This window comes from Bradyrhizobium genosp. L, assembly GCF_015624485.1.
Lineage (GTDB): Bacteria > Pseudomonadota > Alphaproteobacteria > Rhizobiales > Xanthobacteraceae > Bradyrhizobium.
In genome coordinates, this window is the sequence record NZ_CP061378.1 from 3,569,135 (window position 1) to 3,626,805 (window position 57,671).

Below are 57,671 nucleotides of genomic sequence, written 5' to 3' on the forward strand. Positions count from 1 at the left end.
AGGCGTCTGAATTCGGAAAGTTCGAGGTGGTTTCGCGCCAACTCGCGTGTTCGTTCCGCCCAGTCTGGTGCGTTAGTTTTTCTCAGGAATTCGGCCAGACCCATATCGGCATGGACGGAACCCTTGAGATCAGTCGGGATCAAGGTCTCCGGATCGCCTTGCCAACCCGATCGCGCTGCGGCCTGGAGCAGGAAGGAGACGGCTTGATCCGATCTCGGCGTCGCGTTCAGTGCGACCTTGGCGAGCTCGATGCCTTCTTGATATTTTTCTTGGATCGTTCGCGCCAGCGCAAGGTTGGCGATGGCGTTGCAATCGGTCGGGCGGATCGCATAGGCTCGCTCGAAGTGCGCGGCGGCTTCCTCATGCTGGCCAAGATTGATGGCGACCGATCCAAGGTTGGTCTCGATGCGAAAGCTTGCCCAAGGTTTGGCCGACAGGTCTTCCTTAGATTGAAGTTCGAGCAAACCCTCTTTCGCGTGCAGAAACCCGTTTTTGTCACGGAACAGGTCGCGCCAGAGATCGATCTTGGCATGCAGGGCAGGGTCTTCGTTGCTATCGGAAGGCGCTGCCACATCCGTCGGCGTGCTTGCCTGAGCGGATGGTAGAATGCGCGCGACAGCCTCGGCTACTGCTGCCGTGAGGGCCGTCGCATCGATCCGTACGTTCTGCTGTGCCGTCGACGCGACAGCAGCCGGGAAGAAGAACGCGAGCGCAGGCGGGTGCTGGCAGATTTTCAGTTCCAGATCTGACCACGAATACAGCGCGACCGTTAGATCGTGGCCCTCCGATCTTAAGACTCTCTCGACCTCGAGCACCGCGTCCGTTGCCTTCGTATCGCTGGGTGCGGTGGTAGCGAAAATGATCTCCTTGAGACCTGCCTTAATCTGCAGGGCTTCCCGGCAATCCTTCAGCATGTCGGCGTATTTTAGCGGCTCGACATACCGCCGGCACTGAACGCCGACGAGGCGCGTCGGATCACCGTTGCGGCGGCCCAAGACATCGATGCCTCGCTGCTTTTGACCATGACGTCCATATTCCTGGGCGTGAGGGTCCTTCAATTCCGCTTGAAATAGGACCACACAGCCTCGCTGGAAGTCCTGCCAGTTTTTCGGCTTCGGGATTTCCTGCGCCGCCATCATGCTGAACATCGGGCTGGGATGCCCCGCTGCCGGCACCTCGTCGTCCGATTGGTCTTGGCGCTTCGACATACGCTACCCGTTCACGCCTCTCGCCGAACCGGCTCGTTCAGAACTGCATTTCTGTTGGAGGATTTCTGATTCATGATCCGTTCGGACCGCGGTTTCGCGGCGAACCGAAGCGCGCCGCGAACTTTAGTTAGTGTTCACAACATCCGCCGTGGCGAGTGTTGCCCCTACGAGAATGATCGCGTTTTACGGTGGTCCCCGCAGTCGTTCGATCAGTGTCCGTTTCCAGGAGCTTCTTGCGTCGGCATAACCCAGTTGGGAGGTCATGGATGGGCTATCTGCCCTCGCAGGGCGCAATTTGCATGATTACGAACATCCCGTCGTGCTCCCGCACGTATCGCACTTCATGCATGTCCCATTCCGCACCAGCGTGAAGTTGCCGCACTCCGAGCACATCTCGCCTTCGTAGCCCTTGGCTTTCGCCTCGGCGCGACGTTCGGCCTTGCTCGGGGCCGCGGCTGCCGCTGCGCCCGCCTTGCTCCACTGCAACGCCTCGAGCTTTTCCGTCGGCGAGAGGTCGTGGCTGACCTCCTGCTTCAGGGCGACCGCGCCTTCGATGGTGTCGGAGGCGCCGCGGGCGTGCGAGGCCAGCGACGTCACGCGGTTGCCGCCGGCCGGCGCGGCATCCGAGTTCGCGCTCACCGCGGCCGAGCCGCCGCGCATGATGACGAGGTTGTCGGTGCGCGAGCGGGTCAGGCCCTTCGACAGGTATTTTGTCGCCTGCTGGGTCGGGGTCTCATCCGGCTCCTTGCCTTCCTCGACGCCCTTGCCGAGCGCGTCGAAACCCGACTCGTTCGGATCGACATGGGCGAGGTCGAAGCGGCTCATGTAGCTCACCGCGAGTTCGCGGAAGACGTAGTCGAGGATCGAGGTCGCGTACTTGATCGAGTCGTTGCCCTGCACGGGACCCGCGGGCTCGAAGCGGGTGAAGGTGAAGGCGTCGACATATTCTTCCAGCGGCACGCCGTATTGCAGGCCGAGCGAGACCGCGATCGCGAAGTTGTTGATGAAGGAGCGCAGTGCCGCGCCTTCCTTGTGCATGTCGATGAAGATCTCGCCGAGCCGGCCGTCGTCATATTCGCCGGTGCGCAGATAGACCTTGTGGCCGCCGACCACCGCCTTCTGGGTGTAACCCTTGCGGCGGTCGGGCATCTTCTCGCGCTCGCGCATCACGACGATGCGCTCGACCAGCTTCTCGACGATCTTCTCCGAAACCTGGGCGGCGCGCGCCGCCATCGGCTTCTCGTAGAGCGCCTCGCCCGCATCGTCCTCGTCCTCATCGTCGCTGATGAGCTGCGAGTTCAGCGGCTGCGACAGCTTCGAGCCGTCGCGGTACAGCGCGTTGGCCTTCAGCGCGAGCTTCCACGACAGCAGGTAGGCGGACTTGCAGTCCTCCACCGTGGCGTCGTTCGGCATGTTGATGGTCTTGGAGATCGCGCCCGAGATGAACGGCTGCGAGGCCGCCATCATCCGGATGTGGCTCTCGACCGAGAGGTAGCGCTTGCCGATCTTGCCGCAGGGGTTGGCGCAGTCGAACACCGCATAATCTGACGGCTTGAGGTGCGGCGCACCTTCCACCGTCATCGCGCCGCAGATGTGCACGTTGGCGGCCTCGATCTCGCGCTTGCTGAAGCCGACCGCGGAGAGCAGGTCGAAGCCGGGGGCTGCGATCGCCTCCGCGCCGATGCCGAGCTGGTCGCGGATGAAGTCCTCGCCGAAGGTCCACTTGTTGAAGGCGAACTTGATGTCGAAGGCGGTCGGCAGTGCCTTCTCGACCTTGGCGATGGCTTCGTCGGTAAAACCCTTGGTCTTCAGGGTCGAGGCGTTGATGCCGGGTGCATTGGACAGCGAGCCGTGGCCGACGGCATAGGCTTCGATCTCGGCGATCTCGCTTTCGCGATAGCCGAGCGCGCGCAGCGCCGCGGGCACCGCCTGGTTGATGATCTTGAAGTAGCCGCCGCCGGCGAGCTTCTTGAACTTGACCAGCGCGAAATCGGGCTCGATGCCGGTGGTGTCGCAATCCATCACGAGGCCGATGGTGCCGGTCGGCGCCACGACGGTGGTCTGGGCGTTGCGATAGCCGTTCTGCTCGCCGAGCGCGAGCGCGTCGTCCCAGGCGTGGATCGCATGGGTGACGATATCGGCTTGCGGGCAGGAAGCGTGATCGAGCGGCACCGGGTTGACCGAGAGCGCCTCGTAACCGCCAGCATTGCCATGGGCGGCGCGGCGGTGGTTGCGGATCACGCGCAGCATGTGGGCTGCGTTCTTCTTGTAGCCGGGGAAGGTGCCGAGCTCGGCCGCCATCTCCGCCGAGGTCTTGTAGGCGATGCCGGTCATGACAGCGGTCAGCGCGCCGCACAGCGAGCGGCCTTCCTTGGAGTCATAGGGCAGGCCCATGGTCATCAGGAGGCCGCCGATATTGGCGAAGCCGAGGCCGAGGGTGCGGAATTCGTAGGAGAGTTCAGCAATGGCCTTCGACGGGAACTGGGCCATCATGACGGAGATTTCCAGCACGATGGTCCAGAGCCGGCAGAGGTGCTCGTAGGACTCGATATCAAACCGCTTGGTCGTCGAGCTGTAGAACGTCAGCAGGTTGGCCGAGGCGAGGTTGCACGCCGTGTCGTCCAGGAACATGTATTCCGAGCACGGATTGGAGGCGCGGATGTCGCCCGAGGACTTGCAGGTGTGCCAGTCGTTCATCGTGGTGTTGAAGTGCAGGCCGGGATCGGCGCTCGCCCAGGCGGCGTAGCCGATCTTCTCCCAGAGATCGCGCGCCTTCAGCGTCTTCGTCACCTTCTTGGTGGTGCGGCCGACGAGATTCCAGTCGCCGTCGGTCTCGACCGCGCGCAGGAAGTCGTCCTTCAGCGACACCGAGTTGTTGGAGTTCTGGCCGGAGACGGTCAGGTACGCCTCGGAATCCCAGTCGGTGTCGTAGATGTCGAAATTGATGTCCTTGTAGCCCTGCCTGGCGAACTGGATCACCCGCTTGATGTAGTTGTCGGGCACCAGCGAGCGGCGCGCGAGCTTGATCTCGCGGCGCAGCGCCGGGTTCTTCTCGGGATCGAAGCAGTCGTCGCCACTGCCTTCGCAGTTGACGCAGGCCTTCATCACGGCCTTGAGGTGCTTCTGGTTGATCTTGGAGCCGGTGACGAGAGCCGCGACCTTCTGCTCCTCCTTCACCTTCCAGTCGATATAGGTCTCGATATCAGGATGGTCGGCATCGACCACCACCATCTTGGCCGCGCGCCGCGTGGTGCCGCCCGATTTGATCGCGCCCGCGGCGCGGTCGCCGATCTTGAGGAAGCTCATCAGGCCGGACGAGCGGCCGCCGCCGGACAGCCGTTCGCCTTCGCCGCGCAGGCTTGAGAAGTTGGAGCCGGTGCCGGAGCCATACTTGAACAGGCGCGCCTCGCGCACCCAGAGGTCCATGATGCCGCCCTCGTTGACGAGGTCGTCGCCGACGCCCTGGATGAAGCAGGCATGCGGCTGCGGATGCTCATAGGCCGACTTGGACTTGGTCAGCTTGCCGGTCTTCCAGTCGACGTAATAGTGGCCCTGGCCGGGACCATCGACGCCGTAGGCCCAGTGCAGGCCGGTGTTGAACCACTGCGGCGAGTTCGGCGCCACCATCTGCTTGGCGAGCTGGAAGCGGATCTCGTCGAAGAAGGCCAGCGCATCTTCTTCCGAGGAGAAGTAGCTGCCCTTCCAGCCCCAATAGGTCCAGCAGCCGGCGAGGCGATCGAACACCTGCTTGGCGCTGGTCTCGCCGACGATGCGCTCGTTCTCGGGCAGCGTGCTAAGCGCCTCGGTGTCGGGCACCGAGCGCCACAGCCAGGACGGCACGGTCTCTTCCTCGACCTTCTTCAGGCGCGCGGCGACGCCGGCCTTGCGGAAATACTTCTGCGCCAGCACGTCGGAGGCGACCTGCGACCAGAATTCGGGAACTTCGACATTCTCGGCCCGGAACACGACCGAGCCGTCGGGATTGCGGATCTCCGATGTCGTCAGCCTGAAATTGATCCCGGCGTAGGGAGATTGTCCGCTGGTGGTGTTGCGTCGTTCGATTCGCATGGTCGAGCCCCGTCTCTATCTTCCTGACCGGCCCACATGTTTGCGGTGCCGGAATGTTATCCCATCGCGAAATCGGGGAACACGCACGCGGCACGCCTCCCGTCATTCGCAGCTCAGCCGGTGGATCCGGCCTGTTTGTCTCTCGGCGCAGGCGGCCCGGCCTTTCGGCCGGCGCTGCGGCGGCATGCCCCTCCCGGCAAGCCGGGTCCGCCAGGGTCATGCACTCAACGCCCCAAAACGCTTCACGCGACACGTCACGCGCACGCTTCTCGTCGGGCCGGTTCCGGCCTCTGTTCCGGGCCTTTTGCAGGCCCGTTTGGGCGCTCCGGACGTGGTCCAAAATCAGGGCAGCAAAGCCCTGCACCCGCGGCCCGAAGGCCTGGCGGAGTGGTCATTTTGGAACCCTTGTGGGAGCGACCGGCGGGACCCAAACACACTCGCGCCGAACAGGTTGGAAGCTAGGCCATGTCCGTTACGCCCGTCAAGGACTAGTACGAGTTCCTGAATCAAATACTAAATATGGTGGATGGTGGGGGATAACAGGGGGCGGTGCCGCGCCTGTGATCGAGCCAACTATCGGTGAGTCCTCAGGGATTCCCAAGCCAAAAAAATTCGTAAGGCCTGTGGATCGGCGCTTCGCCCCGCTGTTCACAGGCCAACTATTTATTGGCGGTGGCGGATTGAATTTTCGGGACTCACGTAAGGCTACGGGGAAGTTACGGAGCAGGCATGTCAGGGCCGTGATGGCGGGGCGACAAAATCGCGGGCAAGGTGGCCGCTGATTCACGTCCCCGCCGGGTCCCATGACAGATTTGAAGCCGTCCACGCGGCCGCGCCTCGCGCCCGCCGGCCTGATGTTCCTCGCCATCACCTCGGTCGGCTGGGGGTTCAACTGGCCGGCGACCAAATTCCTGCTCGGCGAGCTGCCGCCGCTGACCTTGCGCGGTTCGACCGGGGTGATCGGCGCCGCGCTGCTGGCGGTGCTGGCGCTGATCCGCGCCCAGAGCCTGCATGTCGAGGCCCGGCTGTGGCCGCGGCTCGTGCTCTATGCGTTGCTCAATGTCACCGGCTGGATGGTGCTGATGGGGCTGGCGCTGCTGTGGCTGCCGGCGAGCGAGGCGGCGCTGATCGCCTACACCATGCCGGTCTGGGCTTCGCTGCTGGCCTGGCCGATTCTCGGCGAGCGGCCGACGCTATTGCGCACCATCGCGCTGGTGATGGCATTCGCGGGGCTCGCCGCGATCATGGGCGGCAATGGGATCTCCGCCAGCGAGGCGAAGCTGCCCGGCATCATCATGGCGCTGTGCGGCGCGTTCGGCTTCGCGCTCGGCACGGTGCTGGCAAAGAAATATCCGGTGGTGCTGCCGCCGATCCCGGCGGCGGCCTGGCAGATCGGCATCGGCTGCCTGCCGATCACGATCGTCGGCCTCGTGGTCGAGACCTCGCATTGGGAGCGGGTGACCACGGTCGGCTGGTGGCTGCTGGTCTATTCGACCGTGGTCCAGTTCTGCATCGCCTATGTCAGCTGGTTCGCCGCGCTGGCCCGGCTGCCGGCTTCGGTCGCCGCGATCGGCACCATGGCCGTGCCCGTGATCGGCGTGGTGGCCTCCGCGATCGCGCTGCACGAGCCGCTCGGCCCGCTCCAGATCGCAGCATTGATCTTCACACTCGCAGCCGTCGCGCTGGCGACAAGGTGAATTCTCCCTCGCTCCGTTCTGATGCTAGGGCATGCACATGTCTCACTCAGCCGATCTTGCTTAAGGCCGCACGGGAGGGGGGAGGGAACCCATCCGCTGGTGCCCTGACAATTAAGGTATCTAATTACCTTATGCGCTGATTCCGACTCCTTTGCATGGGGTTGTTTTCGCTGTTTTGGCAGCGAGCGGTCGAGCCGACGCACATCACTCGTGGCCGAGCGCCTTCTGCAACATCCCGGCGAGCTGCGCCTTGCGGTAGGGCTTTGCCAGCAGCAGCACGCCCTCGTCGAGGCGGCCGTGATGCACGATCGCGTTCTCGGTATAGCCCGAGGTGTAGAGCACCTTCATGCCCGGCCGCCGCTTCTTGACCTCGTCAGCGAGCTGCCGGCCGTTCATGCCGCCGGGCATGATGACGTCGGTGAACAGAAGGTCGAACGGCTCGCCCTTGTCGACCACGGCGAGCGCGGCGCGGCTGTCGGCGACCGCGATCGCCTTGTAGCCGAGGCCCGCAAGCTGCGCGGTGACGTAGTTGCGCACCAAGGGATCGTCCTCGACCACCAGGATGGTCTCGCTGCCGCGCGGCGCCGGCGGCGGGACGGGGGCCTCGACCTCGACCTGGCCGCGCGCCGGCGGCAAATAGAGCTTGATCGTGGAGCCGTGGCCTTCCTCGCTGTAGATCTTGATGTGGCCGCCGGACTGCTTGACGAAGCCGTAGACCATGCTCATGCCGAGGCCCGAGCCCTTGCCGATCTCCTTGGTGGTGAAGAACGGCTCGAACACCTTGTCCTGTACCATCTGCGACATGCCGGTGCCGCTGTCGCTGACCGCGATCAGCACATAGCGGCCGGGCGTGATGTCGGGATTGGCTTGCGCATAGGCGTCGTCGAGCACGATGTTGGAGGTTTCGAACAGCAGCTTGCCGCCGTCCGGCATCGCATCGCGGGCGTTGATCGCCATGTTGAGCAGCGAGTTCGACAGCTGCGACGGATCGATGTGGACGCTGGCGACGTCGGGCGCGAGCACCGAATTGATCTCGATCTGCTCGCCGAGCGTCGGGCGCAGCAGTTTCGCGATGTCGACCACGGTGGCGTTGATGTCGACGATGCGCGGCTCCAGCGGCTGGCGGCGGGCGAAGGCGAGCAGGTGCTGGATCAATTCGCGGCAGCGCTCGGCGGCGCGGTCGATCAGCTCGGCGGTGATGCCGAGCGGCTGGCCGCGCAGGCTGTCGACCAGCGTCTCGGTGGTGCCGGTGATGATCGTCAGCATGTTGTTGAAGTCGTGCGCGACGCCGCCGGTCAGCTTGCCGATCGCGTCGAGCTTCTGCGCCTGCTGCAGTTTGTGCTCGGTCTCGCGCGAGGCGGTGATGTCGTGATAGATCAGTGCGGCGCCCGTGATCATGCCGTCGGCGTCGCGCAGCGGGCGGCCCGACACCACGAGGTGGATCTGGGATGTGCCGCGGACCGGCCGGGCGATGAACTCCAGCCCGTCGAATTCTTCGCCGCGCAGCGTCCGGGCCGAAGGCATGTCGGTCGCCGCCATCGGCGTGACGCCGTCGGCCTCGAACACGTTGCTCTGCGCCCGCAACACCTGGACCGTCATGCCCGTCTTGTAGCGCAGCGTCTTCTCGGCGGCCGGGTTCGCGAGCATCACGGCGCCGGTGGTGTCGATCACCAGCACCGCCTCCGCCATGCTGCGGAAGGTGGTTTCCATGACGGCGGTGGAGCGGCGCAGCTCTTCGAGCGCGGCGCCGAGATCCTTGGTGCGTTCGGCGACCTTGGCTTCGAGCGACAGATTGGTCGCCTGCGTCGCGCTCAGCGAGTCCTGCAAGGCCCGCCGCGACCGTCGCGTTGCCAGCGTCAGCACGGTCGCCAGCACCAGGATCAGCGCGACGCCGGCGAGATCGATCGCCAGCAGCAGCCGCCCATAGGTCTTCGACTGTTCGGTGCGCGCCGCGAGCAGCCGACGCTCCTCGGTGACGAATCGCTCGAGCGCGCCGCCGACCTTGTCCATCAGCGCGCGGCTCTCGCCCGCCGACATCAGCGCCGCGGCACCCGCCGTGTCGCCGGCCTTACGCAGCCTGATCAGTTCCTCGCCGAGCGCGATGCCGCGGTCGACCTCCGCCCGGGCCTCCTTGAGCAACTGCGATTCCTCAGGCGCCGCCTCCTGCAGGCCGTCGAACGCGGCGGTGAGGGCGGCGCTTTGCTCGTGATATTCGTCGGCGAAGGAGGCGTCCCCGGTCAGCGCGAAGGCGCGCGCCGCGCTCTCGACGCCACGCGGCAGCGGCCGCGTGTCCGAAATCCGCTTCAGGATGCTGAGGGTGCGGTCAGCCGATTCGATCTCGCCGCGCGACTTGACGTCGAGGCCGATCGACGCTGCGCTGATGGCGAGAAGGATCGCCAGGCCACTGCCGAGGATGAGACGCTGGGAAGCCATTGACGCTTGGCACGAACTTTCATTTCGAAATGCGCGCAGAGGGGGCAGACTTCGCAATACATTCGTTGACGGCCGCAATCAACGCCTGTGGCGTGAATGGTTTGCGCAGGCAGGCCGAGGCCCCGAGCTCCAGCGTCATCCGCAGGAAGTCCGGTCCGCGGTCGGCATTGGCGAAAGCATAGCCGGACATCGCGATGACGGGAATATCGGGGGCGCGCTCGTGGAAGACGCGGATCGCCTCGAAACCGCGCATATGGGGCATGAAGACGTCGACCAGCATCACGTCGAAAATGGCCGCTTCCAGCGCGCGCATGCCGGCTTCACCGCCATCGGCGACGGTGACGTCAAAGCCCTGGCGCTGCAGGCAGACCTCGATGGCAACACAGACCATCGGGTCGTCGTCGACCACGAGAACGCGCGGCACGGTGAGCCCTCTTCACATGGCCTCGCGTGCCCACGACTCGCTTGGCCCGTCGGCAATTAAGGCGGAACGGAGATGGAAAGTCTGTATCATAGAATGCATATGCAGTTTGCTGACAAGCGGATTTCGGGCTGCGCGTGTCACATCACCGGCATGTGGTTCCACGCGCGCTGCGACAAGTCCGGGCATGGAAAAGGCGGCGCATGCGCCGCCTTTTGACAATCAGGATGCCGCGCTGCGATTACGGGCAGGGATGCCGCATGCCGTCATAGCCGAGATAGGTGCCCGATGCCGGATCGTAGGACCGGTAGCGCTGGGCGCAGGACGCAGCGTCGTCGCCACCTGGCACGGCTTCCACCGCGACCGGAGCGCTGTCGTCCGAATAGTAGCCGTAGCTGTCGTCGTAATAGCCCGGGCCGTAGTCATAGCCCGCGCCATACGCACCGGCCGCGACCGCGCCGCCGACCACTGCGCCCGCGACTGCACCCGGCCAGAACCCACCGCCACGGTGGTAGCCGCCGCCATGGTTCCAGTGGCCACCGCCACCGCCGTTCCAGCCGACGCGCGGACCGCCGCCGCCGCCCATGCCGACCCGCGGGCCGCCACCCATGCCGGGGCGGACAAAGGCGCCAGCGCCCGCACCGCCGCCCGGCCGAGCCATTGCACCACCGTGGCCGCCGCCGCCACCTCCACCACCACGCTGGAAGGCGCCCGCACCCTGGGCGAAGCTTGCACTCGGCAGCACCACCGGCAGCGCAAGCGCCAAGGCCGCGGCAGTGCTCAAAACCTTCAGATTGATCATCGTCGACTCCATCAAAAACGGATGATGTCTAACTTTTTCCAAGGTCGGACGTTCCGTGTCCGCACATTGATTGTGCGTCATCTTTGTTTGTGCCTTGGCGCCTGTACGCCGCCTGAACGGGCCAGCAATCGGCCGCGGCATTTCGCCGCCAGGCCAGCCGCTTATCGCCGGCCTGGCCGGGCGATCTGGGCCGTCCGGCAGGCGGCTGGACATTTCGGCATTGCGGTGGCATCAGAGCCCGACTGCCTCGAACCTGTGGCCGGCCGCGCAAATGAAACAGTTCCTGCTGAAATTCTTCACCTGGTGGAACAGCCAGACCTTTGGCACGCAATTGTGGACCTCGCGTTACGGCGAACTGGTCGGCGAGGACGAGCAGGGCAACCGTTACTACCGTACCAAGGGCGGCGAGATCGACCCGACGCTGCATTTCGAGCGGCGCTGGGTGGTCTATAACGGCTATGCCGAAGCGTCGCGGATTCCGCCCGGCTGGCATGGTTGGATCCACCACACCACCGATGTGCCGCCGACCGAGCAAAAGTACACGCCGCAGGAATGGCAGAAGCCGCATGTGCCGAACATGACCGGCACGCCGAACGCCTATCGCCCGTCGGGCTCGACGATGGCGAGCGGCCGCCGGCCCAAGGCAACCGGCGACTACCAGGCCTGGACGCCCGGCCACTGAATTCACCCGGCATCAAGAAGGGACGCGTCGCGCGTGCAGCGCACGCATGCCTGTGGACAACGGTAACAGGGGGGACAGGGCGGCGAGCGCGAGCGGTGCGCGCTTGCGCCATGCGCGAGATCGCGGCTCAATAAGGACATCTTACGGAGATGGGAGACCATCGCGTCGGATCGGGCTCCAGATCGCGACTGTCCCGATGAGCAGCGGCTTCCGAGTAGGATGCGGCCGGGAGATAGGCCCCCGGTGCAGACGTCCTGAAATCGCCCGCTAATGTGAGGCCACCGTGAGACAGGAAAGGCCGCCGGGGAAACCAGGCGGCCTTTTTCTGTTATGGGGAGGATGCCGTGCACGGCATCCTGACGATCGATCTTTCTCTCGCTGCGGGACAAACCATGAAGCGCACATGGACGATCATCGGCGTCGCCGACGTGCCGCGCAGCTTTCGCTGGTACCAGTCGCTGCTCGGCCTGCCCGAAGGGGTTCCGGCCCATGATTATTTCGGGCAGATCGTCGACACCGACGGAACGGTGCTGCTTTGCCTTCACGCATGGGGCGCCCATGAGCATCCCTCGCTCACCAGCCCAGACGGTGCTGTGCCCGGCAACGGCTTGCTGCTGTTTTTCCGGGTCGACAATTACGACGTGGCCCTGTCGCGCGCACGCACGCTTCCGAGCCAGTTTGCGGAACAGCCGCACGTCAATCCCAACACCGGCACGCGCGAATTCTCGCTGCGCGATCCCGACGGCTACTACGTCACGATCAGCGCGCTCGCCCCTGCCTGATCCCTCGGACTGTCAGGACGCGCCCTCGGCAAGTCGCTTCGCGGCGCGCTGCATCATCTCGCCGCGGCGTGTCGACGACGCAATCCGCTCTTTCATGAAGGCGACGAGTTCGGCCGGCGCGCTGTCGGGCGAGCCTGCGTTGAAGGGCGGCGCCGGATTGTATTCGAGCCGAAGCTGGATCGCCTCCGCGGTCTTGCGGTCGACCAGTTCGGACACCAGCGTTAGCGCGAAGTCGATGCCCGCAGTGACGCCGCCACCGGTGAAACGGTTGCGGTCGACGCAGACCCGCGTCCTGGTCGGGATCGCGCCAAAGCCTTCGAGGAAATCGATCGCGCTCCAATGCGTGGTGGCGTGATAGCCCTTGAGCAGGCCGGCTGCGCCCAGCACCAGCGATCCCGTGCAGACCGATGTTACGTATCTTGCACCGGCGGCTTGCCTGCGCAGGAAGGCGAGCATCTCCTCGTCGCCGACCATGTCGTCGGTGCCGGCACCGCCGGGCACGCAGATCACGTCGAGCTGAGGACAGTCGGCAAACGTCGTGGTCGGCGTCAGCACCATCACGGAATCGCTCGGCACCGGCTCGATGCGCTTCCAGATCAGATGGATCGTTGCGCCGGGAACCGACGAAAACACCTGCAGCGGGCCGGTGAGGTCGAGCTGGGTCACTTTCGGAAACACGAGCAGTCCAATCTGCAACGGTTCGGTCATCGGTCGTCTCCAGATTTCGCTTGACGACGCCACGATGCCATGATGGCCTTTCGTCCAAAATGGCGTAATTCCCTCATTTTAGGACACAGCGCCATGAACGAGGATTTGCGATGATCGGCGTCCTGATCTTTCCCGACTTCCAATTGCTCGATGCCGCGGGGCCGATTGCGGCGTTCGAGATCGCCGCGCGCTTCGCCGACACCGTGCCAGCGATCAGGACGCTCGCGGTGAAGGCCGGACCGGTGCGCTCGTCGTCCGGCGTCGAGATGCTGGCGCGCGGGCTAAAACCATCGGCAGCGATCACGACGCTGATCATCGCCGGCGGCAACGGCGTGAAGGCGCCGGCGACCTGTCCGTCCACGCTCGCCTTCGTGCAGCGCCTGGCGGGTCGCGGGGTCCGCGTCGCCAGCGTCTGCTCCGGCGCCTATGTGCTGGCGGAAGCCGGCCTGCTCGACGGCCGCCGCGCCACCACGCATTGGCAGCGCACCCCGCATTTCGTGAAGACCTATCCGAAGGTCAAGCTCGAGCCCGACCAGATCTTCGTCCGCGATGGCGATATCTGGAGCTCGGCGGGCATCACCGCCGGCATCGATCTGGCGCTGGCGATGATCACGGAAGACTATGGCGAGGAGATCGCGCAGAAGACCGCGCGCCAGCTCGTGCTGTATCATCGCCGCAGCGGCGGGCAGTCGCAATTCTCCTCGCTTCTGGAATTGAAGGCGCCGAACGGTCGGTTCGGGACGCTGCTGGCCTGGGCGCGCGAAAACCTCAACGCGCCGCTGACGGTCGAGGATCTCGCCGACAAGGCCGGCATGAGCTCGCGCCACTTCACCCGCGCCTTCATCGCCGAGACCGGCACCACGCCGTCGAAGGCGGTGGAACGGCTGCGCATCGAGGTGGCGCGGCAGCGCGTGCAATCGTCGGGCGAAGCCATCGAGCGCGTCGCCGAGATCACCGGCTTTCGCGATCCCGAGCGGATGCGCCGCGCCTTCATCCGTGCCTTCGGCCAGCCGCCGCAATCGATGCGTCGGGCGGCGCGGGCGGTGTAGGCACCAGAGGCTACTCGCAATCGGCGCAGCGATCCGCCCGGTTGGCTTCTCGGATGCCGGATCCAGCGCGATCGATATCGGCTGATGTCCCGGGCTTTGCAGTGGCCTTGGCGCCGATTTCAATGCGGCGGATCGGGATGCCAGCCGAGCACGGCGAGCATCACGAAGAAGCCGACGACATAGGCCACGATGATCGGCCAGCCCTGGGTGATCCATCTCGTGACCGATTTGGCTTCCGGATACAGGTTGGACACGGCAACCCCTGCGGACGAACCGAACCAGACCATCGATCCGCCGAATCCGACTGCGTAGGCGAGAATGCCCCAATCGTAGCCGCCTTGCTTCAACGCCAACGCGGTCAGCGGAATGTTGTCGAACACGGCTGAGACGAAGCCGAGCCCGAGCGCGGTCTGCCACGATGCGGCCGGCAGCTTTTCCACGGGCATCATCGAGGCCGCCGTCACCAGCGCGAGCAGGAACAGGGTGCCCTTGAACGTCTCAGGGATCACCGACCAGTCCGGCCGCCGCAGCAGAGCGGTGAGCAGGATGGCGGCCCAGACTGCGGCGCCGAGCACCGGGAAGGTGTCGAGCAGGGCCGGGGCTTTCAGATTGGCGGTGACGTTGGCGATCATTGCAGCGAGCAGGATGATCGCCACGATGGCGAGCCGTGTCCAATCGATCCGCAGGCCGGATGGCGCCTTCTTGACGATCGGCGAGTAGCGCTGTTGCTGCAATGAGGCTGGCACGGCAAGCACAAGCAACGCGACGACCGCGGCGACGTAGGCGTCCAGCACGGTGAGCGGGCTGATCCCGTCGATCCACATCATGGTTGTCGTGGTGTCACCGACCACGCTGCCGGCGCCGCCGGCATTGGCTGACGCGACGATTGCGGCGAGATAGCCGATGTGGACGCGGCCGCGAAAGACATGACGAGCGACGGTGCCGCCGATCAGGGCCGCTGCGATATTGTCGAGGAATGCCGACAGCACGAAGGTCAGCGCCAACAGCAGCACGCCGCCCTTCCAGTCGTCGGGCAGCAGCGCCGGCATTTCATCGGGAATGCGGCTGTCCTCGAAATGGCGGGACAACAGCGCAAACCCCATCAGCAGCAGGAACAGGTTCGCCAGCGTGACCCACTCGTGCTCCATGTGATGCGCGAGGCCAGGGAAGCCCACGCCGAACGTCGCAAAGCCGGTGAACAGCAGTTTGTAGACAACGATCGCCGCGAGACCCGTCAACGCCACCGCGAGCGTGTGATGGTGGAAGACGGCGACGCCGAGCAGCGTCAGTCCGAACAGGATGAAGTCGAGCGGGATGCCTGAGATGAGGATTGGCGTGAGCACGTCGGTCTCGAAAGCTGGAGTGTTCCGGCCGCACTATCGTGGGGCGGCCGGAACCGCAAGGCGCGCTATCGCCGCATCCGTCAGCCCAGCGTCTTCAGCCAGGCGCTGATCTCGCTGACCGCGACATTGGCCTGGTTGAGCAGCTTGCCCATGGTGAAGAAGCCGTGGAACTGGCCGGGGAAATGCCGGTAGGTGACGGGCACGCCGGCGTCCTTGAGCAGCGTCGCGTATTCGTCGCCTTCGTCGCGCAGCGGATCGGCGCCGGCCGTCAGTACATAGGCCGGCGGCAGGCCGGCAAAACTCCTGGCGCGCGCGGGCGAGGCCCGCCAGTCGTCGGGGTCGGCGACATAGTGCGCGTAGAACCAGGGGATCACCGTGTGCGTCAGCAGGATGCTGGTCTCGGGCTCGCGATGCGAGGGATGTTTCCGCGCGAATTCGGTGGCGGGATAGACCAGCATCTGGCCGGCGAGTTTTGGTCCGCCGTCGCGCGCGGCCAACGCCACGACCGCCGCGAGGTTGCCGCCGGCGCTGTCGCCGCCGACGATCAGTCGCGCGGCATCGATGCCGAGATCCTTCGCATGGGCCGCCACCCACCTGGTCGCGGTGACGGCGTCCTCGACGGCAGCCGGAAAGCGATGCTCCGGCGCCAGCCGATAGTCGACGGAGATCACGATCAACTCGCCCTCGTGCGCGAGCTTCTGGCAGACCACCTCGTGGGTATCGAGGTCGCCGATCACAAAGCCGCCGCCATGGAAGAACACCAGGCACGGGGCAAGGCCGTCGATCTTGCGCAATACCTTCGGCGTGTAGATGCGCGCGGGGATCGTGCCGTGCGGCGCCGATATCGCGAGCGGCTTGCTCGATTCCAGCGCCGGCGGCTCGGGATTGCTGACGACGCGCGCGGCCCGGTAATACTCGCGCGCTTGCTGGGCGGTCAGCGTTTCATAGGCGGGACGACCGGCTTCCTGGAAGGCCTTGTAGACGGCGGCGGCATCGGGATCGAGAACGACGGGCATGTTTGCTGGGACCTGTTGATGTTTTGTGGTGTCGTCATTCCGGGATGGTGCGCAAGCACCAGACCCGGAATCTCGAGATTCCGGGTTCGTCCTTCGAACGCCCCGGAATGACGGTTGTGTTAGGCCGCTGTCCTGCCGCCATCGACGGTGTACGCAGAGCCGGAGACATAGCTCGCTTCGTCGGAGGCGAGGAAGGCCACGATGGAAGCGACCTCGCTGGCGAGCCCGAGCCGGCGCGCGGGGATGCGGTCGACGATTTTTTCGGTCGGCGGCGGCGCGTTGCCGCCGGCGCGGCCCTGCAGGATGGTGCTCAGCATCCGGCTGTCGATCATGCCGGGGCAGACGCAATTGACGCGCACGCCGGTGCCGGTGCATTCCCAGGCCGCGCTCTTGGTCAGCCCGATCACCGCGTGCTTGCTCGCGCTGTAGACTGCGATCAGCGGCGATCCCATCAGGCCGGCGATCGAGGCGGTGTTGATGATGCTGCCCTTGTTCTGCTTCAGCATGACCGGCAGCACATGCTTCATGCCGAGGAAGACGCCGACCACATTGACGTCGAGCACCCGGCGGAAGCTCTCCAGTGAATATTCAGGGATCGGCTTGATGTCGCCCTCGATGCCGGCGTTGTTGTAGAACGCGTCGATGGTGCCGAACCGGTCGACGGCGGCGCGGACATACTCGCGGACGTCGTCCTCGCTGGTGACGTCGGCGGCGAGTGCAAGCGCTTCCGCCGAGGCCGGCAGGTCCGCGATCGCGGCCTTGAGGTCGGCTTCGCGGCGGTCGACCGCGACAATGCGCGCGCCGCGCTCCGCGAGCAGATGCAAGGTGGCGGTTCCGATGACACCGGCGGCCCCGGTGACGACGGCAATGCGGCCGTCGAGCCTGATACGATCGGGCATGTTGGCTGAGTTTCCTCTCGCTGGTCCGGTTGAAGCTCCGGATTCTCCGCAGTCTCGCGCGCGGCGGCGCAGGTTCAGGCGTGAACTATCCCACGTGTTCCCAAGTGTGACCAGAGCTGTGACCGGAGCTGCGACCAGTGGCTGCTCCGTGGCCGGGGAGGGCGGGCAAACGGCCCTTTCCCCGCCGTATTCGCCGTGTTAACCGATGGCCCTGCGAGCGGCCGATAAAGGTAGACTGTCGCAAGCCCCGATTCGCCTGTTAAAGCCGCGCGAGATGCTTAGAACCATTGCCCTCACTGGCTTGGCGACCGTGATCGCCGCCTTGGCCGCAGCGCTTGCCCCGCCTGCGCACGCGCAGATCGGGACGATTTTCTCCGATCCCGCGCCGCGTCCGCCCGGCAGTATTCCGCGCGGTGCGCAGCCGGCGCCGAGCGACGACGACGAAGAGGTGCCGGAATTGCCGCGCGGCCGCCTGCTGCCGCCGCCGACCCGGCCGCTGCCTCCGGCTCAGGCCGTGCCGCCGCCTGGCAACGTGCAGTCGCAGCCCCTAGCGCCGCCGCCGGGTTCGACCGCCGCTCCCCCTGGCACGCAGCCCGGGGTCGCGGGCAGGCCGCCGCAACCCGGCAACCCCGACGTCGCCAACGCGCCGGCAGGTCCGAACCCGCTGCCCGGCCTGCCGCCGGGCCAGCGCCAGCCGAGGGGCACGCCGCAGCCGCAACAGCAGCCAGGAACTCCGCCGGCGCCGGCCACGCTGCAGCCGGGCGACGAGGTGGTCCAGGAGCCGCCGTCGACCAAGATCACCAACAAGAAGGCGAGTTTCTCCGGCCTCGACAAGATCACCGGACGCATCATCAATTTCGACGAGGATATCGGCGAGACCGTGCAGTTCGGCGCGCTGCGCGTGAAGACCGATGCCTGCTACACACGGCCGTCGACGGAAGCCGCCAACACCGACGCCTTCGTCGAGGTCGACGAGATCACGCTGCAGGGCGAGGTGAAGCGGATCTTCTCCGGCTGGATGTACGCCGCAAGCCCCGGCCTGCATGGCGTCGAGCATCCGATCTATGACATCTGGCTGACCGACTGCAAAATGCCGGACCAGACCATCGTCACTGCGGCGCCCGATCCGGTCAAGCCGCCGGCGCCAGCAGTTGCAGCGCCGCCGCCGGCCCAGAAGCGTCCGGCGAGGCAGGCCGCGCCGCGTCCGGCACCGCCGCCGCAGCCGCAATTCCAGCAGCAACCGCCGCCGCCTCCACCGCAACAGCAGCGGCCGGGTGGGCTATTCGGCGGATTGTTCGGGAATTGATCCCTTACAAGATCAACGATGCGCCTCGATGATCGCGAGCGCCTCCGCGCCCTTGACCGGCTGCGCCATGTCCAGCCTGCCGAACTCCGCCGGCGCGCCTGATATCGCTCTGTCGAGCAGCGCGCGGTAGCGGCGGCGCGGGATTTCCAGTGCGCCGAACGTCTTCAGATGCTCGGTGACATATTGCGTGTCGAGCAGTTCGAAGCCGCCGGCGATCAGGCGCGCCACCAGATGCACCAGCGCGACCTTCGAAGCGTCGCGGGCGGTGTGGAACATGCTTTCGCCGAAGAACGCGCGGCCCAAATTGACGCCGTAGAGTCCGCCGACGAGATTGTCGTCCTGCCAGACCTCGACGCTGTGGCTGTGGCCCGCGACGTGCAGTCCGATATAGAGGTCGCGGATCCGCTTGTTGATCCAGGTATCGTCGCGGCCCGGCTGCGGCGCCGCGCACCCCGCGATCACGGCCTTGAATGCGGTGTCGACGGTGACCGTGAACGTATCGGAGCGCACGGTGCGCGCGAGCCGCGAGGCGATCCGAAAGCCGTCGAGCGGAATCACGCCGCGCAATTCGGGCTCGACCCAGAACAGCGTCGGGTCGTCTGCGCTCTCGGCCATCGGGAAGATGCCGCAGGCATAGGCGCGCAGCAGCACGTCGGGCGTGATTTCGGAAGCGGCGGAGTCGCGGGACGTCATGGCGTCAAGACTAGCAAAGCGCGGCCAGGTTCGCGATGGGCCACTGCCGACGGTTGCGTGGTGTTGACGGCACGCTCCGGTTCCTCCACAAGCCGCGCTGTTCGGTCGCAGTCTCTCGAGACAGCCGACGGCGCCGTGCTACATTACAACAAACATGGCACAACAAAGATGGCGGCGCCGCCGGGGACATGGCGATTGCGCGCCCGACAATCAAGACATCAGAGGGGGACGCCGCATGAAGCCATCATGGAGGACATTTGCGCCGCTCGTGGTCTGGCTGGTGATCTATCTGATCCCGGTGCCATCGGGTTTGAACGCCAATCAGTGGCACTATTTCGCGGTGTTTGCCGCCGTCATCACCGGCCTGATCCTGGAATCGATGCCGGTCGGTGCGGTCGGCCTGATCGGGCTGACGGTGGCCGGCGTCGGCGGCTATGTCGAGCCCGATCCGAACAAGTCGTTGCGCTGGATGCTGTCAGGCTTTTCCGAGAGCACGGTGTGGCTGATCGTCGGCGCCTTCGTGTTCTCGATCGGCTATCGCAAGAGCGGACTCGGCCGCCGCCTCGCGCTGCTGCTGGTGCGCGCGCTCGGCCGCCGCACCATTGGCCTCGGCTATGCGGTGGCGCTGTCCGATCTGGTGCTGGCGCCGGCAACGCCGTCCAACACCGCCCGATCGGGCGGCACGATCTATCCGATCGTCAGCAACATCCCGCGCATCTACGGCTCCGAGCCCGGAGCGACCGCGGGCAAGATCGGCACCTTCGTGATGTGGACCGCATTCGCGACCACGGCGGTGACCAGTTCGCTGTTCCTGACCGCGCTGGCGCCGAATGCGGCTGCGCTCTCGATCGCCAAGAAGCTCATCAATATCGAGGTCGGCTGGTCGCAATGGTTCATCGGCTTCGCGCCGCTCGGCATCCTGCTGCTGCTCGTGGTGCCGTTGTTGAGCTACGTGGTTTGCCGGCCCGAGATCAAGGAGAGCCCGGAGATCGTCACCTGGAGCGAGAGCGAGCTCGCCAAGATGGGACCGCCGTCGCGGCATGAATGGATCATGGCCGTGCTGGTGCTGCTCGCGATGTTCTTCTGGATCTGCGGCTCCAATCCGAACATCAGCCTGCCGATCTTCGGCTCCAACTTCATCAACGCCACCACCGTGGTGTTCGTCGTCATCTCGCTGATGCTGATCACAGGGGTGATCAGCTTCGAGGACATCGTCGCCGAGAAGAGCGCGTGGGAGGTGTTCTTCTATTTCACGTCGCTGCTGACGCTGTCGTCCGGATTGAACGAGATCGGCTTCATCAAATGGGTGGCCGAAGGTTACGCAAAACCGCTGTCCGGAACATCGCCGATGATGGGCATGATTCTGCTCGTCTCGTTCTTCTTCTGGGTCCACTATTTCTTCTCGAGCATCACCTCGCATACGGCAGCCGTGCTGCCGGTGGTGCTGGCGGTCGGCTCCAGCATTCCGGGCCTGTCGATCCAGACGTTGATGCTGCTGTGCGTCTACTCGCTTGGACTGATGGGCGTGATCTCGCCCTACGCCACCGGACCCGCGCCGATGTATTATGGCAGCGGCTATATCGGCAAAGGCGATTTCTGGAAATTCGGGCTGATCTTTGGCGTCATCTACTTTGCGGGATTGTTGCTGATTGTGTTGCCCTGGCTGCAGGCGATCGGGTAAAATTCAGGACAATCCGGCGTGAACGCTTGATCGGAGGTGCAGCAATCACCATCCTTTCCGATTGTTAAGGCGCTTTGTCGGACGGAAGTGTTCAAAATGCTCGCCTGAGTGTGGCGCGCGCGGGTTTTGGGATATACAGACCAACGCGAGCTCATTCGTTCTTCTTCGTGGGCAGAATATGGACCAGCAGCTAAAGGACCCGCCGATCATCGTGTCCGAAAAGACCGGACGCGGCCGTGTCATCCTCACGACATTGATCGTGCTGTTGTTGCTTGCCGGCATCGTCTGGTGGACACGGCAGCAGGGCGCGCCGCAGCAGGCCGGCGCCGGACGCAACAGCGCGCCGATGTCGATCGTGCCGGAGACCGTCGGCAAGGGCGACATCGGCGTCAGCCTGAACGCGCTCGGCACCGTGACCTCGCTCGCTACGGTCACGATCAAGAGCCAGATCAGCGGCTATCTGCAGAAGATCGATTTCAAGGAAGGCGACGAGGTCAAGACCGGCGACCTGATCGCCGAGATCGATCCGCGCCCCTATGAGGCGACGCTGGCGCAGGCCAAGGGTCAGCTGGCGCGCGACGAGGCGCAGCTGAAAGGCGCCCAGGTCGATCTCACCCGTTATCAGGGGCTGGCCCAACAGAACGCGGTGCCGCGCCAGACGCTCGACACCCAGGTTGCATTGGTCGCGCAGTACCAGGGCACGGTCGAAGCCGATCGCGCCTCGGTGCAATCCGCCGCTGTGAATCTGGCCTATTGCCATATCGTGTCGCCGATCAACGGACGCGTCGGCCTGCGCCAGGTCGATCTCGGCAACTACGTCACACCCTCCGATTCCACCGGCCTCGTCGTGATCACGCAGCTCGAGCCGATCAGCGTGCTGTTCACGCTGCCCGAAGACAATCTGCAGGCGGTCGCCAAGCGGCTGAAGCAGGGCGCCGTGCTGCCCACAGCAGCCATCGACCGTAGCGGCGCCAATACGCTCGCCGAGGGATCGCTGCAGACCTTCGACAGCCAGATCGATCCGACCACCGGCACGATCAAGCTGCGCGCCCAGTTCGAGAACGACAAGCGCACGCTCTATCCGAACCAGTTCGTCAACATCCGTCTGCTGCTCGATACCCACAAGGACGTCACGACGATGTCGACGGCGGGAATCCAGCGCGGCGTTCCCGGCACCTTCGTCTATCTCGTCAATGCCGACAGCACCGTGACGGTCAAGCCGGTCAAGCTCGGCGTCACCGACGGCGACCGGGTCGAGGTGGTCTCGGGCCTCAACCCCGGCGACCGCATCGTGATCGACGGCGCCGACAAGCTGCGCGAGGGTGCCAAGGTGGTGGTCCGCAATCCCGCGGATGCGGCCACGCCGGCCGGCGCGGCGAAGGGGGCTGCCAAGGGCGACGCCAAAGGAGACGCCAAGGGGGCTGACCCCGACAAAGGTGGAGGCGGCAAGCGCAAGCGCGCCGAAGACGGGCCGAAGCAATGAACCCGTCGCGGCCATTCATCCTGCGGCCGGTGGCGACGACCCTGCTGATGATCGCCATCATGCTGTCGGGCATGCTGGCGTTCAGATTTCTCCCGGTCGCGGCGTTGCCTGAGGTCGATTATCCGACCATCCAGGTGCAGACCTTCTATCCCGGCGCCAGTCCCGACGTGATGACGTCGTCGGTGACGGCACCGCTCGAGGTGCAGTTCGGCCAGATGCCGAACCTGAACCAGATGAGCTCGGTGAGCTCGGCCGGCGCCTCCGTCATCACCTTGCAGTTTGGCCTCTCGATCTCGCTCGACGTCGCCGAGCAGGAGGTGCAGGCCGCGATCAACGCCGCCGGCAATCTGTTGCCGTCGGACCTGCCGGCCCCGCCGATCTACGCCAAGGTCAATCCGGCCGACGCGCCGATCCTCACCCTCGGCCTGACCTCGAAGACGATGCCGCTGACGCAGGTCGAGGATTTCGTCGATACCCGCCTGGCGCAGAAGATCTCGCAGCTTGCTGGCGTCGGCCTCGTCAGCATCAGCGGCGGCCAGCGGCCCGCGGTGCGGATCCAGGCCGACATCCGCAAGCTCGCGGCCTACGGCCTCAATATCGACGATCTACGCACCACGCTCGGCAACGCCAACGTCAACACGCCGAAGGGCAATTTCGACGGCCCGATGCGGGCCTACACGATCAACGCCAACGACCAGATCCGCAACGCCGCCGACTACAGCTCGCTGATCATCGCCTACAAGAACGGCTCGCCGGTTCGGCTCAGCGACGTCGGCAACGTCGTCGACGGCGCGCAGAACGACAAGCTCGGCGCCTGGATGAACGAGACGCCGGCGATCATCCTCAACATCCAGCGCCAGCCCGGCGCCAACGTGATCTCGGTGGTCGAGGGTATCAAGGCGCTGTTGCCGCAGCTGCAGGCGACGCTGCCGGCCGCGATTTCGCTCGACGTCCTGACCGACCGCACCGTGACGATCCGGGCCTCGGTCCGCGACGTCGAATACGAATTGTCGCTCGCGGTGGTCCTCGTCGTGCTCGTGATCTTCGTGTTCCTGCGCTCGACCCGCGCCACCTTGATCCCGAGCCTGTCGGTGCCGCTGTCGCTGGTCGGCACCTTGGGCGCGATGTATCTGTTCGGCTTCAGCCTGAACAATCTGTCGCTGATGGCGCTGACGGTCGCGACCGGATTCGTGGTCGACGACGCCATCGTCGTGATCGAGAACATCTCGCGCTACATCGAGGAAGGCGAGACGCCGTTGGAGGCGGCGCTGCGCGGCTCCGAGCAGATCGGCTTCACCATCATCTCGCTGACGGTGTCGCTGATCGCGGTGCTGATCCCCTTGCTGTTCATGGGCGACGTGGTCGGCCGCCTGTTCCGCGAATTCGCCATCACGCTCTCGGTGACGATCCTGATCTCCGCCGTGGTGTCGCTGACCCTGGTGCCGATGGCCTGCGCCAAGCTGTTGAAGCCGGAGAGCGCGGCGCGCGAGAACGCCTTTCAGCGGCTCAGCCGGGAAGGGTTCGACCACGTCATTGCGATCTACGGCAGGATGCTCAATTGGGTGCTGGACCGCCAGACCTTCGTGCTCTTGATCGCGCTCGGGACTTTCGGCCTCACCGCGTGGCTCTACATCATCATCCCCAAGGGCTTCTTTCCGCTGCAGGACACCGGCGTGATCCAGGCGATCTCGGAGGCGCCGCAATCGGTCTCCTATGCCGCGATGGCCGAACGCCAGCAGCAGCTTGCGAGCGCGATCCTCAGGGATCCCGATGTCGACAGCCTGTCGTCCTTCATCGGCGTCGACGGCACCAACACCACGCTCAACTCGGGCCGCATCCTGATCAACCTCAAGCCGCATGAGCAGCGCAAATCCGGCGTCGCGGCCGTGATGGACCGGATCAAGGCCGCCACCGCAGAGCTCACCGGCATCACGCTCTACATGCAGCCGGTGCAGGACCTCACCATCGAAGGCACGGTGAGCCGGACGCAGTACCAGTTCATCCTGCAGGATGCCGATCCGGCACAGCTTGCGGAATGGGCGCCGAAGCTCGTCGACAAGCTGCGTGAGTTGCCGGAGCTCAGCGATGTCTCCAGCGACATCTCAGCCCAGGGGCTCTCGGTGTTCGTCGGGATCGACCGCGACCAGGCGGCGCGGTTCGGCATCACGCCGGCGACGGTCGACAATGCGCTCTACGATTCCTACGGCCAACGCATCGTCTCGACCATCTTCACCAATTCGAACCAGTATCGGGTGATCCTGGAGGCCGATCCGTCGCTGCAGAACTCGCTGGATTCGCTGTCCTCGATCTATTTGCCGTCGTCGGTGGGCTCGACGCCGGTGCCGTTGTCGGTGATGACCAAGATGCGGGTCGAGACGGCGCCGCTGCAAGTCTCACATCTCGGTCAGTTCCCGTCAGCGACGATCTCGTTCAACCTGGCGCCGGGCGCAGCGCTCGGGGCGGCGGTCGATGCGATCAAGCAGGCCCAGATCGACATCAACCAGCCGCTCGGCATCATCACGAGCTTCCAGGGCGCGGCGCTGGCGTTCCAATCGTCGCTCTCCAACCAGCTGTTCCTGATCCTGGCGGCGATCATCACCGTCTACATCGTGCTCGGCGTACTCTACGAGAGCTTCATCCATCCGCTCACCATCCTCTCGACGCTGCCGTCGGCCGGCATCGGCGCGCTGCTGGCGCTGATGCTGGCCAAGCAGGACCTCACCATTGTCGCGATCATCGGCATCATCCTCTTGATCGGCATCGTCAAGAAGAACGCGATCATGATGATCGACTTCGCGCTCGATGCCGAGCGCAACGAGGGCAAGCCGCCGCGCGAGGCGATCTACCAGGCCTGCCTGCTGCGCTTCCGCCCGATCATCATGACGACGATGGCCGCGGTGCTCGGCGCGCTGCCGCTGATGATCGGCACCGGCGCGGGCTCCGAATTGCGGCACCCGCTCGGCATCTCGATCGTCGGCGGTCTCTTGGTGAGCCAGTTGCTGACGCTGTTCACGACGCCGGTGATCTATCTCTGGTTCGATCGCATCGCGCTGCGATTTGCCGGGCGGCCGGGCGAGGTCGGCGAGGCGCACGGGTCACATTGAACCATGGATCCGTCAACACCCTTCATCCGGCGGCCGGTCGCCACGACGCTGTTGACGATCGGGCTCGCTGCTGCCGGGGCGGTGGCGTTCTTCAAGCTGCCGGTATCGCCGCTGCCACAGGTGGATTTCCCGACCATCTCGGTGCAGGCGACGCTGCCCGGCGCCAGCCCGCAGGATGTCGCCACCACGGTTGCCAGCCCGCTGGAGCGGCATCTCGGCCAGATCGCCGACGTCACGGAAATGACGTCGTCGAGCTCGGTCGGCCAGACCCGGATCACGCTGCAGTTCGGTCTCAACCGTGACATCAACGGCGCCGCGCGTGACGTGCAGGCCGCGATCAACGCCGCGCGCGCCGATTTGCCGACCAGCCTCCGCAGCAATCCGACCTACCGCAAGGTCAACCCGGCCGATGCGCCGATCCTGATCCTGACGCTGACGTCGGATACGCTGACCCGTGGCGATCTCTATGACGCCGCCTCGACCGTGCTGGCGCAAAAGCTGTCGCAGGTCGAGGGTATCGGCGAGGTCGTGGTCGGCGGCAGCTCGCTGCCGGCGGTCCGCGTCGATCTGATCCCGCAGGCACTCTACAAATACGGCATCGGGCTGGAGGACGTTCGCGCCGCGCTGTCCAATGCCAACGCCCACAGCCCGAAGGGCGGCATCGATGTCGGCGATCAACGCTTCCAGGTCTATGCCAACGACCAGGCCAACAAGGCCGACGATTACAAATCGCTGGTGGTGGCCTATCGGAACGGCGCGGCGGTTCACCTCTCCGATGTCGGCGAGGTGACCGACGGGGTCGAGAACCTGCGCAATGCCGGCCTTGCCAACGGCAAGCCGGCGGTGCTGATCATCCTCTACCGGCAGCCCAACGCCAACATCATCTCGACCGTCGACCTGGTGAAGGCGCTGATGCCGCAGCTCAGGGCGTCGGTGTCTCCCGCGATCGACATCGGGCTGGCAGTCGACCGTTCGACTACCATCCGCACCTCGCTGCGCGACGTGGAACGAACCCTGATCCTCGCCGTGCTGCTGGTCATCATCGTGGTGTTCGCTTTCCTGCGCAATGTGCGCGCGACCTTCATCCCTGTTGTCGCGGTCTCGGTGTCGCTGGTCGCGACCTTCGGCGTGATGTATCTGATCGGCTACAGCCTGGATAATCTGTCGCTGATGGCGCTGACGGTCGCGACCGGATTCGTGGTCGACGACGCCATCGTGGTGCTGGAGAACGTCACCCGCTACATCGAGGAGGGGATGAGCCCGCTTCAGGCGGCGCTCAAGGGCGCCAACGAGGTCGGTTTCACCGTGCTGTCGATGAGCATCTCGCTGATCGCAGTATTCATCCCGATCCTGCTGATGGGCGGCATCGTCGGCCGCCTGTTCCGCGAATTCGCGATGACGATCTCGATCTCGATCCTGATCTCGCTCGCCGTCTCGCTCGCGACGACGCCGATGATGTGCGCGGTGCTGCTCAAGCCGGAGACCGGGCAGGGCCATGGACGGCTCTATTGGGCCAGCGAACGCTTCTTCGAGGCGATGCTGAGCTTTTACCGTCGGACGCTGACCGCGGCGCTGGAGCATCCGGTGTCGGTCATGGTGATCCTGGCCGCGGTGCTCGGCCTCAATTTCTATCTCTACAGCGTGATTCCGAAAGGCTTCTTCCCGCAGCAGGATACCGGACGGCTCACCGGCTCGATCCAGGCCGACCAGAGCGTGTCGTTTCAATTGATGCAGCAGAAGCTGGCGCAGTTCGTCGGCATCATCAAGAAGGACCCGGCCGTGGAGACCGTGGTCGGCTTCACCGGAGGCGGGCAGACCAATTCCGGCTTCGTCTTCGTGTCGCTGTTGCCGCTCGACCAGCGCAAGCTCAGCGCCGACGGGGTGATCTCGCGGCTACGGCGGGAGATGTCGGTGGTACCCGGCGCCAGCCTGTTCCTGCAGGCCGTGCAGGACATCCGCGTCGGCGGACGGCAATCCAACGCGCAATATCAGTTCACGTTGCAGGGCACGACGCTGGAGGAGCTCAACGAATGGTCGCCGAAGATCGCGGCGGCCTTGCAGCGCGATCCTGATCTCACCGACGTCAACAGCGACCAGCAGAACAAGGGCCTGGAATCCGACCTTGTGATCGATCGCGACGCGGCAGCGCGGCTCGGCGTCAATGTCAGCCAGATCGACAACACGCTCTATGACGCGTTCGGGCAGCGTCAGGTGTCGACGATCTATGTCGCGCGCAACCAGTACCACGTCATCATGGAGGTCGCGCCGCGCTACTGGCAGAACCCGGAAACGCTCAAGGACGTCTACATCAGCACGTCAGGCGCATCGGTCGGCGGATCGCAGTCGACCAATGCGGTGGCGGGGACCGTGGTCGCATCCGGGACGGCGAGCGCGGCCAGTTCGGCCAATGCCCAGGCGGCGCGCAACCAGGCCAACAATTCGATCGGCGCGACCGGCAAGGGCGTCGCCTCGACCGGTGCGGCGGTCAGCACCAGTGCCGAGACCATGATCCCGCTGTCGGCGGTGGCCAGTTTCAAGCAGGGCGCCACCCCGCTTGCGGTCAATCACCAGGGGCTGCTGGTCGCCAACACCATCTCGTTCAACCTGGCGCCGAATGTCTCGCTGAGTGCGGCAGTCACGAGCATCGAGGCGGCCATGAACCGGATCGGCGTCCCGGCCACGATCCGCGGCACGTTCCAGGGCACGGCCAAGGCGTTCCAGGATTCCCTCAACAACCAGCCGTTCCTAATCCTGGCGGCGCTGGTGACGATCTATATCGTGCTCGGTGTGTTGTACGAGAGCTACATCCATCCGCTGACGATCCTGTCTACATTGCCTTCGGCAGGAGTGGGTGCGCTGCTTGCGTTGATGGCGTTCAAGACCGAGTTCAGCATCATGGCGCTGATCGGGGTCATCCTGCTGATCGGGATCGTGAAGAAGAACGCCATCATGATGATCGACTTTGCGCTGGAGGCGGAACGCGGGCGCGGGCTGGAGCCGCTCGACGCCATCCGCGAAGCCTGCCTGCTGCGCTTCCGCCCCATCATGATGACGACGATGGCCGCGCTGCTCGGCGCCGTGCCGCTGGCGATCGGGATGGGCGACGGCGGCGAATTGCGGCAGCCGCTTGGCATCGCCATCGTCGGCGGCTTGATCCTGAGCCAGGTGCTGACGCTCTATACGACGCCGGTGATCTATCTCTATCTCGACCGGTTCCGCCTGTGGGCGCAGCGCGCAAGGCGCGGCGGCAGGGTTGGACGGGTTTCCGGGTCTTCTCTCCAGGCGGGCGAGTGAATGCCGACAGTGGTGGCGTTGCGGAGGTTTCAAGTGTTGGGGAAAGCGGTCCGTTTCCCGCGTATGCGCGCGCCCGGTTTCGGCAGGCGGGCCTCGCTGGTGACGATGCTAGGCGTCGGCCTCGGGCTGTCGGGCTGCATCCCGGGCTCGGACCGGCCCGATCTCAATCTCGAAGTGCCGGCGAGCTACAAGACCGCCGCGAAGGGCGATGCCGATGGCGCCGTTCCGGCGCTCGCCTGGTGGCGCGGTTTCCGCTCCGCGGAGCTGACCGGGCTGATGGAATCCGCCCAGCTCTACAATCTCGACATCGCGGTCGCGATCGCGCAGATCGCGCAAGCCGATGCGCAGGTCGGCGTCTCCGGCTCGGCGCTGCTGCCGTCGATATCCGGGTCGGCGACCGCCGAGCGTGAGCATTTCGGATCGGCGTCGAGCTCATCGAGCGGAACGGGGACCTTCTCGCAGTTCAATTCGGGCCTGACCGCAAGCTACATCCTGGATTTCTGGGGCAAGAACCGCGCGACCTTGGCGGCATCGGAGGAGAGCGCCACCGCCTCCCGCTACAATCGCGAAGTGGTCGCGCTGACCACCATGGCGACCGTCGCCAATACCTATTTCCAGGTGCTCGCGGCGCAGGACCAGATCAAGGTCACCCGCCGCGACCTCGCCGCAGCCGAGCGCATCCTCACGCTGATCAAGCAGCAATTCTCCGGCGGCACCGCCTCGCAGCTCGACGTGTCGCAGCAGGAGGCGCTGGTCGCGACCCAGCGCGCGGCGATCCCGCCGCTCGAGGTCACGGTCGGGCAGAACACCGCCGCGCTCGCCGTGCTGGTGGCGCGCGCGCCAGCCAATTTTGCAGTGCGCGGGGGCAGCACCACGCAAATCGCGGTGCCGCGCGTCACCCCGGGGCTGCCGTCGGAATTGCTCTACCAGCGGCCGGACATCCGCCAGGCCGAGGCGCAGTTGACGTCGTCCAATTTCAGCGTCGACGCGGCGCGCGCGGCGTTCTTCCCGCAGATCCAGCTCACCGGCACCACCGGGGTGCAGAGTGCGGCGCTGTCCGCGCTGTTCGGGCCGGGTGCCTGGTATTACACGCTCTCCGCCGGGCTCACCCAGCCGCTGTTCGACGGCTTCCTGCTGGAGAGCCAGCTCAAGCTCGCCAAGGGCCAGCAACTGCAATATCTGCAGACCTATCGCAAGGCCGTGCTGTCGGCATTTGCCGACGTCGAGAAGGCGCTGATCGCGCTGCAGAAGTACACGCTGCAGGAGCGCCTGCAGGCCGACGTGGTGGCGAGCTCACGGAAGGCCTTCGAGGTCGCCGAGACGCAGTTGCGCGGCGGCACCGTCAATCTCATCACGGTGCTGCAGGCACAGCAGACGCTGTTCACGGCTGAAAACAATCTGGTCACGGTGCGGCTCAACAAGCTGCTCGCCGCAAGCAGCCTGTTCCAGGCGCTCGGCGGCGGCTGGACCCCCGCCGGCACGCTGGCGACGCTGCAATGAGGTCGGTCATGGATTTGCGGCGATATCTCTCATTCGCGCTTGCCGGCCTCTTGATCGCGCTCGCGTCGGCCGGTGCAGGCTACGCGCAGCAGCCGGTGCCGAACGGCACGCCGCTGACATTCGGCATGACCGTCGACCAGGCGAGCCAGTCGCTCGGCGTTCCCCTGAATTATGTCCGCGGCAGGCCGGGCAATGAAATGTTCGTCGCGTTGCCCAATGTCAGGGGCAGCATCTTGTCGCATCGGAGCGACGGGCTCTATCTGCAGTTCGGCCGGGGACGCCTGATCGGCTGGAAGGGTGACTGGGGAACGGTCCAGCCATGAGGAGCGCCATCATGACCGCAGCGAGGATTGTTGTCGCCGGCATTGCCGTCGTGCTGTGGGCCGGCGCGGCAGCCGCGCAGGAGCGGCCGCTGCGCTACGGCAGCACCGGCGGCGCGTATTTCGACGGCAGGGACGATCCCCGCGACTTCCGCAGCAACGGCTACTTCCCCGGCAATTTCGCCGCCGATCCGTTCAGCGCCGGATTCGGCGCGGCCGGCCTGTTCGGCTCGACGCCGGTGCGATCAGCGCGGCCCTATCCGTCGCAGGTGGTGTTCGGTGCGCCGTGCCGGGATTGCGGTCCGCAAAAAAAGCGACGGCACTCAGCGCGGCAGGATTGAAACGGGCCTCCGCCAGAGAGGCGCGCCTATTTCGCCGCCGCGCTGCTGTGCGGGACGGCCACGACATGGCGGAAGCGGACCACGAAGCGGGTGCCTTTGTGGCTCGGATCGCGCTCGACGCCGGCGTCGAGCTTGGCGGCCATCGCGGTGACGATGCGCTGGCCCATGCCGGTGCCGCGCGGATCGGACTTGCCGTCAAAGCCGACGCCCTCATCGCTGATCGACAGCGCAATATCGTCGCCTTGCGGCTTCAGCACGACATGGATCGGGCCGGCGCCGTCGGGATAGGCGTATTTCACCGCGTTCATGACCAGCTCGTTGACGATGATGCCGATCGCGACAGCGCGATCTGGATCGATCTCGATCGGTTCGGCCTTCAATGTCAGCCGCGACATCCTGTTGCCTTCGGCCGACCGGCGGAGATCCTCGAGCAAAGCTTCCAGATACTGGTTCAGCATCACGGTCTTGAAGTCGTGCGAGGTGTAGAGGCGGCGGTGCACCTGCGCGACCGCGGCGACGCGGCCCATGGCGTTGGTCAGCGCGGCCTTGACATCCTGCTGGGTGGTGGAGTTGGCCTGCAGATGCAGCAGCGAGGCGATGATCTGCAGAGAGTTGCCGACGCGGTGGTTGACCTCGCGCAGCAATACCTCGCGCTCGGCAGCCAGCGCCGCGTAGCGGTCGCGCGAGGCGTGCACCTCGGCCTCGGCTTCGTCGCGGGCGCGCTGCATCTCGGCCTGCCGGATTGCGCCGTTCACCGCGACCTGGAGCAGGGGGATGAATTCGCCCTGGACGTCCTTGACCAGATAGTCCGCGGCACCTGCCTTCAGCGCGGTCACGGCGATTGCCGAATCCTGCGACGCCGTGACGAACACCACCGGCGGCGCACCCGCGATCTTCAGGATCTGCTCCAGCGTCTCCAGCCCGTCCAGGCCGGGCATATACTGGTCGAGCGCGACGACGTCGATGCCGCCCTGGGCGAGACGTTCGAGGCCTTGCTGGCCGCTGGCGGCGTGCACCACCTTGAAGCCCGCGCGCGTCAGCCCGCGGTCGACCAGGCGCGCCAGCGCCGCGTCGTCGTCGATATAAAGCAGTGTCGGCGTTGCGCTGGTCATAGCGAAGTTGGCGGCACCTGGATCACGGAGAAGAACAGGCCAAGCTGGCGAATGGCATTGGCGAAGCTTTCGTAGTTCACCGGCTTGGTGATGTAGACGTTGCAACCGAGCTCGTAGCAACGCTTGATCTCCTGGGAATCGTCGGTCGTGGTCAGCACCACCACCGGCGTCGACTTCAGGTTCTTGTTCTCCTTGACCCGCTTCAGAATATCGATGCCGGTCATGTCGGGGAGATTGAGATCAAGCAGGATGAGCAGGGCCTGGCCCTTGCGCGCCGAAGCTGTGCCATCCTGGCCGAACAGATATTTGACGGCCTCTGTACCGTTGGTGAACGGAACGATCTCATTGTTGACACCGGATCGCCGAATATTCCGCTCAATCAGCCGAGCGTGGCCCTCGTCGTCCTCGATCATGATGATGGTGACTGGATCGCTCATGATTCCTTATCCCGGTTCTTGCCTGTCCAATTCATGGGCAGTGTTATCGTGAACGTGCTGCCGTTGTGAAGTTCCGATGCTACCGACATGGTGCCGCCCAGTCTGCGCACAAGTGCGCGGACGTGGGCAAGGCCGATGCCCTGACCGGGCTTGTCCTGGGTGCCGGCGCGGCGAAACAGGTCGAAAATGCGCTGGTGATCCTTCGGATCGATGCCGCGGCCGTTGTCCCTGATCTCGAAGATCGCGAAGCCGAGCTTGGTGCGGCCGTCGATCGCGATCTCGCCGGGGACGCCGTCCTTGAGGTATTTCAGCGCATTGTCGATCAGATTGGAGAATATCTGCTCCAGCGCCAGGCGATCGCTGATGATGTTCGGCAGCGCGCCGGGCTTGATCGTGGCATTGGCCTCCGATGCCTGGTGCGCGACCGTCTTGACGACGCCATCGATCAGCTCGCGGACGTCGACCCGTTCCGGCTTGAACTCGCGGCGGCCCTCACGGGTCAGGTTGAGGATCGCCGAGATCAGCCGGTCCATCTTGGCGATCGATGATTTGATGAAGCCGATCGACTCGTTGAAGTCGTCGGAGAGCTGCTTGTCGGCGCCTTCGAGCCCGGGCTCGGCGGTATCGGTCGCGTCGTCAGGCATCGCGGGCTGCAACGTGGCGGAGCGATTGAGCGTGGCGATACGCTTGAAGATGTCGCCGCGCAATTCCTCCAGCTCGCTGGTGAAGCCCATGATGTTGACCAGCGGCGAACGCAGGTCGTGGCTGACGATATAGGCGAAGCGCTGGATCTCCTCGTTGGCCTCGCGCAGGTCGGCGGTGCGTTCGTCGACGGTGGTTTCGAGGGTGACGTTGATATCGCGCAGCTTGGCGGCGGCCTCGTCGCGGTCCTTCCAGGACCGCCGCAACAACACGAGCGAGAGGGCTGCAAGCGCCAGCACCATCGAAGAGCCCGCGATGGTGACCGAGGAAGCCAGCACCTGGGTTCTGTCCGCGGTCGCGGTGCGCATCGCGAACAGCCGGTCCTCCTCGACGCGCATCTCGTGGGCGATCTGGCCGATGACCTCCACGCCATCGGAGGAGGTGGCGTTGCGCAGCAGGGCGACGCTGGTTGCAACGTCGTCGTTCTTGGCACGTTCGATGCTGAGCGCGAATTCGGACATCCGCTTTTCGATCGCCGCCCGCAGTTTCACGCCGTTGGCGACCTGCTGCGGATTGTCGACGGTGATCCTGGTGAGATGGTCGAGCGCGGCGGGGATTCCGGTCGCCGCAGCCTGATAGTCGGCCAGATATTGCGGTGCCGACGTCAGCAGATACGCCCTGGTCGCGCTTTCGGCGCGGCGAATCTCGACGAGGAGGTTCGCGATCTGGCTCTCGACCTCGACGGTGTGGACGACCCAGGCGTTGTCCTCGCGCGCCTTGTTGACCAGCAGGACGGATGCCACGCTGACCGCCACCAGCACGACAAAGCCCACCGACATCAGCACGATCTGCAGCGCGGCGCTGCGACGTGAAACAGCCGTCACGATCGTCTCGTCAAATCAATGAAGGTCAATGCGTCCCCGTCAAAGGCCAGCAACCCTTGGATACGCCCGAGCCGGGCTTCGGGTTCCACCGGACCCCGCGAATTATTTCGGCGGCAAGAAGTGCTCTCGAGCGAATCGATACCGGTCCGCTCGGAGAAAGCGCGTCAAAACAAGAATCTAGAGCGTTCCGATGCAATCGGAACCGAAAACGGCTTCAGGTCTGCTGGCCGGCCAGATAGTGCTCCAGCCAGTGGATGTGATAGTCGCCTTCGATGATGTCGGGCTCGCGCACCAGCGCGCGGAACAGCGGCAGCGTGGTTTCGATCCCGTCGACCACCATCTCGTCGAGCGCGCGGCGCAGCCGCATCAGGCATTCGCCGCGGGTCTTGCCGTGCACGATCAGCTTGCCGACCAGCGAATCATAATAGGGCGGGATCACGTAGCCCTGGTAGACCGCCGAATCGATCCGCACGCCGAGTCCACCCGGCGGATGGAATTGCGAGATCCGGCCCGGCGACGGGCGGAAGGTCTGCGGGTTCTCCGCATTGATGCGGCATTCGATGGCGTGGCCGATGATCGCGACATCGTCCTGCTTGGCCGGCAGGTCGCCGCCCGCGGCAATCCTGATCTGCTCCAGCACCAGATCGATGTCGGTGATGCTTTCGGTGACGGGATGCTCGACCTGGATGCGGGTGTTCATTTCGATGAAATAAAACTCGCCGTCCTCGTACAGGAATTCGATGGTGCCGACGCCGAGATACTTCATGTCCCGCATCGCCTTGGCGCAGGTCTCGCCGATCTTCTTGCGCGCGGCGGCGGCGAGCACCGGCGAGGGACCTTCCTCCCAGACCTTCTGGTGACGGCGCTGCAGCGAGCAGTCGCGCTCGCCGAGATGGATGGCGCCGCCGCGGCCGTCGCCGAGAATCTGGATCTCGATGTGGCGCGGCTTCTGCAGGTACTTCTCCAGATAGACCGAGGCGTCGCCGAACGCGGACTTGGCCTCGTTGGCCGCGGTCGACAGCGCCAGCGCCAGGTCGGCCTCGGTCTGCGCGACCTTCATGCCGCGTCCGCCGCCGCCGGCCGCCGCCTTGACCAGCACCGGGAAGCCGATTGCCTTGGCGATCGCCATCGCGTCGTCGTCGGGCCCGACGCCGCCGTCGGAGCCGGGGACGACGGGAATGCCAAGCCGCTTGGCGGTCTTCTTGGCCTCGATCTTGTCGCCCATCAGGCGGATGTGCTCGGCCTTCGGCCCGATGAAGTGCAGGTTATGATCGGCGAGTATCTCGGCGAAGCGGGCGTTCTCGGACAGGAAGCCGTAGCCGGGATGCACGGCGTCCGCGCCGGTGATCTCGCAGGCCGCAAGCAGCGCCGGCACGTTGAGGTAGGAATCCTTCGACGGCGGCGGCCCGATGCAGACGCTCTCGTCGGCGAGCCGCACGTGCATGGCGTCGGCGTCGGCGGTGGAGTGCACCGCGACGGTCGCGATGCCGAGCTCCTTGCAGGCGCGCAGCACGCGGAGCGCGATCTCGCCGCGATTGGCTATCAGAATCTTGTCGAACATCGCTGCGCCTGACGTTGACGAATGCTTACTCAATGATGACCAGCGGCTCGCCGAATTCGACCGGCTGGCCGTCTTCGATGAGGATCTGCGTCACGGTGCCCGCACGCGGCGACGGGATCTGGTTCATCGTCTTCATCGCCTCGATGATCAGCAGCGTCTGGCCGGCGGTCACCTTGGAGCCGACTTCGATGAACGGCTTGGCGCCGGGCTCCGGCGACCAATAGGCGGTGCCGACCATCGGCGAGGGAACCACGCCCGGGTGTTTTGCGAAATCGGTCGCAGCCGCCGCAGCAGCCACGACCGGCGTTGCCAGCGCCGCCTGGACCGGGATGGTGGGCACGGAGGCAGCGATGCTGACATTGCGCGCGACTCGCACGCGCAGGCCGGCGCGCTCGATCTCGATCTCGGTCAGATTGGTCTCCGCGAGCAGATGCGCCAGCTCGCGAATGAGGGCGCTATCGTCGCTCTTGCTCTCGTTATTCTTGGCCTTGGCGGCTGATTTGTCGTCTGGCTGGCGCGCCATGATCTTTGATCCAAAATCTCTGTCTGATGACGGGGAACGTCAGGATTGCCGATTAAGCGGTTGCTTTGGCGCCGATTTTGGCGGCGAGCCCTGTGATCGCGAGCCGGTAGCCGTCGATGCCGAAGCCGCAAAGCGAGGCGAAGGCGGCTTTAGCAGTGAACGAGTGGTGCCGGAAGCTCTCGCGGGCGTGGATGTTGCTGACGTGAACCTCGACGGCCGGGATTTTCACCGCGACCAGCGCGTCATGGAGTGCGATCGAGGTATGGGAATAGCCGCCGGCGTTGATGATGATCCCGACCACCTTCTTGGTGTGGGCCTCATGGATGAAGTCGATCAGCTCGCCTTCGCGGTTGGACTGGCGGCAATCGGCGATCAGGCCGAACTGCTTGGCGGTGTCCGCGCACAGCTTCTCGACATCGGCGAGCGTGGCGTGGCCGTAGGTCTCGGGTTCGCGCGTCCCCAGCAGATTGAGGTTCGGCCCGTTCAGCACGTAGATCGTTCCGGCAGCAGCCATTTCCCGAGGTTCCGGCGATAAATGAAGTGGGCCGGGTTATAGGTAACAACCGGCCGCAGGGGAAGCCTTTAGGTGGAATCTGAGCGTCTTCAACAGCTTCGTGTTTACCGGCAGGTAGCTGGCGTAACCTGCGGAAAACGCTGATTAACCAAATTCGGTGGAAGGCGCGTGCGGTGCCGGTGCCGTGGCGGCGCGATGGCAAAACCCCGCCCTCGGGAAGGGGCGGGGTTCGCAATGGATCGAGGGGGCCTAAGCCACCCTCGCATCGAGGCCGAAACTAGCCCTCGATGATGTAGACGATCTCATGCGTCTCCGGCTGCACGATGATGTAGCGGCCCTTGACCAGGATGAAATCGTAGCCGCGCCATTCCGGATAGATCGTGACCACGCGCTCGGGGACCGGATAGAAATGCACGTCGGCCGGGACCCGCGTGCCAACCGACACGTTGAAGTTCACGTTGGTGACTTCGGTGACCTTCTCCGACTTGATGGCGGTCGTGATCTGGCTGCGCTTCTCCGCCGGCGGAGCCGCGGTCGCCGAGGTGGCTGCGTTGCCGGTCGTGGTTTGCGAGCGGCTGCTGTCGTTGGTCTGCGCACGGTTGGCGTCGGCCGGGCTCTTGGTCTGGGCATTCTGGTTGGTGGCGCCGCTCTTGTCGCGGCTCTCGGCGTTCATGTTGCCGCTTTTGTCGCGCCCCTCGGCCTTCATGTCCTTGGAGTTCTCGCGCTGGCCCTCGGCCTTCATATCCTTGGAGCCCTCTTTCGAGCCCTTGGCCGCATCATTCTCCGAGCTCATGCCCTTCGAGCGTTGGGTGTTGTCCTGTGCGCCCTTGGTGGCAGGACCGGCCTTGTCGGATTCTGACGACTTCATCCCCGAGGATTCGCCCTGGGTGGAGTGCTCAGTACCCTTCATGCTGCCGGTGTCGTGCTGCTGCATGGTGCCGGACGACGCGCCACCCGGTGCACTGTGCTGCGTCGCTGCGCCGCCACCGGCTCCCGGCTGCTCCTTGCTCGCACCGCCTGCGCCCTGTGCATTCGCAAAGCCGGTGCCGGCGATCAGGGCCGCTGCTGCGACCGAAATCAGAAAGCGTTTCGACATCAGATATTCCTCCTCACATGTCTGCATTGCCCGCGCCGACAACGGAAGAGGATGGGCGATGTTCCTAGCGATTTATGGTTCCGCGCGGCTTCTTTCGTGAATGCGCCATGAACGCGCAAAGCTCAGCCGCAGGCCCAGTCGAACTCCATGTTGGCGAGATCGAGCTGGCCGTTGCCGCCGCCGAAATTGAAGCCGCCGAAATGCTCTTCGATCTCGAGATAGGTCGCGCTGTATTTCGGCGTCCATTGGTTGGGAAACATCGTGCCGCCGAGGTGATTGCGGCCCTCCAGCCGCGAAAGCCCGAGCGCCTTGCCGTTCTCGGAATAGGGCGCGACGTAACCGCCGAGCTCGGCCTTGTGCAGCAGATGATCGCGCGGCGGCTTGCCGACATTGGGATCGTCGTCGCGTGGCGCGAGACCGATGCCGTAGCCGTGGTGGCCGATTTCGGGGACGTGACCGAACAGGCGATACCAGTATGTCTTCTGCAGTTCGTCGACGTTGTTGGTGCGGCCGACCTGCGCCTCGAAGGCCGTGCGCGCCGCGCCCTTGTCGAGCCAGCGTGGCGCCGCATTGGCCCGCAGCAGCGGATTGCCGGCAAGGTCCGGCGGCGCGCAGAGCGGGCCCGCGAACTCGCGCTCGGTGAGCCAGATCGCCGCGAAATTGTGGTCGATGATGTCCTTCATCCGGCATTCCATCGGATGACGGTTCTGCCGATAGCTCCAGTACGGCAGCAGATCGGGATCGCTCGGGCGTTCGACGGTTTCCGCGGCCAGGTATTGTGCGATCGCGCCGACTTCGATCGGCTCGTCATATTGCTGGTCGGCGAACATCGCGAGCGCGATATGGGCTTCGCCGCGGGCGCGGTATTGCTCGGGCAGATGCAGGGTGAAGCAGTGCTGCATCGGGTAGCCGTCATGCGGGCTCAGCGGCCACTGCTCGGGGCGAATGCCCGGCGGCAGGCCATAGCACCAGCCATGGTCATGTTCACTGCCACGCTCGGGCGGCGTCTGCTTCAGCGTGAGGTCGTAGGCGAGGGTTGGGGCAAGGGTTGGCGGTGCCAAGGTCATGGCGCAAAGCTTTTCGTGATTGGCGATGGACCTTAGTTGCGGCCTGCGCCGAATTGGTTCGGAGACCGCGCCAACAAAAAATCCGGCTGCGCTGCAGCCGGATTTCGCCAGATGAAATGAATGCTGTCGTGTCGATCGGCAGGTTGCCTGATCAGCAGGTTGCCTTGCCGCAGCGGGCGACGCCGATCTTCTCCTTGAGATTGTCGAGGCCGACCGCGCCGATCACGACCTGCTTGCCGATCACGTAGCTCGGCGTGCCGTTCATGCCCATGGCTTCGGCAAGCTTGAAATTCTCCTCGATGGTCGCCTTCACCTCGGGGCTCGCCATGTCCTTCTCGAGCTTGTTCATGTCGAGGCCGACATCCTTGGCGACGGCGAGCGCGCGCGCCTTGTCGGCGGCACCGCGGCCGCCGAGCAGCTTCTGGTGAAACTCGAGATACTTCTTGCCGGTCGGATCCTGCATGCGCACGGCAACCGCGACCTGCGCGGCCTCGACCGAGCCCTGGCTCAGCACCGGAAATTCCTTCAGCACCACCTTCAGCTTCGGATCCGACTTCATCAGGTCGAGCATGTCGCTCATCGCGCGCTTGCAGTAGCCGCAATTGTAGTCGAAGAACTCGACGAAGGTGACGTCGCCGTCCTTGTTGCCAAGCATGACGCCGCGCGGCGAGTTGAAGATGGTGTCCGAGTTCTTGGCGACGCTCTGCTCATGCTTCTCGGCCTCGGCGGCCGCCTGCCGCTTGCTGAGTTCGTTCATGGCTTCCTCGAGCACCTCGGGATGCGCGATCAGGTAGTTGCGCACGATGGTCTCGATGTCGCCGCGCTGGGCGTCGTTGAAGCTTTGGGCGGATGCCGCCAGCGGCGCGGCGCAAACGCCGAGCGCGAGCAGGGCAGGGGCAAGAAAGCGGAGCGTTCGCATCTGGGTAATCCTTGTTCGGCGGAATTCGAAATACGGCGGAGCCGTGAGCCGGTTTCGGTGATCGTTGTATGGAACTAAGCTTTATTTCTAGTTGTTTTTCTGACCCGGCATCGGCTTGGCGCTCACAATATCGTCAGCTTTGACCCAGCCGGGCGTGCCGACGGCAAAGCGGGTCTTGGCGCGCGACGCAAGGTCGCGGGCGGTCTTGTTGTCGCCACGCAGAAAGGCAGCCTGCGCCGAGTTCAGATCGGCCTGCGCGTAGTCGCCCTTGCGGCCATAGGCCATGGCGAGCTGGGTGAAGCCGAGCGGCGCCTCGGGCTCGCGTGCCACCGCGGCCCGCAGGATGTTGATGGCCTCGTCGGTATAGGCGTTGTTCTCGGTCGCGACCAGCGCTTGGCCGAGCAGCATCTCGATCAGCGGCGCGCTGCCGGAAAGCTGCACCGCCTTGCGCAACGGCGCGATCGCTTCCGTTGGCCGGCCACCCTCGAGCAGGGCCTGTCCGCGCAATTCATAGAAATAGGGGTTGTTGGGCTGCACCTGGATCAGTCCGTCGATCTGTGCGACCGCCGAACGCAGATCGCCGTGCAGATAGGTGGTGATCGCCCGCGCATAGCGCGCCGGCAGGCTGGTGTTGGAGAGCGGATAACGGCGGTAGACCGTGTCCTGCCGCTCCATGAAGCCCGAGATCTTGGCGCGCATCATGTCGTGACGCATCTGCAGCGCCGGATCGTCCTTCTTGTCCCAATAGGGGCTGGCGCGCGCGAGGCCCTCCAGCGCTGCGACGCGATCGATCGCCATCGGATGCGACTGCAAATAGGGGTCGGCACCGTGTGAGGCGAACAGGCTCTCGTCGCTGAAGCGCTTGAAAGTATCGTACATGCCCTTGGGAGACTGGCCGGTGGCGGTCAGGAACTTGACGCCGGCGCGATCGGCGTTTTCTTCCTGCGAGCGCTGATAGGACAGCAGCGAGCGCATAATCACCGTCTGCGGCGCCGAGATCGCGGCTGCTCCTGCGTTGGCGAGGCCGTTGCCGGAACCGCCGCGCGCGCCGGCGGCGATCGCGCCGGCGCCGAGCAGCATGGCGATGATCATCTGGGTCTGTGCCTGCGCCAGCTGCTCGCGCATCTTGGCGAGATGGCCGCCGGCCAGATGCCCGGTCTCGTGTGCCAGCACGCCGATGATCTGGTTCGGCGTTTCCGATTGCAGCAGGGCGCCATAGTTGACGAAGATGCGACGGCCATCGGCGACGAAGGCGTTGAAGGCGCTGTCGTTGATGATCACGATCTGGATGTTCTGCTTCTCCAGTCCGGCGGCGCGCAGGATCGGCCTGGTGTATTCGCGCAGCAGCTGCTCGGATTCGGTATCGCGCAGCACCGGCGGCCCTTTGGCCTCCTGCGCCTGTGCGGTGGCCAACGGCCCTGCCGCGAGCGTTGCCACCGCGAGCAGGGCGGTCAGCTTGAAAATCCCGGTGCGAAGCGCGTTGCGGAACGGCATGAGGCGATCTATCGGCGATGGTGGGCGGCACCGCTCGCAGCCCTGATACAGCCAGGACCGTGGCACAGCCTGTTGTTTTTGCAGTTGTTCTTCACGCGAACCGGGGTATGCACTGGACCTGAAAGCGTTATAAGGAGCCACCGAATGCGGCCAGTCTGGGGCGCCAGCCTTGACTGGTCGCGCAACAGGAACCTGAACTCGGCACGCCGCCGTGCCATAGCAGATATCCATGCGTGAAGCGACACTGACGGACCGTGCAACCAGCCTGCTCGCTGCCTCCGGGCGGAGCGATGTTCCACCATTCATGGTGATGGACGTGATGGCGGCCGCGGCACGAATCGAGGCCGCCGGCGGCCATGTCATCCATATGGAAGTCGGCCAGCCCGCCGCGGGCGCGCCGAAGCCGGCAATCGCGGCGGCACAGCTAGCGCTCAGGGACGGCCGGATCGACTACACCTCCGCGCTCGGCATTCCCTCGCTGCGCGCGCGCATCGCCCGGCATTATCGCGACGCCCATAGCTGCGAGGTCGATCCCGACCGGATCGTCGTCACCACCGGTTCCTCCGGCGGCTTTATCCTGGCGTTCCTTGCGATGTTCGAACCGGGCGACCGGGTCGCGGTCACCGTTCCCGGCTATCCGCCGTACCGGCACATCCTGACCGCGCTCGGCTGCGAGCCGGTGCTGATCGAAACCACCGGCGACACCCGCCATGCCCTGACCGGCGAAGCGCTGCTCGCGGCGCATCGCAAAGCGCCGCTGAAGGGCGTGCTGGTCGGCAGCCCGGCCAACCCGACCGGCACCATGATGTCGCGCGAGGCGCTGGCGAACCTGATGGCGGCGGCCGATAGCGCCGGCATCCGCTTCATCTCCGACGAGATCTATCACGGGCTCGACTACGCGTTTCCCGCAGTGACCGCGGCCGAATTGTCGCCACGTGCGCTCGTGATCAACTCGTTCTCGAAATACTTCTGCATGACCGGCTGGCGCGTCGGCTGGATGGTGGTGCCCGACGTCCTGGTGCGGCCGATCGAGCGACTGCAGCAGAACCTCTCGATCTCGGTGCCGACGCTGTCGCAGATCGCGGCGGAAGCGGCCTTCGAGGGCCGTGACGAGATGGAAGCGATCAAGCGCGGTTATCAGGAGAACCGCCGCATCCTGATCGAGGGCCTGCCGAAGGCCGGCCTGACCAAATTCCTTCCTGCCGACGGCGCCTTCTATCTCTATGCCGACGTCTCCGACTTCACCCCCGACAGCTTTGCTTTCGCCAGCGAGATGCTGGAGAAGGCGCATGTCGCGGCAACCCCGGGCGTCGACTTCGATCCGATCCACGGCCGCGCCTTCATCCGCTTCTCCTATGCGCGCTCGGCGGCCGAGATGCAGGAAGCGGTTGCGCGGATCGCGCATTGGCTTAAATAGCGCGCCATCTTCAAAGAGCCATCCGGAGTTCGCCTTGTCAGTCCAATCGGTTTCGCAGCCCGCCGCCGCGCGGCATTTTCCTCTCGCCTCGGTGCTGTGGCCCGCGCAGGCCGGTGAGCGTTCCGGCATGGTGCGTGCGGTCGTGCTGGTGGCGCTCGGCGCCGCGCTGATGACGCTGTCCGCCAAGGTCAATCTGCCGTTGCCCTATGTGCCGATCACGCTGCAGACGCTTGCGGTGCTGATGATCGGCGCGGCCTATGGTTGGCGCCTTGGTAGCGCGACCATGATCGCCTATCTCGCCGAAGGCGCGCTCGGGATTCCCGTGTTTGCCGGTCCTGTCGGCGGCCTCGCGCCGTTGCTCGGACCCACTGCCGGCTACCTGTTCGGATTCGTTCCAGCCGCCTTGATCGTCGGCTATCTCGGCGAACGTGGCTGGGATCGCAGCGTGATCCGGTTGTTCGCTGCGATGGCGATCGGCCATGCGGTGATCTTCGTCGCGGGCTTTGGTTGGCTCGCCTTCGGCGCCGGCCTCGGTATCGAGAAGGCTTGGCTGGTCGGCGTCGTGCCGTTCATCGCCGCGACGCTGATCAAGAACGCGCTCGGCGCGACGTTGCTGCCGGCCGCACGACGTGTGGCAGGTCGCCGCGGATAAAATCTGCAAATCCGTCAGTTCCATTTGACTTGAGCGGCCAAGTTGCCCTTGAAGTTGCTCTTGGCTGCATCTGCTATTTCTGAGGGGGAAACACATGGCAACGGCAACCGTTGCCACGGCTGCGCCGGCGAAGGCCGGCGGCAAGCCGTGGTATAAAATTCTCTATGTCCAGGTCCTGATTGCGATCGTGCTCGGTGCGCTGGTCGGCGCGTTCTGGCCGGCACTTGCCACCAACGACTGGATCAAGGCGCTCGGCGACGGCTTCATCAAGCTGATCAAGATGGTGATCGCGCCGATCATCTTCTGCACCGTCGTCTCCGGCATCGCGCATATCCAGGATGCCAAGAAGGTCGGCCGCATCGGCGTCAAGGCGCTGGTCTATTTCGAGATCGTCTCGACTTTCGCGCTGGTGATCGGCCTGATCATCGGCAATCTGGTGAAGCCGGGCGCGGGCTTCGGCAGCGCGGCGGCCAATGCGCAAGCCGTCGCCAATTACGCCAAGCAGGCGGAGGCGCAGAAGAGCGTCGACTTCGTCCTGCATATCATTCCGGACACCGTCGTCGGCGCCTTCGCGCAGGGCGAGATCCTGCAGGTGCTGCTGTTCTCGGTGCTGTTCGGCTTTGCCATCATGGGGCTCGGCGAGCGCGGCCATGTGATCCGCAGCTTCATCGACGACGCGGCGCATGCCGTGTTCGGCGTGATCTCGATCGTGATGCGTGCAGCCCCGATCGGTGCGTTCGGCGCGATGGCCTTCACCATCGGCAAGTTCGGCACCGGCGCAATCCTCAATTTGATGGGGCTGATCGCGACGTTCTATTTGACCGCGGCGCTGTTCATCGTCGTCGTGCTCGGCATCATCGCGCGGATCGCGGGCTTCTCGATCTTCAAGTTCCTCGCCTATATCAAGGACGAGCTCTTGATCGTGCTCGGCACCTCGTCCTCCGAGAGCGCGCTGCCGTCCCTGATGGAGAAGCTGGAGCGGCTCGGCTGCTCCAAATCGGTGGTCGGCCTCGTGGTGCCGACGGGTTACTCGTTCAACCTCGACGGGACCAACATCTACATGACGCTGGCGACGTTGTTCATCGCGCAGGCACTCGGCTACGACCTGTCATTCAGCCAGCAGCTCACGATCCTGGTCGTGGCGATGCTGACCTCGAAGGGCGCATCCGGCATCACCGGCGCGGGCTTCATCACGCTGGCGGCGACGCTTGCGGTGGTCGATCCGCGGCTGGTGCCAGGCATGGCGATCGTGCTCGGCATCGACAAGTTCATGAGCGAATGCCGCGCACTGACCAATCTCTGCGGCAACGGCGTCGCCTGCGTGATCGTCGCCTGGTGGGAGGGCGAGCTCGACCGCGACAAGCTCAATGCCAATCTCGCCCGGCGGATCGATCCGACCGACATGGAGACGGCGGTGACGACCGACTAGCTAGAGCATGATCCGGAAAAGTGCGAAGCGGTTTTCCGAAGAGATCATGCTCAAACAAAAAGTCAGAACCGATCCGGCCGATACGGCGAGGCATCCACCACGGGTGCCTCGCCGTTCATCATTGCAGCGAGCAGCTTGGCGGTGGCGGGGCCGAGCGTGAATCCCTGATGGCCGTGGCCGAAATTCGCCCACAGGCCGCGGTGTCGCGGCGTGGGCCCCAGCACCGGCAGCATGTCGGTGGTGCAGGGGCGGGTACCGAACCAGGGCTCGGGCTCGACGCGGTTGCCGAGATCGAGCAATTCTCGCGCGGCCGCTTCGGCGTGGCCGAGCTGGATAGGCGTCGCCGGCGCGTCGGGGCTGGTCAGCTCGGCGCCGGTGGTGATGCGGATGCCCTTGGCCATCGGCGCCATCGCGTAGCCCATCGCGGTATCGACCAGCGGCAGATCGAGCGAGCGGCCGCCGCTGTAATGCATGTGGTAACCGCGCTTGCGCACCAGCGGAATCCGGTAGCCGAACCGCTCGAGCAGCTGCGGCGACCATGGCCCGAGCGCGATCACCGCATGGGCCGCGTCGATCCGACCGCCCTCGGTTTCGACCGACCAGCCGGATGTAGTCTGCTGAAGCGTTTTCGCGTCGCCGCGGATGAGCGTGCCGCCGAGCCGCTCGAACAATCCGGCATAGGCCGAAACAAGACCACCGGGATCCGACACGGTCCAGGGCTCAAGCCAGTGGATCGCGCCGGGCAGGTCGTCACGCAGCACCGGCTCGGCCTTGGCGAGATCGCTGCCGGAGAGCAGGCGAAATTTCACGCCGAACTCGCGCTGGTTCTCTTCCGCGATCGCGATAGCCTGCTCCAGCGCCGCGGCGTCGCGGTGCATCAGGCGATAGCCGGCGCGGCGGATCAGATTGTCGGCATGGGCCTCGCGGATCAGCGTGTCGTGCTCGCTGGTCGCGTGTGCGATCAGGCGCGCCCAGGCGAGGGTGGCCTCGCGATGCCGTTCGGGCGTCGAGTTCCACCAGTAGCGCAGTAACGGGCCGGCATGCCGTGGCAGCGACGCCAGCCGATAGCGCACGTCATTGGTGCGGCCCATCGCGATCCTGGCCAGCGTCGCGAGCTCGCGCGGCATCGGGTAGGGCCGCACGGCTTCGCTCTGGATGATGCCGGCATTGCCGTAGCTGGTTTCCCGGCCGGGCTCGCTGCGGTCGACGAGGGTGACCGACCAGCCGCGCCGTTGCAGATGCAGCGCCGTGCTGACGCCCACCATGCCGCCGCCAAGAACGATCGCGCTTTGCATTGGAAATCTGTGCCTGCTCGACAAAACGCCCGGTCGAGACCGGGCGTTCGCTTGGTAACGAGGCTAGTTGCCGCCGCCGAAGCGGCGTGACCACCAGCCCTTGCGCGCGGGGCCTTCGGCGGCAGCCGCCGGGGCGGGCTCCTCCTCTGCCACCGCGGCAGCGGCCGGTGCAGAAGCCGGCTCGTCAGCCGGGCTTTGCGCCAGCGCGGGCGCGGTCGTCTCGGGCTGTGGGCTCGACGCAAAGCTGACCTTCTCGCGCACGGTAGAGCGGCGCCGGGCGGCGCGGTCGGGCTCGGCCTGCGCGTCCTCGTGGGCTGCGGCTGCTTCGGGCGCCGCAACGGCCTCGGCCAATGGGGCCGTCTCCGGTGCTGCCTCGGCAGGGGCCGGCGCGAGCGGTTGCCATTCCACCGGCTGCACGGCGACCGGCTCGGGCTGCTCCGCGAAGCCGGCCGGCTCCGCATGACCCTCGAAATCGGCGACAGCCTCGGTCGCTTCCGGCTCGCCGGCCGGGCTCAGTTCGTCGGTGATCGATCCTGCGAGACCGTCTTCCGGTCCATTGCCACGCCGGCGGCGGCCGCCACGGCGTCCGCGACGCCGCGGGCGACGTTCGCCGGCACCGGCCTCCTGGTCACTCCTGGCAAAACCCTGCTCGTCGCTGCCGTCCTCGTCGCCGCCCTCAGTGTCCTCGGCGGTAGCCGCCTCGGTCCCCTCGGCAGGCATCACGTGCATGAGGTCGCTGTCCTCACGCGGCGCCGGCTGGGCGCCCTCGCGCACTTCGCCGCCGCGACCACGCCGCCGGCGCCGTCGCTTGCGGCGCTGACCGTCGCCTTCGCCCTCGGCGCTGGCTTCCTCTGACGTCGCTTGCTCGTCGGCCAGGCCTTCGGTTTCGTCGGTCTCGACCTCGGCCTCGTACTCGAACTGCTCTTCCTCGTCGTCGGCCTCGTCGGCCTGCGCCGGCGAAGCGGCGGCCTGGGCCACGAGCAGCGCCTTGGCGGCTTCGAGCGTATGCACCTGCTCGCCGCGATCGATGATGTAGGACTGCTGGCCGTGCACGGTGGCGTCGGCCGCGATCGACAGCGCCACCCTGAAGGAGTCCTCGAGATCGCGCAGATGGCCGCGCTTGTGATTGAGCACGTAGAGCGCGACGTCGGTGCGGGTGCGGACCACCAGATTGTGGGTCGCTCCCTTCATCAGGATCTCCTCAATGCCGCGCAGCAACTGCAGCGCCACCGACGAAACCGAGCGGACGTGGCCGGAGCCGCCGCATTGCGGGCAGGGCTCGGTCGAGCTCTCCAGCACGCTGGCGCGGATGCGCTGGCGCGACATCTCCAAAAGTCCGAAATGCGAGATGCGGCCGACCTGGATCCGCGCGCGATCCTGGCGCAGGCAGTCGGACAGCTTGCGCTCGACCGCACGGTTGTTGCGCTTCTCGTCCATGTCGATGAAGTCGATGACGATCAGGCCGGCGAGGTCGCGCAAGCGCAACTGCCGGGCGACTTCTTCCGCCGCCTCCAGATTGGTCTTGAGCGCGGTATCCTCGATATGGTGCTCGCGCGTCGCTCGTCCCGAGTTGACGTCGATCGAGACCAGCGCCTCGGTCTGGTTGATCACGATGTAGCCGCCGGAGCGCAGTTGCACGGTCGGCGAGAACATCGCGTCGAGCTGGCTCTCGACACCCATCCGCGAGAACAGCGGCTGGCCGTCGCGATACTGCTTCACCGCGCGCACATTCGCCGGCATCAGCATCTTCATGAAATCGCGCGCTTCTCGATAACCTGCTTCGCCCGCCACCTGAATCTCGTCGATCTCCTTGTTGTAGAGATCGCGCAGCGAGCGCTTGATCAGCGAGCCTTCCTCGTAGACCAGGGTCGGTGCCTGCGACTTCAGCGTCAGGTCGCGCACGGTCTCCCACATCCGGATCAGGTATTCGAAATCGCGCTTGATCTCCGGCTTGCTGCGGGAGGCGCCGGCGGTGCGCAGGATGATGCCCATGCCCTCGGGCACGTCGAGATCCTGCACCACCTCCTTCAACCGCGAGCGGTCCTGGGCGGAGGTGATCTTGCGGCTGATGCCGCCGCCGCGCGCGGTGTTGGGCATCAGCACGGCGTAACGGCCGGCGAGCGATAGATAGGTGGTCAGCGCGGCGCCCTTGTTGCCGCGCTCTTCCTTGACGACCTGCACCAGCATCACCTGCCGGCGCTTGATCACTTCCTGGATCTTGTACTGGCGGCGCGGACGGAACTGACGCTCCGGAACCTCCTCGAGCACGTCGTCGCCCCCGACGGACTCGACGACTTCTTCTTCCTCGCCCTCTTCGCCGTCGTCCTCATCCTCGTCGTCATCGGCTTCCTCATGCTCGCCTGCGGACGCCGTCGCGTCCTCCGGCTGAGCGTGCCCGGCGACGGCGGGAGCATCGGCGTGTAGCTCGTCGGCAGCCACATGCAGCGCGTCGTCCGCATGCGCGGCGTTTTCCTCGGCCTGCTCTTCATGGGCCCGTTCGGACTCATGATTGATCTCGGCGGGCTCGACCGCGTCCGGAGCGGCCGACGCAACGGAGGCTTCGAGCGCTGCAACGACGGGAGCGGGCTGGGCTTCGGCGTCCGGCGCCACGCTCACGCCATGGGCGTGATCGCGATCGTCGTCCCGCGCATCGTCGTGATGATGATGCTCGTGATCTGCGTGATCATGATGATGGTGGTCATGGTCATGGTGATCATGGTCATGATCGTCGTGGCCGTGATCGTCATGGTGCTCGTGATCATGGGCATGCCCGTGCGCATGGTCATGACCCTCGTGAGCGGTCGCATCGTGATCGTGATGCTCGGGATCGACCGGATGATCGTGTGCCTCGACGGGCTGCAACGCCTGGGGATCGGCGCTCGCGCCCTCGACCACCTCGCTCTGCACGCGCTCGCCATGACCGCGGCGACGGGCATTGCGGTGGCGCGAACGGCGGCGGTGGCCGCGGTTCTCGTGCTCTTCCTCGGCCTCGCGATGGGCGCGCTCGTCGGCCTCGATCAGCGCCTGACGGTCGGCGACCGGGATCTGGTAGTAGTCGGGATGGATTTCGCTGAAGGCGAGGAAGCCGTGCCGGTTGCCGCCATACTCGATGAAGGCGGCCTGCAGCGACGGTTCGACGCGCGTGACCTTGGCGAGATAGATATTGCCGCGCAGTTGCTTGCGTTGGGCGGTCTCGAAATCAAACTCTTCGACGCGATTGCCGCGGACCACGACGACCCGGGTCTCTTCCGGGTGGGTGGCATCGATCAACATCTTGTTGGGCATTTTGGAGCTCTTGGAGGCGGCGGGCGCGGTGCATGGCGCGCGCAAATTGCGCCGCCCGGTGACGCGACGGTCCACCTGATTCGGGGGTGAGGGGAAGGCCAAAACGCGTCTTGAGGCGCCGTGCCGTGCCGGAACCCACCGGGATGATGCGTCGGGCGAAGCTTTCACCTCGCGTCAGCGCGATCCTCTCGGGGACCCTGGTCGGCAATACAGTCTGGCGCATTAAGCGTCGGCCCGTCTAAACATGTTGGCGGCGAGAATACCGCCGGATCTTTTGCTGAAAGCCCGGCGCGGCGCCAAAGCGCCTGCCGGCCATCGCATATCGAGGCCCCGAGGGACCGGATAATCAGTTATGCCGTGTCTCGAACCGTCCTCTGGCGAACTGTGCCTGGGACCGGACGCCGCTCGGGCTCGAAACCGTCCCTCCAAGTCAGCCGCGCGCGGCGCTGGCTGCAGAGGGGCCGGAAAAACACGGCGGCATCTTCGGGGTTCGAAGGTTCCACCGCTGCACCGGGAGGCTGAACGCGACACAACCGGGAGTACTAGCCGTCAGCCCCTCGTACATACGTGGATTGACCGTCGGGTGCAAGGGAACGCGGAAGGGAACGTGAAGCGTCGCGCCGCGGCAACACTCGATGCTTTTCGCTTTCGCGTCATTAGGGTGCGATTAACCGTGTGGTTCTAATGCGGTAAGAGGCTGCTTGGGAGGCCCGAATCGGTGCTCAACCGCGCAAATCACCGTGTTTTACTGGGGTGCGGGCTGTTGTGCGCCGCAGCATTGGTATTTGCCGAACTGGGTGGACCGAGCGCAGCGGAAGAGCCACAGGTCGGCCAGCAGGCTCCGGCTGCGACCGCGAACTTCCCGGTTGCTTCCGGCGCGCGGCTTGCTGGCGACGACAAGCAGACCCGGTTCATCCTCGACCTCGACCGCAGAATCGATTTTCGCGCCTTCCCGCTGGCCGATCCCTATCGCGTCGTGGTCGATATCCCGCAGGTCGATTTCCAGCTCGCCTCCGGCACCGGTGCGACGGGCCGGGGGCTCGTGAAAGCATTTCGCTACGGCCTGGTGATGCCCGGCGGTTCGCGAATCGTGTTCGACCTCGCCGGTCCGGCGAAGATCGCCAATTCCTACGTGCTTGACGCCGCCAACGGCCAGCCGCCGCGGCTGGTGCTGGACTTCGAGGAGGTCGACCGCACGAGCTTCGCGCAGTCGCTGGCGCCGGAGAACCGGTCCGAGCTGAAGCCGGCGCTCGGCGACGTCAGCACCGTGACCGTTCCGCCGGTGACGACGGCCGCGCTGCCGCCGATTGCGGTGACGGATCCGCGCCCGCTGATCGTGATCGATCCCGGCCATGGCGGTATCGACAACGGCACACAGTCCGGTGCCGCGACCGAGAAGACCCTGGTGCTGGATTTCGGTCTCGCGCTGCGCGACCGGATCGAGAAATCCGGCAAGTACCGCGTGGTGATGACCCGGACCGACGACACTTTCATTCCGCTCAACGACCGGGTGAAGGTCGCACGCGCCCAGTCGGCGGCGCTGTTCGTTTCGATCCACGCCGACGCCCTGCCGCGCCGCGAGGGTGACGCCCAGGGCGCCACGATCTACACCCTGTCCGACAAGGCGTCCGATGCCGAGGCCGAGCGGCTGGCCGACACGGAAAACAAGGCGGACGCGATCGGTGGCGTCAATCTCGGCGACGAACCGACCGAGGTCGCCGACATCCTGATCGACCTCGCGCAGCGCGAGACCAAGACCTTCTCCAACCGTTTCGCCCGCCTCCTGATGACGGAAATGAAGACCTCGGTCAGGATGCACAAGAATCCGCTGAAATCGGCCGGCTTCCGGGTGCTCAAGGCGCCCGACGTGCCGTCGGTTCTGGTCGAACTCGGCTATGTCTCGAACAAGGGCGATCTCGAGCACCTGGTGTCGGAGAGCTGGCGCAACAAGACGGTCGGCGCGATGGCGCAGGCGATCGATGGCTACTTCGCCAAGCGGCTCGCAACCGCCGGGCCGGGCAAATGAAAATGGCGTTGTGAAAACACCGCCACCGTGGCGGCCAAGCCCTAGTTTGGCCACAGCCGCAACGGTATAGACAACGAACCGAAGGGCCCTCGGAGCCAGCCATATTGTCCGACGGCTCATGTATATTGGGCAAGCGCAACGGCAGCCCGCTGAGTCCCAAGCTTCGTTGTATGCGGGCTTCTTTGTGTGCAGCCCTCTTTGTGTGAGCGGCTTTACTTTGGACGGGCGCTTTCGAAGACCGAGCGCCGAAGGGGTGGAACGGAACTTCGATCATGCGCCTGCTCGTCCGGTTCCTGGGTTTCCTGTTCGCCGCCGGCACCGTGCTGTTCCTGGTCGGCGTCGCCGGTGTCGCCGGTGCGATCTGGCATTTCTCGAAGGACCTGCCTGACTACTCGCAGCTGCAGGATTACGAGCCGCCGGTCATGACCCGCGTGCACGCCTCCGACGGCCAGCTGCTCGGCGAATACGCCAAGGAGCGCCGGCTCTATCTGCCGATCCAGGCGGTGCCGAAGCTCGTGATCAACGCGTTCCTCGCCGCCGAGGATAAGAACTTCTACGAGCATGGCGGCATCGACTATCAGGGCATGGCGCGCGCCGCGCTGCTCTATGCGCAGAATTACGGCTCCAACCGCCGTCCGCAGGGCGCCTCCACGATCACCCAGCAGGTCGCCAAGAACTTCCTGCTCACAAACGAAGTTTCGTTCGCGCGTAAGATCAAGGAAGCCCTGTTGGCGATGCGTATCGAGCGGGCCTATTCCAAGGACCGCATCCTCGAGCTCTACCTCAACGAAATCTATCTCGGCCTCGGTGCCTACGGCATCGCAGCCGCCTCGCTGGTCTACTTCGACAAGTCGGTCAACGAGCTGACCATCGCGGAGGCTTCCTATCTGGCGGCGCTGCCGAAGGCGCCGGCGGCGCTGCATCCGGTGCGAAACCACGACCGCGCGATCGAACGCCGCAACTACGTGATCGACCGCTTGCTGGAGAATGGCTGGATCAAGCAGGCCGATGCCGACAAGGCGCGCAAGGAGCAGCTCAACGTCACCAACCGCGCCAACGGCGCCCACGTTTTTGCCGGCGAGTATTTCGCCGAGGAGGTCCGCCGCGACATCTTCGAGCGCTACGGCGAGAAGAAGCTGTATGAGGGCGGCCTGTCGGTGCGCACCACGCTCGATCCCAAGGTGCAGGTGATGGCGCGCAAGACCATGGCCGCCGGCCTCGTCAACTGGGACGAGGCGCAGGGCTGGCGCGGCGCGATCCAGAAACTCGACATTACCGGCGACTGGGGCGTCAAGCTCGCCGACGTCAAGTCGCTGTCGGATGTCTCGCCGTGGCGGATGGCGGTCGTGCTCGAGACCGGCGACCAGTCGGCGCGGATCGGCTTCCAGCCCGGCCGCGAGCTCGGCGGTGCCGTCAGCAAGGAGCGGCAGACCGGCATCATCACCCTCGACGGGGTGCGCTGGGCGAAGAGCAAGGGCAAGACGCCGACCGCGGTCTCACAGGTGCTGCAAGCGGGCGATGTGATCTATGCCGACCCGCTGGTGAACAAGGACGGTGGCGCGGTCGACGGGCAGTACCGGCTGCGGCAACTGCCCGAAATCTCCGGCGCCATGATCGTGATGGATCCGTGGACCGGACGCGTGCTCGCCATGGTCGGCGGCTTCTCGTTCGACCAGAGCCAGTTCAACCGCGCGACGCAGGCCTATCGGCAGCCGGGCTCCTCGTTCAAGCCGATCGTCTATTCGGCGGCGCTGGACAATGGCTATACGCCGTCGAGCATCATCGTCGACGGGCCGATTGAGATCGATCAGGGGCAGGGCGCCGGCGTCTGGCGGCCGGAGAACTTCTCCACCGGCCACTATTACGGCCCGACCAGCCTGCGCAACGCGCTGACCCATTCGCTGAACACGGTGACGGTGCGGCTCGCCCAGGACGTCGGCATGCCCTTGATCGGCGAATACGCCAAGCGCTTCGGCGTCTATGACGAGCTGCCGAATTATCTCTCCTACGCGCTGGGTGCCGGCGAAACGACTGTCATGCGCATGGTGACGGCGTATTCCATGTTCGCCAATGGCGGCCGCCGGGTGAAGCCGACCCTGATCGACCGTATCCAGGACCGCTACGGCCACACCATCTTCAAGCACGACGCCCGCGAGTGCCGCGGCTGCGACGCGCCCGGCGGCTGGAAGAACCAGCCGGAGCCGCAGCTGATCGACCGCCGCGAGCAGGTGCTCGATCCGATGACCGCCTATCAGATCACCTCGATGATGGAAGGCGTGGTTCAGCGCGGCACGGCGACGGTCATGCGCGACGTCGGCAAGCCGATCGCGGGCAAGACCGGCACCACCAATGACGCCAAGGATCTCTGGTTCGTCGGCTTCTCCCCGGACCTCGTGGTCGGGCTCTATCTCGGCTACGACAAGCCGCGCAGCCTCGGCCGGACCGCGCAGGCGGGCCGCACCGCGGCGCCGATCGCACGCGACTTCATGAAGCTCGCGCTGGCCGACAAGCCGCCGACCCCGTTCAAGGTTCCGGCCGGTATCAAGCTGATCCGGGTCGATGCCAAGAGCGGCGTGCGTGCTGGTCCGGGCGGCGGGAACACCATCCTCGAGGCCTTCAAGCCCGGCACCGCGCCGCCGGAATACACCCCGAGTGTTGGCGTGGCCGATGCCGACGGCCGCGCGCCCCAACCGTCGCAGCAGGGCGGGCAGCCCGATAATGGCTTCTTCATCCGGCCGGGCGGCCTGTACTAGCGGACCACAGGTCCAATTCACCGGGATGGCGCGGCCAAGCCGATTGCGCTTTGCAGCAGCAGTCGCTACATCCCAGCGAAGCTTTTTTCCCAACTCCTGAAAGATCATGCGCGCGGAAATCGAACGCCTTGTTGAAGAGATCAAGCAGTCAGTCGGGCTGCTGAGGAGGCATCTTTGACGTCGACCAATCGACGGCACGCCTCGCTGAGCTGAACAAGCTCGCCGAAGATCCCAATCTCTGGAACGATCCCCAGAAGGCCCAGAAGCTGATGCAGGAGCGCACCTCATTGGAGGACGCTCTCTCTGGAATCGGCAAGGTCGAGCGGGAGCTCGATGACAACATCGGCATGATCGAGCTCGGCGAGGCCGAGAGCGACGCGAGCGTGGTGACGGAAGCCGAGGCCGCGCTCAAGGCGCTCAAGAAGGAGGTCGCCCGCCGCGAGCTCGAGGCGCTGCTCTCGGGCGAGGCTGATAGGTTCGATTCGTATCTCGAGGTTCACGCCGGCGCCGGCGGCACCGAGAGCCAGGACTGGGCCGAGATGCTGCTGCGCATGTACACGCGCTGGGCCGAGAAGCATGGCTTCAAGATCGAATATCTCGAAGAGACCCAGGGCGAAGAAGCCGGCATCAAATCCGCGACCATCCAGATCAGCGGTCACAACGCCTATGGCTGGTTGAAGACCGAAGCGGGCGTGCACCGGCTGGTGCGGATATCGCCGTATGATTCCAACGCGCGCCGGCACACTTCGTTTTCCAGCGTGGCGATCTTCCCGGTCGTCGACGACTCGATCAAGATCGACATCAAGGAATCCGACGTCCGTACCGACACGATGCGCTCGGGCGGCGCCGGCGGTCAGCACGTCAACAAGACCGAATCCGCGGTGCGGTTGACGCATATTCCGACCGGCGTCGCCGTGGTCTGCCAGGCCGGCCGCTCCCAGCACAAGAACCGGGCGCAGGCCTGGGACATGCTGCGCGCGCGGCTCTACGAGATCGAGCTGAAGAAGCGCGAGGAGCAGGCCGCCGCCGACCAGGCCGCCAAGACCGATATCGGCTGGGGCCACCAGATCCGCTCCTACGTGCTGCAGCCCTATCAGATGGTGAAGGACCTGCGCACCGGCGTGCAGACCTCCGACACGTCGGGTGTGCTCGACGGCGACCTCGACGAGTTCATGGCGGCGACATTGGCACAGCGTGCGTTCGGCACCGGGCCCGGTTCGGTCGAGGATGTGGATTAACCGATGGCGCGGGTGGCCTTCATCGGGTTGGGACGGATGGGCCACGGCATGGCCGGCCGCTATCTCGATGCCGGCTTCACGGTCGCGGTGTGGAATCGCAGCAAGGCCAAGGCCGAGGATCTGATCGCGCGCGGCGCGCACTGGGCGACTTCGCCGGAGGACGCCGCGATCGACGCCGACGCCGTCGTCACAATGGTCGCGGACGACGAAGCTTCGCGCGCCGTCTGGCTGACCAAGGACGGCGCCGCCGCGACGATGAAGGCGGGCACCATCGCGATCGAGTGCTCGACCGTGTCCTATCAGCACACGCTCGAGATGGCGAACGAGCTGCAAGGCCGCGGCCTGATCTACATCGATTGCCCCGTGACCGGCCTGCCGGAGGCGGCGGCTTCGGGCAAGCTGACGCTGCTGGTGGGAGCTGACGCCGCCGATCTCGAACGGGCGCGGCCGTATCTGGCGCCGATCGGCAGCACGATCCGGCATTTCGGCGCGGTCGGCACCGGCACCGTGTTCAAGCTGATCAACAATCTGATCGGTGCAGTGCAGATTGCTGGTCTTGCCGAGGGCGTCGCGATCGCCGAACAGGCCGGCCTCGACATGCAGCTGGTGGCCGAAGCGCTGGCGACCGGCGCGGTGGCGAGCCCACAGGTGATCCGCCACTCCAGGCGGATGATCGAGCGCAATTTCGCCGGCGCCTCCTTCACCGCCGCGCTGCGCCACAAGGACGCCGCCTACGCGGTGCGGCTCGCCGAGACGCTGCTGCCCGGCGTCCCCGTCAGCCGCGCCGCGCTCGCCGCCTACGACACGGCGAAGTCCCACGCGCCGGACGCCGACGAAGGCCAGATGATCGAGATCGTGTCGCGGCCGAAATAGGCCGGCAGTTCGCGGGAATCGGGTGGGAATTTTGGCCGCGGCCGGCTAGTCATCCTCCATGTGGGAATGAGAGCCGGACATGCCTTCCGCCGACAACAGCATCGATCGCCGCGACTGGGCGCTGCTGGGCCTGCTCTCGGTGCTGTGGGGCGGCTCGTTCTTCTTCAACGGCGTGATCCTGCGCGAACTGCCGCCGCTGACGCTGGTGCTGCTCCGCGTGGTGCTCGGCACGCTCCTCCTGCTGCCGCTGCTGCGGGCCGGGAAGATCGCGTTCCCGCAGGGCTGGTTGGGCTGGGCGCCGTTCGTCGCGATGGGACTGTTCAACAACGTGTTGCCGTTCTCGCTGATCGTGTTCGGCCAGACCTACATTCCGAGCGGGCTGGCCTCGATCCTCAATGCGACGACGCCGCTGTTCGCCGTTGCGATCATGGCGGTTGCCGGCGAGGAGCGGCTGCAGGCGCGCCGCGTGGCGGGCGTCATTGTCGGCCTGATCGGGGTTGCGATCCTGCATGGCGATGCGCTCGGCTTCGAGAGCAAGCAGGGCATCGGCATCCTGCTCTGCCTCGCGGGCGCCTTCAGCTACGGCATCGCGGCGCTGGTCGGACGGCGGCTGCCGCAGCGGGTGCCGCCACTGGGCACGGCGACGTTCCAGATGATGGCGTCGGCCGTGATGATGGCGCCCGTCGCCGGCGTGGTCGACAGGCCGTGGCTGCTGCCGATGCCGCACGCCACGACATGGCTCGCGGTGCTCGGGTTGGCGGCGCTGTCGACGGCGCTGGCTTACATCGTGTTCTTTCAGATCCTGCAGCGCTCCGGCGCGACCAATGTGATGCTGGTGACGCTGCTCATTCCGGTCACCGCGATGTTGCTCGGCTATCTCGTGCTCGGCGAGCCGGTCGCGCTGCGCGAGGTGATCGGGGCGCTTGTCATCGCCAGTGCGCTGCTCCTGATCGACGGGCGCGTATTGGCTTGGTTCAGCCGCGCGCCTTCTTCCAGTCCGCATACCATCCGGTAAACCGTCCGCTATCGCGCTCGCCGCCGTGCCAGGCGGCGTAAGTCGTGCCGTCGTCGGCGACCAGCACCACGGCATCGAGACCTTTGGAGCGGCGCAGCGTGTCGATCGCCTGCGCCGGCGTCTGCGCGATCGGACCCGCCACGTTGAACGAGGTATTGACCGACATCTCGACGCCGATGCGGCGGCCGAGCGCCTTCAGATACGCGTAGGTGAGGGGATCGTCGGCCTCGCGCACGATCTGGATGCGGCCGGTGCCGTCGGCGTGCACCACGGCCGGAATCTTCGCGCGCGCTTCGGGCTTCGAATGCGCCGTGAGCACCATGTAGTTATAGGCGTTGTAGTCTCCGTCGGAGGCGCCGTCCTCGAGCTCGAAATAGTCACGCGCGCTCTCGAGCGTCGCCATCGGTGCAAGCGGACGGATCGCCTCGCGATACTTGACGCGCTCGTTCAGACGCTCGCGCACGTCGGGATCGCAGGGGTTGGCGAGGATCGAGCGATGGCCGAGCGCGCGTGGGCCGGTCTCCGCGGCGCCCTGATAGATCGCGATCACGCCGCCTTGCGCGACCATGCTCGCCATCAGGTCGGCGATTGCGTCGCGGCCAACGGGTG

At 65.4% G+C, this 57,671-nt stretch carries 44 protein-coding genes (2 of these 44 running past the window's edge); 21 read left to right on the top strand and 23 right to left on the bottom strand.

The window, feature by feature from the left end; translation table 11 throughout:
- Together IC762_RS16635 and IC762_RS16640 are read right to left on the bottom strand one after the other, a co-directional pair.
- Positions 1-1,208 carry the beginning of a PIN domain-containing protein gene (locus tag IC762_RS16635; protein ID WP_195789843.1) on the bottom strand. It extends 2,725 nt beyond the left edge of the window, so the window shows 1,208 of its 3,933 coding nt (coding positions 1-1,208); the start codon lies at positions 1,206-1,208; its stop codon lies off the left edge, out of view.
- 303 nt (positions 1,209-1,511) lie between these two features.
- Positions 1,512-5,276: a vitamin B12-dependent ribonucleotide reductase gene (locus IC762_RS16640; RefSeq protein ID WP_195789844.1), complete on the bottom strand. Its 3,765-nt coding sequence runs from the start codon at positions 5,274-5,276 to the stop codon at positions 1,512-1,514.
- Positions 5,277-6,079: 803 nt separating this feature from the next.
- Between IC762_RS16640 and IC762_RS16645 the strand changes: the two genes are divergently transcribed.
- Positions 6,080-6,973 (top strand): DMT family transporter, encoded by an 894-nt coding sequence (locus IC762_RS16645; protein ID WP_195789845.1) that lies wholly within the window; start codon positions 6,080-6,082, stop codon positions 6,971-6,973.
- 204 nt (positions 6,974-7,177) lie between these two features.
- Here IC762_RS16645 and IC762_RS16650 read toward each other — a convergent pair whose 3' ends face one another.
- The 3 genes from IC762_RS16650 to IC762_RS16660 form a co-directional block, all read right to left on the bottom strand.
- Positions 7,178-9,406: a CHASE3 domain-containing protein gene (locus IC762_RS16650; RefSeq protein WP_195789846.1), complete on the bottom strand. Its 2,229-nt coding sequence runs from the start codon at positions 9,404-9,406 to the stop codon at positions 7,178-7,180.
- A 19-nt stretch (positions 9,407-9,425) separates the two neighbouring features.
- Entirely contained in the window at positions 9,426-9,830 is a 405-nt protein-coding gene (locus IC762_RS16655; protein WP_195789847.1) for a response regulator, read from the bottom strand.
- A 238-nt stretch (positions 9,831-10,068) separates the two neighbouring features.
- Positions 10,069-10,629: a BA14K family protein gene (locus IC762_RS16660; RefSeq protein ID WP_195789848.1), complete on the bottom strand. Its 561-nt coding sequence runs from the start codon at positions 10,627-10,629 to the stop codon at positions 10,069-10,071.
- A 271-nt stretch (positions 10,630-10,900) separates the two neighbouring features.
- On the opposite strand from IC762_RS16660, the gene IC762_RS16665 reads away from it, so the two are divergent.
- Positions 10,901-11,311, top strand: coding sequence for an NADH:ubiquinone oxidoreductase subunit NDUFA12 (locus tag IC762_RS16665; protein ID WP_195789849.1), 411 nt, complete (start codon positions 10,901-10,903; stop codon positions 11,309-11,311).
- 392 nt (positions 11,312-11,703) lie between these two features.
- Complete coding sequence (locus IC762_RS16670; protein WP_195789850.1) at positions 11,704-12,093, top strand: VOC family protein; 390 nt, start codon at positions 11,704-11,706, stop codon at positions 12,091-12,093.
- Between the two features lie 12 nt (positions 12,094-12,105).
- On the opposite strand, the gene IC762_RS16675 is transcribed toward IC762_RS16670, so the two are convergent.
- Entirely contained in the window at positions 12,106-12,801 is a 696-nt protein-coding gene (locus IC762_RS16675) for a DJ-1/PfpI family protein (protein WP_195789851.1), read from the bottom strand.
- Positions 12,802-12,911: 110 nt separating this feature from the next.
- Here IC762_RS16675 and IC762_RS16680 point away from each other — a divergent pair, with 110 nt between their 5' ends.
- Positions 12,912-13,850, top strand: a complete 939-nt coding sequence (locus tag IC762_RS16680; protein WP_195789852.1) for a GlxA family transcriptional regulator — start codon at positions 12,912-12,914, stop codon at positions 13,848-13,850.
- A gap of 119 nt (positions 13,851-13,969) precedes the next feature.
- Here the strand turns inward: IC762_RS16680 and IC762_RS16685 are convergent, their stop codons facing one another.
- From IC762_RS16685 to IC762_RS16695, 3 genes are all read right to left on the bottom strand, one after another.
- Positions 13,970-15,193: an SLC13 family permease gene (locus IC762_RS16685; protein WP_195789853.1), complete on the bottom strand. Its 1,224-nt coding sequence runs from the start codon at positions 15,191-15,193 to the stop codon at positions 13,970-13,972.
- Positions 15,194-15,273: 80 nt separating this feature from the next.
- Positions 15,274-16,209, bottom strand: a complete 936-nt coding sequence (locus IC762_RS16690) for an alpha/beta hydrolase (RefSeq protein WP_195789854.1) — start codon at positions 16,207-16,209, stop codon at positions 15,274-15,276.
- A 119-nt stretch (positions 16,210-16,328) separates the two neighbouring features.
- Positions 16,329-17,108, bottom strand: coding sequence for an SDR family NAD(P)-dependent oxidoreductase (locus IC762_RS16695; protein ID WP_195789855.1), 780 nt, complete (start codon positions 17,106-17,108; stop codon positions 16,329-16,331).
- A gap of 274 nt (positions 17,109-17,382) precedes the next feature.
- On the opposite strand from IC762_RS16695, the gene IC762_RS16700 reads away from it, so the two are divergent.
- Positions 17,383-18,414: a DUF2155 domain-containing protein gene (locus IC762_RS16700; RefSeq protein WP_195789856.1), complete on the top strand. Its 1,032-nt coding sequence runs from the start codon at positions 17,383-17,385 to the stop codon at positions 18,412-18,414.
- 12 nt (positions 18,415-18,426) lie between these two features.
- Here IC762_RS16700 and aat read toward each other — a convergent pair whose 3' ends face one another.
- Positions 18,427-19,107 carry a leucyl/phenylalanyl-tRNA--protein transferase gene (gene aat / locus IC762_RS16705; RefSeq protein WP_195789857.1) on the bottom strand — a complete coding sequence of 227 codons (681 nt, stop codon included), beginning with the start codon at positions 19,105-19,107 and terminating at the stop codon, positions 18,427-18,429.
- Positions 19,108-19,342: 235 nt separating this feature from the next.
- On the opposite strand from aat, the gene IC762_RS16710 reads away from it, so the two are divergent.
- From IC762_RS16710 to IC762_RS16740, 7 genes are all read left to right on the top strand, one after another.
- Complete coding sequence (locus tag IC762_RS16710; RefSeq protein ID WP_195789858.1) at positions 19,343-20,788, top strand: DASS family sodium-coupled anion symporter; 1,446 nt, start codon at positions 19,343-19,345, stop codon at positions 20,786-20,788.
- Between the two features lie 178 nt (positions 20,789-20,966).
- On the top strand, positions 20,967-22,271 hold the full coding sequence (locus IC762_RS16715) for an MdtA/MuxA family multidrug efflux RND transporter periplasmic adaptor subunit (RefSeq protein ID WP_195789859.1): 1,305 nt from the start codon (positions 20,967-20,969) through the stop codon (positions 22,269-22,271).
- Positions 22,268-25,375 (top strand): MdtB/MuxB family multidrug efflux RND transporter permease subunit, encoded by a 3,108-nt coding sequence (locus tag IC762_RS16720; RefSeq protein ID WP_195789860.1) that lies wholly within the window; start codon positions 22,268-22,270, stop codon positions 25,373-25,375. The genes IC762_RS16715 and IC762_RS16720 overlap by 4 nt, the downstream gene beginning before the upstream one ends.
- Positions 25,376-25,378: 3 nt before the next feature.
- Positions 25,379-28,669 (top strand): efflux RND transporter permease subunit, encoded by a 3,291-nt coding sequence (locus IC762_RS16725; RefSeq protein WP_195789861.1) that lies wholly within the window; start codon positions 25,379-25,381, stop codon positions 28,667-28,669.
- 63 nt (positions 28,670-28,732) lie between these two features.
- Positions 28,733-30,169: an efflux transporter outer membrane subunit gene (locus tag IC762_RS16730; RefSeq protein WP_195790159.1), complete on the top strand. Its 1,437-nt coding sequence runs from the start codon at positions 28,733-28,735 to the stop codon at positions 30,167-30,169.
- Between the two features lie 8 nt (positions 30,170-30,177).
- The gene (locus tag IC762_RS16735; protein WP_246801595.1) at positions 30,178-30,492 is read left to right on the top strand and encodes a hypothetical protein; all 315 of its coding nucleotides are present in this window, start codon (positions 30,178-30,180) and stop codon (positions 30,490-30,492) included.
- An 11-nt stretch (positions 30,493-30,503) separates the two neighbouring features.
- Positions 30,504-30,830, top strand: a complete 327-nt coding sequence (locus IC762_RS16740; RefSeq protein WP_195789862.1) for a BA14K family protein — start codon at positions 30,504-30,506, stop codon at positions 30,828-30,830.
- Between the two features lie 26 nt (positions 30,831-30,856).
- On the opposite strand, the gene IC762_RS16745 is transcribed toward IC762_RS16740, so the two are convergent.
- From IC762_RS16745 to IC762_RS16790, 10 genes are all read right to left on the bottom strand, one after another.
- Positions 30,857-31,942, bottom strand: coding sequence for a sensor histidine kinase (locus tag IC762_RS16745; RefSeq protein ID WP_195789863.1), 1,086 nt, complete (start codon positions 31,940-31,942; stop codon positions 30,857-30,859).
- Entirely contained in the window at positions 31,939-32,379 is a 441-nt protein-coding gene (locus IC762_RS16750; protein ID WP_195789864.1) for a response regulator, read from the bottom strand. The genes IC762_RS16745 and IC762_RS16750 overlap by 4 nt, the downstream gene beginning before the upstream one ends.
- The gene (locus tag IC762_RS16755; RefSeq protein ID WP_433995911.1) at positions 32,376-33,908 is read right to left on the bottom strand and encodes a sensor histidine kinase; all 1,533 of its coding nucleotides are present in this window, start codon (positions 33,906-33,908) and stop codon (positions 32,376-32,378) included. The genes IC762_RS16750 and IC762_RS16755 overlap by 4 nt, the downstream gene beginning before the upstream one ends.
- 211 nt (positions 33,909-34,119) lie before the next feature.
- A complete protein-coding gene (gene accC, locus IC762_RS16760; RefSeq protein WP_195789865.1) occupies positions 34,120-35,466 on the bottom strand; it encodes an acetyl-CoA carboxylase biotin carboxylase subunit in 1,347 nt (448 codons plus the stop codon).
- A 25-nt stretch (positions 35,467-35,491) separates the two neighbouring features.
- Positions 35,492-35,989, bottom strand: coding sequence for an acetyl-CoA carboxylase biotin carboxyl carrier protein (accB, locus tag IC762_RS16765; protein ID WP_195789866.1), 498 nt, complete (start codon positions 35,987-35,989; stop codon positions 35,492-35,494).
- Positions 35,990-36,041: 52 nt separating this feature from the next.
- Positions 36,042-36,503: a type II 3-dehydroquinate dehydratase gene (gene aroQ, locus IC762_RS16770; protein WP_195789867.1), complete on the bottom strand. Its 462-nt coding sequence runs from the start codon at positions 36,501-36,503 to the stop codon at positions 36,042-36,044.
- A gap of 277 nt (positions 36,504-36,780) precedes the next feature.
- Positions 36,781-37,599 (bottom strand): DUF1236 domain-containing protein, encoded by an 819-nt coding sequence (locus IC762_RS16775; protein WP_195789868.1) that lies wholly within the window; start codon positions 37,597-37,599, stop codon positions 36,781-36,783.
- A 122-nt stretch (positions 37,600-37,721) separates the two neighbouring features.
- Positions 37,722-38,666, bottom strand: a complete 945-nt coding sequence (locus tag IC762_RS16780) for a hypothetical protein (RefSeq protein WP_195789869.1) — start codon at positions 38,664-38,666, stop codon at positions 37,722-37,724.
- Between the two features lie 151 nt (positions 38,667-38,817).
- Entirely contained in the window at positions 38,818-39,585 is a 768-nt protein-coding gene (locus tag IC762_RS16785; protein ID WP_195789870.1) for a DsbA family protein, read from the bottom strand.
- A gap of 87 nt (positions 39,586-39,672) precedes the next feature.
- Positions 39,673-41,079: a M48 family metalloprotease gene (locus IC762_RS16790; protein WP_195789871.1), complete on the bottom strand. Its 1,407-nt coding sequence runs from the start codon at positions 41,077-41,079 to the stop codon at positions 39,673-39,675.
- Between the two features lie 229 nt (positions 41,080-41,308).
- Here IC762_RS16790 and IC762_RS16795 point away from each other — a divergent pair, with 229 nt between their 5' ends.
- The 3 genes from IC762_RS16795 (at position 41,309) to IC762_RS16805 (ending at position 44,577) form a co-directional block, all read left to right on the top strand.
- The gene (locus IC762_RS16795) at positions 41,309-42,496 is read left to right on the top strand and encodes a pyridoxal phosphate-dependent aminotransferase (RefSeq protein ID WP_195789872.1); all 1,188 of its coding nucleotides are present in this window, start codon (positions 41,309-41,311) and stop codon (positions 42,494-42,496) included.
- Between the two features lie 127 nt (positions 42,497-42,623).
- A complete protein-coding gene (locus IC762_RS16800) occupies positions 42,624-43,148 on the top strand; it encodes a biotin transporter BioY (protein WP_433995912.1) in 525 nt (174 codons plus the stop codon).
- Between the two features lie 94 nt (positions 43,149-43,242).
- Positions 43,243-44,577, top strand: coding sequence for a dicarboxylate/amino acid:cation symporter (locus tag IC762_RS16805; protein ID WP_195789873.1), 1,335 nt, complete (start codon positions 43,243-43,245; stop codon positions 44,575-44,577).
- A 62-nt stretch (positions 44,578-44,639) separates the two neighbouring features.
- Here IC762_RS16805 and IC762_RS16810 read toward each other — a convergent pair whose 3' ends face one another.
- Together IC762_RS16810 and IC762_RS16815 are read right to left on the bottom strand one after the other, a co-directional pair.
- Positions 44,640-45,872 (bottom strand): NAD(P)/FAD-dependent oxidoreductase, encoded by a 1,233-nt coding sequence (locus IC762_RS16810; protein ID WP_195789874.1) that lies wholly within the window; start codon positions 45,870-45,872, stop codon positions 44,640-44,642.
- Positions 45,873-45,935: 63 nt separating this feature from the next.
- Positions 45,936-48,311 (bottom strand): Rne/Rng family ribonuclease, encoded by a 2,376-nt coding sequence (locus IC762_RS16815; protein ID WP_283816361.1) that lies wholly within the window; start codon positions 48,309-48,311, stop codon positions 45,936-45,938.
- On the opposite strand from IC762_RS16815, the gene IC762_RS35590 reads away from it, so the two are divergent.
- The 6 genes from IC762_RS35590 to IC762_RS16840 all read left to right on the top strand — a co-directional run bounded on the left by IC762_RS35590 (position 48,312) and on the right by IC762_RS16840 (position 57,062).
- Positions 48,312-49,247, top strand: a complete 936-nt coding sequence (locus IC762_RS35590; protein ID WP_283816362.1) for a hypothetical protein — start codon at positions 48,312-48,314, stop codon at positions 49,245-49,247.
- A 628-nt stretch (positions 49,248-49,875) separates the two neighbouring features.
- Positions 49,876-51,183, top strand: a complete 1,308-nt coding sequence (locus IC762_RS16820) for an N-acetylmuramoyl-L-alanine amidase (RefSeq protein ID WP_195789876.1) — start codon at positions 49,876-49,878, stop codon at positions 51,181-51,183.
- A 272-nt stretch (positions 51,184-51,455) separates the two neighbouring features.
- Entirely contained in the window at positions 51,456-53,936 is a 2,481-nt protein-coding gene (locus IC762_RS16825; protein ID WP_195789877.1) for a penicillin-binding protein 1A, read from the top strand.
- A 106-nt stretch (positions 53,937-54,042) separates the two neighbouring features.
- A protein-coding gene (gene prfB, locus IC762_RS16830; RefSeq protein ID WP_195789878.1) for a peptide chain release factor 2 occupies positions 54,043-55,174 on the top strand; the annotation gives its coding sequence in 2 pieces (ribosomal slippage) (positions 54,043-54,111 and positions 54,113-55,174; 1,131 coding nt in all).
- Positions 55,175-55,177: 3 nt separating this feature from the next.
- A complete protein-coding gene (locus IC762_RS16835; RefSeq protein ID WP_195789879.1) occupies positions 55,178-56,047 on the top strand; it encodes an NAD(P)-dependent oxidoreductase in 870 nt (289 codons plus the stop codon).
- A 79-nt stretch (positions 56,048-56,126) separates the two neighbouring features.
- A complete protein-coding gene (locus tag IC762_RS16840) occupies positions 56,127-57,062 on the top strand; it encodes a DMT family transporter (protein ID WP_195789880.1) in 936 nt (311 codons plus the stop codon).
- Here the strand turns inward: IC762_RS16840 and IC762_RS16845 are convergent.
- Positions 57,022-57,671 carry the 3' portion of a carbamoyltransferase C-terminal domain-containing protein gene (locus IC762_RS16845; RefSeq protein WP_195789881.1) on the bottom strand. It continues 1,504 nt past the right edge of the window, so only the last 650 of its 2,154 coding nucleotides appear in the window; the start codon falls outside the window, past its right edge — the gene reads right to left on this strand; its stop codon occupies positions 57,022-57,024. The genes IC762_RS16840 and IC762_RS16845 overlap by 41 nt on opposite strands.

What these genes read in the sequence shown, in the direction of transcription:
- IC762_RS16640 (WP_195789844.1), bottom strand. Translation starts at nt 5,276, where the DNA reads ATGCGAATCGAACGACGCAACACCACCAGCGGACAATCTCCCTACGCC.
- IC762_RS16645 (WP_195789845.1), top strand. Translation starts at nt 6,080, where the DNA reads ATGACAGATTTGAAGCCGTCCACGCGGCCGCGCCTCGCGCCCGCCGGC.
- IC762_RS16650 (WP_195789846.1), bottom strand. Translation starts at nt 9,406, where the DNA reads ATGGCTTCCCAGCGTCTCATCCTCGGCAGTGGCCTGGCGATCCTTCTC.
- IC762_RS16660 (WP_195789848.1), bottom strand. Translation starts at nt 10,629, where the DNA reads ATGATCAATCTGAAGGTTTTGAGCACTGCCGCGGCCTTGGCGCTTGCG.
- IC762_RS16665 (WP_195789849.1), top strand. Translation starts at nt 10,901, where the DNA reads ATGAAACAGTTCCTGCTGAAATTCTTCACCTGGTGGAACAGCCAGACC.
- IC762_RS16670 (WP_195789850.1), top strand. Translation starts at nt 11,704, where the DNA reads ATGAAGCGCACATGGACGATCATCGGCGTCGCCGACGTGCCGCGCAGC.
- IC762_RS16675 (WP_195789851.1), bottom strand. Translation starts at nt 12,801, where the DNA reads ATGACCGAACCGTTGCAGATTGGACTGCTCGTGTTTCCGAAAGTGACC.
- IC762_RS16680 (WP_195789852.1), top strand. Translation starts at nt 12,912, where the DNA reads ATGATCGGCGTCCTGATCTTTCCCGACTTCCAATTGCTCGATGCCGCG.
- IC762_RS16690 (WP_195789854.1), bottom strand. Translation starts at nt 16,209, where the DNA reads ATGCCCGTCGTTCTCGATCCCGATGCCGCCGCCGTCTACAAGGCCTTC.
- IC762_RS16695 (WP_195789855.1), bottom strand. Translation starts at nt 17,108, where the DNA reads ATGCCCGATCGTATCAGGCTCGACGGCCGCATTGCCGTCGTCACCGGG.
- IC762_RS16700 (WP_195789856.1), top strand. Translation starts at nt 17,383, where the DNA reads ATGCTTAGAACCATTGCCCTCACTGGCTTGGCGACCGTGATCGCCGCC.
- aat (WP_195789857.1), bottom strand. Translation starts at nt 19,107, where the DNA reads ATGACGTCCCGCGACTCCGCCGCTTCCGAAATCACGCCCGACGTGCTG.
- IC762_RS16710 (WP_195789858.1), top strand. Translation starts at nt 19,343, where the DNA reads ATGAAGCCATCATGGAGGACATTTGCGCCGCTCGTGGTCTGGCTGGTG.
- IC762_RS16715 (WP_195789859.1), top strand. Translation starts at nt 20,967, where the DNA reads ATGGACCAGCAGCTAAAGGACCCGCCGATCATCGTGTCCGAAAAGACC.
- IC762_RS16720 (WP_195789860.1), top strand. Translation starts at nt 22,268, where the DNA reads ATGAACCCGTCGCGGCCATTCATCCTGCGGCCGGTGGCGACGACCCTG.
- IC762_RS16725 (WP_195789861.1), top strand. Translation starts at nt 25,379, where the DNA reads ATGGATCCGTCAACACCCTTCATCCGGCGGCCGGTCGCCACGACGCTG.
- IC762_RS16730 (WP_195790159.1), top strand. Translation starts at nt 28,733, where the DNA reads ATGCGCGCGCCCGGTTTCGGCAGGCGGGCCTCGCTGGTGACGATGCTA.
- IC762_RS16735 (WP_246801595.1), top strand. Translation starts at nt 30,178, where the DNA reads ATGGATTTGCGGCGATATCTCTCATTCGCGCTTGCCGGCCTCTTGATC.
- IC762_RS16740 (WP_195789862.1), top strand. Translation starts at nt 30,504, where the DNA reads ATGACCGCAGCGAGGATTGTTGTCGCCGGCATTGCCGTCGTGCTGTGG.
- IC762_RS16745 (WP_195789863.1), bottom strand. Translation starts at nt 31,942, where the DNA reads ATGACCAGCGCAACGCCGACACTGCTTTATATCGACGACGACGCGGCG.
- IC762_RS16750 (WP_195789864.1), bottom strand. Translation starts at nt 32,379, where the DNA reads ATGAGCGATCCAGTCACCATCATCATGATCGAGGACGACGAGGGCCAC.
- accC (WP_195789865.1), bottom strand. Translation starts at nt 35,466, where the DNA reads ATGTTCGACAAGATTCTGATAGCCAATCGCGGCGAGATCGCGCTCCGC.
- accB (WP_195789866.1), bottom strand. Translation starts at nt 35,989, where the DNA reads ATGGCGCGCCAGCCAGACGACAAATCAGCCGCCAAGGCCAAGAATAAC.
- aroQ (WP_195789867.1), bottom strand. Translation starts at nt 36,503, where the DNA reads ATGGCTGCTGCCGGAACGATCTACGTGCTGAACGGGCCGAACCTCAAT.
- IC762_RS16775 (WP_195789868.1), bottom strand. Translation starts at nt 37,599, where the DNA reads ATGTCGAAACGCTTTCTGATTTCGGTCGCAGCAGCGGCCCTGATCGCC.
- IC762_RS16780 (WP_195789869.1), bottom strand. Translation starts at nt 38,666, where the DNA reads ATGACCTTGGCACCGCCAACCCTTGCCCCAACCCTCGCCTACGACCTC.
- IC762_RS16785 (WP_195789870.1), bottom strand. Translation starts at nt 39,585, where the DNA reads ATGCGAACGCTCCGCTTTCTTGCCCCTGCCCTGCTCGCGCTCGGCGTT.
- IC762_RS16790 (WP_195789871.1), bottom strand. Translation starts at nt 41,079, where the DNA reads ATGCCGTTCCGCAACGCGCTTCGCACCGGGATTTTCAAGCTGACCGCC.
- IC762_RS16795 (WP_195789872.1), top strand. Translation starts at nt 41,309, where the DNA reads ATGCGTGAAGCGACACTGACGGACCGTGCAACCAGCCTGCTCGCTGCC.
- IC762_RS16800 (WP_433995912.1), top strand. Translation starts at nt 42,624, where the DNA reads ATGGTGCGTGCGGTCGTGCTGGTGGCGCTCGGCGCCGCGCTGATGACG.
- IC762_RS16805 (WP_195789873.1), top strand. Translation starts at nt 43,243, where the DNA reads ATGGCAACGGCAACCGTTGCCACGGCTGCGCCGGCGAAGGCCGGCGGC.
- IC762_RS16810 (WP_195789874.1), bottom strand. Translation starts at nt 45,872, where the DNA reads ATGCAAAGCGCGATCGTTCTTGGCGGCGGCATGGTGGGCGTCAGCACG.
- IC762_RS35590 (WP_283816362.1), top strand. Translation starts at nt 48,312, where the DNA reads ATGCAGCGCGTCGTCCGCATGCGCGGCGTTTTCCTCGGCCTGCTCTTC.
- IC762_RS16825 (WP_195789877.1), top strand. Translation starts at nt 51,456, where the DNA reads ATGCGCCTGCTCGTCCGGTTCCTGGGTTTCCTGTTCGCCGCCGGCACC.
- IC762_RS16835 (WP_195789879.1), top strand. Translation starts at nt 55,178, where the DNA reads ATGGCGCGGGTGGCCTTCATCGGGTTGGGACGGATGGGCCACGGCATG.
- IC762_RS16840 (WP_195789880.1), top strand. Translation starts at nt 56,127, where the DNA reads ATGCCTTCCGCCGACAACAGCATCGATCGCCGCGACTGGGCGCTGCTG.